This window comes from Spirillospora sp. CA-142024 (assembly GCF_050942325.1).
GTDB lineage: Bacteria > Actinomycetota > Actinomycetes > Streptosporangiales > Streptosporangiaceae > Spirillospora.
Genome location: NZ_CP192077.1, coordinates 6,981,513 through 7,038,399, shown reverse-complemented (window position 1 = coordinate 7,038,399; position 56,887 = coordinate 6,981,513). Strand labels below are relative to the sequence as shown.

General features: G+C 71.4%; 50 protein-coding genes, 1 tRNA gene and 1 pseudogene (2 of these 52 only partly in view). 34 read left to right on the top strand and 18 right to left on the bottom strand.

The annotated features are described in order from the left end of the window. Positions 1-625: the 3' portion of an LLM class flavin-dependent oxidoreductase gene (locus ACQPZP_RS33220; RefSeq protein ID WP_433473641.1), read on the top strand. The gene continues 254 nt to the left of window position 1, outside the view; only the last 625 of its 879 coding nucleotides appear in the window; its start codon lies beyond the left edge, outside the window; the stop codon is at positions 623-625. A gap of 219 nt (positions 626-844) precedes the next feature. Here the strand turns inward: ACQPZP_RS33220 and ACQPZP_RS33215 are convergent, their stop codons facing one another. After that, on the bottom strand, positions 845-1,681 hold the full coding sequence (locus ACQPZP_RS33215) for an SAM-dependent methyltransferase (protein WP_433473640.1): 837 nt from the start codon (positions 1,679-1,681) through the stop codon (positions 845-847). Positions 1,682-2,255: 574 nt separating this feature from the next. Between ACQPZP_RS33215 and ACQPZP_RS33210 the strand changes: the two genes are divergently transcribed. From ACQPZP_RS33210 to ACQPZP_RS33170, 9 genes and pseudogenes are all read left to right on the top strand, one after another. Then, positions 2,256-3,473, top strand: coding sequence for a pentapeptide repeat-containing protein (locus ACQPZP_RS33210; RefSeq protein WP_433473639.1), 1,218 nt, complete (start codon positions 2,256-2,258; stop codon positions 3,471-3,473). A 381-nt stretch (positions 3,474-3,854) separates the two neighbouring features. Continuing rightward, the gene (locus tag ACQPZP_RS33205) at positions 3,855-5,054 is read left to right on the top strand and encodes a sensor histidine kinase (protein WP_433473638.1); all 1,200 of its coding nucleotides are present in this window, start codon (positions 3,855-3,857) and stop codon (positions 5,052-5,054) included. After that, on the top strand, positions 5,051-5,704 hold the full coding sequence (locus ACQPZP_RS33200) for a response regulator (protein WP_433473637.1): 654 nt from the start codon (positions 5,051-5,053) through the stop codon (positions 5,702-5,704). Before ACQPZP_RS33205 ends, ACQPZP_RS33200 begins: the two co-directional genes overlap by 4 nt. A 153-nt stretch (positions 5,705-5,857) precedes the next feature. Beyond that, entirely contained in the window at positions 5,858-6,490 is a 633-nt protein-coding gene (locus ACQPZP_RS33195) for a hypothetical protein (RefSeq protein WP_433473636.1), read from the top strand. A 50-nt stretch (positions 6,491-6,540) separates the two neighbouring features. After that, positions 6,541-7,624: pseudogene (locus ACQPZP_RS33190) on the top strand (serine hydrolase domain-containing protein). Positions 7,625-8,078: 454 nt separating this feature from the next. Next, entirely contained in the window at positions 8,079-8,378 is a 300-nt protein-coding gene (locus ACQPZP_RS33185) for a DUF6247 family protein (protein WP_433473635.1), read from the top strand. Beyond that, positions 8,375-8,632: a hypothetical protein gene (locus ACQPZP_RS33180; RefSeq protein ID WP_433473634.1), complete on the top strand. Its 258-nt coding sequence runs from the start codon at positions 8,375-8,377 to the stop codon at positions 8,630-8,632. The genes ACQPZP_RS33185 and ACQPZP_RS33180 overlap by 4 nt, the downstream gene beginning before the upstream one ends. A 1,440-nt stretch (positions 8,633-10,072) precedes the next feature. Continuing rightward, positions 10,073-10,474, top strand: a complete 402-nt coding sequence (locus ACQPZP_RS33175; protein WP_433473633.1) for a hypothetical protein — start codon at positions 10,073-10,075, stop codon at positions 10,472-10,474. 433 nt (positions 10,475-10,907) lie between these two features. Further along, positions 10,908-11,573: a tyrosine-type recombinase/integrase gene (locus ACQPZP_RS33170; RefSeq protein WP_433473632.1), complete on the top strand. Its 666-nt coding sequence runs from the start codon at positions 10,908-10,910 to the stop codon at positions 11,571-11,573. Between the two features lie 609 nt (positions 11,574-12,182). Here ACQPZP_RS33170 and zwf read toward each other — a convergent pair. Next, positions 12,183-13,577, bottom strand: a complete 1,395-nt coding sequence (gene zwf, locus ACQPZP_RS33165; protein ID WP_433473631.1) for a glucose-6-phosphate dehydrogenase — start codon at positions 13,575-13,577, stop codon at positions 12,183-12,185. Between the two features lie 387 nt (positions 13,578-13,964). Here zwf and ACQPZP_RS33160 point away from each other — a divergent pair, with 387 nt between their 5' ends. Continuing rightward, complete coding sequence (locus ACQPZP_RS33160) at positions 13,965-15,317, top strand: tyrosine-type recombinase/integrase (RefSeq protein WP_433473630.1); 1,353 nt, start codon at positions 13,965-13,967, stop codon at positions 15,315-15,317. Positions 15,318-15,612: 295 nt separating this feature from the next. On the opposite strand, the gene ACQPZP_RS33155 is transcribed toward ACQPZP_RS33160, so the two are convergent. Next, positions 15,613-15,689 (bottom strand) — tRNA-Arg (locus ACQPZP_RS33155). A 106-nt stretch (positions 15,690-15,795) separates the two neighbouring features. On the opposite strand from ACQPZP_RS33155, the gene ACQPZP_RS33150 reads away from it, so the two are divergent. The 4 genes from ACQPZP_RS33150 (at position 15,796) to ACQPZP_RS33135 (ending at position 19,691) form a co-directional block, all read left to right on the top strand. After that, positions 15,796-16,587 (top strand): phosphotransferase enzyme family protein, encoded by a 792-nt coding sequence (locus ACQPZP_RS33150; protein WP_433473629.1) that lies wholly within the window; start codon positions 15,796-15,798, stop codon positions 16,585-16,587. Then, the gene (locus tag ACQPZP_RS33145; RefSeq protein ID WP_433473628.1) at positions 16,562-17,467 is read left to right on the top strand and encodes a cobalamin biosynthesis protein; all 906 of its coding nucleotides are present in this window, start codon (positions 16,562-16,564) and stop codon (positions 17,465-17,467) included. Before ACQPZP_RS33150 ends, ACQPZP_RS33145 begins: the two co-directional genes overlap by 26 nt. After that, on the top strand, positions 17,464-18,975 hold the full coding sequence (locus tag ACQPZP_RS33140; RefSeq protein ID WP_433473627.1) for a cobyric acid synthase: 1,512 nt from the start codon (positions 17,464-17,466) through the stop codon (positions 18,973-18,975). Before ACQPZP_RS33145 ends, ACQPZP_RS33140 begins: the two co-directional genes overlap by 4 nt. 80 nt (positions 18,976-19,055) lie before the next feature. Continuing rightward, positions 19,056-19,691: a DUF1444 family protein gene (locus tag ACQPZP_RS33135; protein ID WP_433463314.1), complete on the top strand. Its 636-nt coding sequence runs from the start codon at positions 19,056-19,058 to the stop codon at positions 19,689-19,691. 6 nt (positions 19,692-19,697) lie between these two features. Here the strand turns inward: ACQPZP_RS33135 and ACQPZP_RS33130 are convergent, their stop codons facing one another. Further along, positions 19,698-21,236, bottom strand: a complete 1,539-nt coding sequence (locus ACQPZP_RS33130; RefSeq protein ID WP_433473626.1) for an ArnT family glycosyltransferase — start codon at positions 21,234-21,236, stop codon at positions 19,698-19,700. A gap of 133 nt (positions 21,237-21,369) precedes the next feature. Here ACQPZP_RS33130 and ACQPZP_RS33125 point away from each other — a divergent pair, with 133 nt between their 5' ends. Further along, positions 21,370-22,011 carry a LysE family translocator gene (locus ACQPZP_RS33125; RefSeq protein ID WP_433473625.1) on the top strand — a complete coding sequence of 214 codons (642 nt, stop codon included), beginning with the start codon at positions 21,370-21,372 and terminating at the stop codon, positions 22,009-22,011. A gap of 4 nt (positions 22,012-22,015) precedes the next feature. Here ACQPZP_RS33125 and ACQPZP_RS33120 read toward each other — a convergent pair whose 3' ends face one another. Then, positions 22,016-23,710 (bottom strand): serine/threonine-protein kinase, encoded by a 1,695-nt coding sequence (locus ACQPZP_RS33120; RefSeq protein ID WP_433473624.1) that lies wholly within the window; start codon positions 23,708-23,710, stop codon positions 22,016-22,018. Between the two features lie 115 nt (positions 23,711-23,825). Here ACQPZP_RS33120 and ACQPZP_RS33115 point away from each other — a divergent pair, with 115 nt between their 5' ends. After that, complete coding sequence (locus ACQPZP_RS33115; protein ID WP_433473623.1) at positions 23,826-24,782, top strand: alpha/beta hydrolase; 957 nt, start codon at positions 23,826-23,828, stop codon at positions 24,780-24,782. Here the strand turns inward: ACQPZP_RS33115 and ACQPZP_RS33110 are convergent. From ACQPZP_RS33110 to ACQPZP_RS33095, 4 genes are all read right to left on the bottom strand, one after another. Further along, positions 24,775-26,463 (bottom strand): serine/threonine-protein kinase, encoded by a 1,689-nt coding sequence (locus ACQPZP_RS33110; protein WP_433473622.1) that lies wholly within the window; start codon positions 26,461-26,463, stop codon positions 24,775-24,777. The genes ACQPZP_RS33115 and ACQPZP_RS33110 overlap by 8 nt on opposite strands. Positions 26,464-26,557: 94 nt before the next feature. Continuing rightward, positions 26,558-27,862, bottom strand: a complete 1,305-nt coding sequence (locus tag ACQPZP_RS33105; RefSeq protein WP_433473621.1) for a DUF4389 domain-containing protein — start codon at positions 27,860-27,862, stop codon at positions 26,558-26,560. A 121-nt stretch (positions 27,863-27,983) separates the two neighbouring features. Continuing rightward, the gene (locus ACQPZP_RS33100; RefSeq protein WP_433473620.1) at positions 27,984-28,946 is read right to left on the bottom strand and encodes a quinone oxidoreductase family protein; all 963 of its coding nucleotides are present in this window, start codon (positions 28,944-28,946) and stop codon (positions 27,984-27,986) included. A gap of 80 nt (positions 28,947-29,026) precedes the next feature. After that, complete coding sequence (locus tag ACQPZP_RS33095; protein ID WP_433473619.1) at positions 29,027-29,719, bottom strand: TetR family transcriptional regulator; 693 nt, start codon at positions 29,717-29,719, stop codon at positions 29,027-29,029. Between the two features lie 314 nt (positions 29,720-30,033). Between ACQPZP_RS33095 and ACQPZP_RS33090 the strand changes: the two genes are divergently transcribed. The 3 genes from ACQPZP_RS33090 (at position 30,034) to ACQPZP_RS33080 (ending at position 34,057) form a co-directional block, all read left to right on the top strand. Continuing rightward, complete coding sequence (locus ACQPZP_RS33090; RefSeq protein ID WP_433473618.1) at positions 30,034-30,306, top strand: hypothetical protein; 273 nt, start codon at positions 30,034-30,036, stop codon at positions 30,304-30,306. 105 nt (positions 30,307-30,411) lie between these two features. After that, on the top strand, positions 30,412-30,687 hold the full coding sequence (locus tag ACQPZP_RS33085; RefSeq protein WP_433463304.1) for a DUF6504 family protein: 276 nt from the start codon (positions 30,412-30,414) through the stop codon (positions 30,685-30,687). Between the two features lies 1 nt (position 30,688). Then, positions 30,689-34,057: a DNA polymerase III subunit alpha gene (locus tag ACQPZP_RS33080; protein ID WP_433473617.1), complete on the top strand. Its 3,369-nt coding sequence runs from the start codon at positions 30,689-30,691 to the stop codon at positions 34,055-34,057. A gap of 1 nt (position 34,058) precedes the next feature. Here ACQPZP_RS33080 and ACQPZP_RS33075 read toward each other — a convergent pair whose 3' ends face one another. From ACQPZP_RS33075 to ACQPZP_RS33060, 4 genes are all read right to left on the bottom strand, one after another. Further along, the gene (locus ACQPZP_RS33075) at positions 34,059-34,736 is read right to left on the bottom strand and encodes a DUF4328 domain-containing protein (protein ID WP_433473616.1); all 678 of its coding nucleotides are present in this window, start codon (positions 34,734-34,736) and stop codon (positions 34,059-34,061) included. Between the two features lie 95 nt (positions 34,737-34,831). Then, complete coding sequence (locus tag ACQPZP_RS33070) at positions 34,832-35,164, bottom strand: hypothetical protein (protein ID WP_433473615.1); 333 nt, start codon at positions 35,162-35,164, stop codon at positions 34,832-34,834. A 77-nt stretch (positions 35,165-35,241) separates the two neighbouring features. After that, a complete protein-coding gene (locus ACQPZP_RS33065; RefSeq protein ID WP_433473614.1) occupies positions 35,242-35,889 on the bottom strand; it encodes a response regulator in 648 nt (215 codons plus the stop codon). 26 nt (positions 35,890-35,915) lie between these two features. Then, positions 35,916-37,106, bottom strand: a complete 1,191-nt coding sequence (locus tag ACQPZP_RS33060) for a sensor histidine kinase (RefSeq protein WP_433473613.1) — start codon at positions 37,104-37,106, stop codon at positions 35,916-35,918. Positions 37,107-37,784: 678 nt separating this feature from the next. On the opposite strand from ACQPZP_RS33060, the gene ACQPZP_RS33055 reads away from it, so the two are divergent. Further along, positions 37,785-38,003 (top strand): hypothetical protein, encoded by a 219-nt coding sequence (locus tag ACQPZP_RS33055; RefSeq protein WP_433473612.1) that lies wholly within the window; start codon positions 37,785-37,787, stop codon positions 38,001-38,003. A gap of 137 nt (positions 38,004-38,140) precedes the next feature. Further along, positions 38,141-38,935, top strand: coding sequence for a methyltransferase domain-containing protein (locus ACQPZP_RS33050; protein ID WP_433473611.1), 795 nt, complete (start codon positions 38,141-38,143; stop codon positions 38,933-38,935). A gap of 12 nt (positions 38,936-38,947) precedes the next feature. Here the strand turns inward: ACQPZP_RS33050 and ACQPZP_RS33045 are convergent, their stop codons facing one another. From ACQPZP_RS33045 to ACQPZP_RS33025, 5 genes are all read right to left on the bottom strand, one after another. Beyond that, positions 38,948-39,370 carry a hypothetical protein gene (locus ACQPZP_RS33045; RefSeq protein ID WP_433473610.1) on the bottom strand — a complete coding sequence of 141 codons (423 nt, stop codon included), beginning with the start codon at positions 39,368-39,370 and terminating at the stop codon, positions 38,948-38,950. Positions 39,371-39,418: 48 nt separating this feature from the next. After that, positions 39,419-41,074, bottom strand: a complete 1,656-nt coding sequence (locus ACQPZP_RS33040; RefSeq protein ID WP_433473609.1) for an acetolactate synthase large subunit — start codon at positions 41,072-41,074, stop codon at positions 39,419-39,421. Positions 41,075-41,169: 95 nt separating this feature from the next. Continuing rightward, a complete protein-coding gene (locus ACQPZP_RS33035) occupies positions 41,170-42,189 on the bottom strand; it encodes an LLM class F420-dependent oxidoreductase (RefSeq protein WP_433473608.1) in 1,020 nt (339 codons plus the stop codon). Between the two features lie 154 nt (positions 42,190-42,343). Further along, on the bottom strand, positions 42,344-42,544 hold the full coding sequence (locus ACQPZP_RS33030; protein WP_433473607.1) for a DUF397 domain-containing protein: 201 nt from the start codon (positions 42,542-42,544) through the stop codon (positions 42,344-42,346). After that, positions 42,541-43,386, bottom strand: coding sequence for a helix-turn-helix domain-containing protein (locus tag ACQPZP_RS33025; RefSeq protein WP_433473606.1), 846 nt, complete (start codon positions 43,384-43,386; stop codon positions 42,541-42,543). Before ACQPZP_RS33025 ends, ACQPZP_RS33030 begins: the two co-directional genes overlap by 4 nt. A gap of 200 nt (positions 43,387-43,586) precedes the next feature. Between ACQPZP_RS33025 and ACQPZP_RS33020 the strand changes: the two genes are divergently transcribed. The 12 genes from ACQPZP_RS33020 to ettA form a co-directional block, all read left to right on the top strand. Continuing rightward, complete coding sequence (locus ACQPZP_RS33020; protein ID WP_433473605.1) at positions 43,587-44,099, top strand: ATP-binding protein; 513 nt, start codon at positions 43,587-43,589, stop codon at positions 44,097-44,099. A gap of 42 nt (positions 44,100-44,141) precedes the next feature. Beyond that, positions 44,142-44,621 (top strand): hypothetical protein, encoded by a 480-nt coding sequence (locus tag ACQPZP_RS33015; RefSeq protein ID WP_433473604.1) that lies wholly within the window; start codon positions 44,142-44,144, stop codon positions 44,619-44,621. Between the two features lie 3 nt (positions 44,622-44,624). Continuing rightward, complete coding sequence (gene cbiE, locus ACQPZP_RS33010) at positions 44,625-45,887, top strand: precorrin-6y C5,15-methyltransferase (decarboxylating) subunit CbiE (protein ID WP_433473603.1); 1,263 nt, start codon at positions 44,625-44,627, stop codon at positions 45,885-45,887. Next, positions 45,884-46,480 carry a precorrin-8X methylmutase gene (locus ACQPZP_RS33005; protein ID WP_433473602.1) on the top strand — a complete coding sequence of 199 codons (597 nt, stop codon included), beginning with the start codon at positions 45,884-45,886 and terminating at the stop codon, positions 46,478-46,480. The genes cbiE and ACQPZP_RS33005 overlap by 4 nt, the downstream gene beginning before the upstream one ends. After that, positions 46,477-47,514, top strand: a complete 1,038-nt coding sequence (gene cobC, locus ACQPZP_RS33000; protein ID WP_433473601.1) for an Rv2231c family pyridoxal phosphate-dependent protein CobC — start codon at positions 46,477-46,479, stop codon at positions 47,512-47,514. Before ACQPZP_RS33005 ends, cobC begins: the two co-directional genes overlap by 4 nt. Positions 47,515-47,530: 16 nt before the next feature. Further along, a complete protein-coding gene (cobT, locus tag ACQPZP_RS32995; RefSeq protein ID WP_433473600.1) occupies positions 47,531-48,607 on the top strand; it encodes a nicotinate-nucleotide--dimethylbenzimidazole phosphoribosyltransferase in 1,077 nt (358 codons plus the stop codon). Between the two features lie 130 nt (positions 48,608-48,737). Next, on the top strand, positions 48,738-49,976 hold the full coding sequence (cobA, locus tag ACQPZP_RS32990) for a uroporphyrinogen-III C-methyltransferase (RefSeq protein WP_433479716.1): 1,239 nt from the start codon (positions 48,738-48,740) through the stop codon (positions 49,974-49,976). After that, positions 49,973-52,012 (top strand): AAA family ATPase, encoded by a 2,040-nt coding sequence (locus tag ACQPZP_RS32985; protein WP_433473599.1) that lies wholly within the window; start codon positions 49,973-49,975, stop codon positions 52,010-52,012. Before cobA ends, ACQPZP_RS32985 begins: the two co-directional genes overlap by 4 nt. Continuing rightward, the gene (locus tag ACQPZP_RS32980; RefSeq protein WP_433473598.1) at positions 52,009-53,724 is read left to right on the top strand and encodes a GTPase family protein; all 1,716 of its coding nucleotides are present in this window, start codon (positions 52,009-52,011) and stop codon (positions 53,722-53,724) included. Before ACQPZP_RS32985 ends, ACQPZP_RS32980 begins: the two co-directional genes overlap by 4 nt. Before the next feature lie 91 nt (positions 53,725-53,815). After that, positions 53,816-54,289 carry a single-stranded DNA-binding protein gene (locus ACQPZP_RS32975; RefSeq protein WP_433473597.1) on the top strand — a complete coding sequence of 158 codons (474 nt, stop codon included), beginning with the start codon at positions 53,816-53,818 and terminating at the stop codon, positions 54,287-54,289. A gap of 555 nt (positions 54,290-54,844) precedes the next feature. Next, the gene (locus tag ACQPZP_RS32970) at positions 54,845-56,134 is read left to right on the top strand and encodes a GGDEF domain-containing protein (RefSeq protein WP_433463279.1); all 1,290 of its coding nucleotides are present in this window, start codon (positions 54,845-54,847) and stop codon (positions 56,132-56,134) included. Between the two features lie 61 nt (positions 56,135-56,195). Then, positions 56,196-56,887, top strand: partial view of an energy-dependent translational throttle protein EttA gene (ettA, locus tag ACQPZP_RS32965; protein ID WP_433473596.1) — the 5' end (the start) only. The gene runs 973 nt beyond the window's last position; the window shows 692 of its 1,665 coding nt (coding positions 1-692); its start codon is at positions 56,196-56,198; its stop codon lies beyond the right edge, outside the window.

Below are 56,887 nucleotides of genomic sequence, written 5' to 3'. Positions count from 1 at the left end.
CGACCGGTTGTCCGGCGGGCGGCTCGTGCTCGGGCTCGGCGGCGGGTACTCCGATGACGAGTTCCGGGCCTTCGGCATGCGTGTCCTCACCCCCTGGGACAAGATCGACGGTCTTGAGGAGGCCGTCCGCATCACCCGCGGCCTGTGGTCCGAACCGGCCTTCACCTTCCGGGGCCGGCTGCACCACACCGACGCGGCCCGCCTGGAGCCCAAACCCGGGCACCGGATCCCGATCTGGCTCGGCACCTTCGGGCCGAGGGCGCTCGACCTCACCGGACGGCTGGCCGACGGGTGGATCCCGTCGCTCGGCTTCGCCCCGCCCGAGAAGGCCAGAGAGATGCGAGAGCGCGTCCTGACCGCCGCCGAAGCCGCCGGACGGAATCCGGCGGACATCACCTGCGCCTACAACCTCGGCATCCGGATCGGCGAGCACACCCAAGCCGACCCGGGCACCGTGAGCGGCCCCGCCGACGCCGTCGTCGAGAAACTCCTCAGCTTCACCAGCATGGGCTTCACCTCGTTCAACTTCATGCTCGCCGGCCCCGGCACCGACGAGCAGGCCGAGCGGCTCGCCCATGAGGTCCTCCCCGAACTACGCAAGGAGACGACCGGCCTGACGGTGTGACCCCCGGCCCCGGTGTGCTCGCCGCGGCGAGGGAGCGGAGAAGCGGGGGAGTCGCCGCGACGGCGACGACGGCCGGCAGCGCGATCGCTGGGAGCAGGTCCAACGAATGACCCCAGAGTTCCCTGAGAGCCCTTCTGCCGCTGTAGTCCCTGGGCCTGGGCTTCTTCGCCGTTCCGTACCAGGTGTGTAATCCGATCCGCCTTCAGGATTCCTGAAGTCTCATCCCGGTTTCCGGGCCACAGCGCAATACCCCCACCGCGAGCCCTCACTGTCGGCGGCCTCGGGGTCTTCAGCACCCCATTCCCCGAAGTAGCACAGTTCGGACGGCGCCCCCTGATACGGCGGGACGATCTCCAGACCGATGAAGAAGCGCTCGATCTCGGCGCGTGACCGCGGGTGGACACCGCCGGCCGACGAGCTGGTGAACAGCCCCTTGATGTCGTTGATCGTGTCGTCCACCCGCCGGTCGGTGGTCACCGACGACAGCACGAGGTAACTGCCGGGCACCAGCCGGCTCATGTACTGCTGGACGAGACCCCAAGGGTCGTCCTCGTCCGGCACGAAGTGCGGCACCGTCACCAGCAGGAGCGCCACCGGCTGAGCGAAATCGATCATGGTGCGGGTCTTGGCGTGCTCGAGCAGTGTCTCCGGGTCGCGGAAGTCCGCCGTGAGGACCGCGGTGCCGGGCACGCCCTCCAGCAGCGCCGTCGCGTGGATCTCGACCAGCGGGTCGTTGTCGGCATACAGGATCCGCGCGTCGGGAGCGACCGCGTGGGCGGCGTCGTGGGTGTTGTTGCCGGTCGGCAGGCCGGCGCCGATGTCGACGAACTGCCGGATGCCGTGCTCGGCCAGCCACTTCACCGAGCGCTGCAGGAAGCCCCGGTTGGCCCACGCGGTGTCCACCATGTCGGGCATCGCCTGGCGGAGGCCCTCGGCGACCGCGCGGTCGGCCGCGTAGTTCGCCGTGCCGCCCAGGATGTAGTCGTAGATTCGGGCAGGGCTGGGGACGGTGGGGTCCACTCCCGGTGGAGCCTGCTCAATACCGCTATCGCTCATTGCGCCTCCGTCGCCGCACCGTGTGATGCACGAATTATGAGGCATTGCCACCGGCCGCAGCGACGCATCCGGCAACAGAGATGACGCGGAAACGGGGGAGGTGGGAACATCCTTCATCATCTGTACCCCGAATCGCGATCGCTCCTTCTGGCCGTTGAGCGGGTCAAGCGAGGTGAGCGGCTTCCAGTCAGTGAATCCACGCTGCGCCAAAGCCGATATCGTGCCTGGTTCCCGCTTTTCGGTGGGTTCCATCCCCTTGCGAGGATCCGTCGATGAGAACGTGACGTTTTGGGCATTTTGCCGTCGATGGCACGGCGGGCGGTGAGCCGCACTGGGTTCCGTGCAGGATCTCAAGGCAGCGTTCCGCTTTGCTGGGGCGCCGCCGGGTCCAGCTTCGGCTACGCCCGGTTCGAAGGCGGCGCGGTCGGCTTCGACGGAGCAACGGGGCAGCGGCCATTAGGGCTCCCGCATGGCGCGGCCGGTCACCTGTCGTAGAACGATGGCGGTTGCCCGTTGTGGCCATCTGATGGCGGAGATGGGGGACGGGCTCGTTGACTGATCTGCTGTGGATCGGATGACGCGGCTTCGCCGCCGGGGACAGTACGAACTCGCGCGGCCGGTCGTGCGCGGCATGGGGGCGGCGCTGGCCGGGTTAGGGCTGGCCGTCCTGGCGGTGGTGTACGCGATCGCGTTGTGGCGGATGCCGGACTGGATGCACCAGCACGATCCCAAAGACCGGCACAACGCGCGGCTGTTGGTGGTGTCGGCCGGCGGCGCGATCGTGGTGGCGGTGTCGCTGCTGTACACCGCCCGTTCCTATCGACTCAGCCACCGCGGGCAGGTCACCGACCGGTTCACCAAGGCCCTGGAACGCCTCAGCTCCACCGACATCGACGCCCGACTCGGCGGCATCCACGCCCTGGCCCACGTCGCCGCCGACTCCCGCCCGCACCACGACGACGTCGTGGAGGTCCTGGAAGCGTTCGTCCGCCGCCGCGCCCCCAGAGCCCACCGCGACGATGGGCCGACCCTGGCCCCGCGTCCTCGCCTGCCCGAGTGGCCCGACTCCGACGTCCAGGCCGCGTTGACCGCGCTCGGCCGGCGGCCCCAACGGCCAGAACGCCGCACCCTGGACCTCAGTGTCCTCCACCTGGCCGGAGCCCGCCTTGCAGGCATGGACCTGAGCGCGGTGGAACTGAGGCTCACGAATCTGGCGGGCGCGAATCTGGCGGGCGCGAACCTAAAGCGCGCGAACTTGGTGGCGGCGAACTTGTCGGGCGCAAAGCTGGAGGGCGCGACTCTGGTAAATGCGTTCCTGATGAGCGTGGACCTGACAAGCGCAAACCTGGAGGGCGCGGACCTGAGGGGCACAGGCGTGGACGGGACCTTGGGGGGCGCGAACCTTAGAGGCGCGGACCTGAGGGGTGCGGGCCTGGGGGGCGTGCATCTGTCGTTCGCGACCCTGGTGAGAGCGAACTTGAAGGAAGCAGACCTGCGGGGCGCACGACTATGGAATGCGGACTTGTCAAGCGCGAACCTGAAGGGCGCGAACCTCCAAGGCGCGGACCTGATGGAGGCATATCTGTGGGGCGCGGACCTGGCGCACGCGGACCTGGCGCACGCGGACCTGAGGGACGCGATCCTGAAGGAGGCTGACCTGCGGGGTGCTGACCTGACGCACGCTGACCTTAGGGCCGCAGACCTCAGGGGAGCAGATCTACGCGAGGTGACCGGCCCGTCCGAGCAGGAGATCCGGGCGGTGGTGTCAGTGGACGAGTACAGCCGTTTCTAGCTGTCCACTAAACGTATGGCAGGCCTGCGGTCCAGCGGCCGCTCGGTCAGCGAGGGTCACTCTGGTGTGGCCGAGGGGATCGAGGTGACGGCGATGTCCATCGGATGAGGACAAGCCGACGGTCGGGCGCATGCTGGCTCGGCTCGTGGATTCGCGGACCGAACTTGTATTGACCTCTTGTGCTGGATGGTCGAGCAGAGACCTGTTCGCTTCTGCGGCCGCGGCAGCGCCGTGTCGCGCGGTACTGCGGCCTCCACCGGGCTTCGTGCCACCGAGCGAGAAGCAGTTCTGCGTGGCCGTGGCTACTTCGGGACATCAGAGGCTGCGAGATCCCTCGCATGACGGAGGTGATCACGCCCGCACTGATCCGATACTGGGTGGATGTCGAATCAGTTCCGCGATCTCGGTCGTCTGCGGTCGCGTGCGGGCGTCGGCCGTCTCGTGGACGTGTTGGTCGCCGCGGCGGTCGCCGTCCCGGTGTTCGTGCCGTTCGCCACGGCGCCGGAGGTGACGCCGCTCGGCGTGGTGTTCAACCTCGGCACGGTCGTGCCGCTTGTGTGGCGGCGGCGGGCGCCGTTCGCGATCGCGCTGGTCGTGACGGCCTTCGCGATGGGGGTGAGCCTGCATCACCGGCCGGGCCAGATGTTGCAGTACGGCGGACTGGTGGCCATCTACACGCTCGCTGACCTGGGGCGGCATCGCTGGCAGCGCTGGGGGTTCATCAGCGCGCTAGTGGCGACGATCCCGCCCGGTGCGCTACTCGTCAAGGACAACGACGCGGGCGAGTTCATGTTCACGCTGCTCCTGCCCATGACGGCGTTCCTGCTCGGCACGCTGACGCGGACCGCGCGGGAGCGGTCGGACGCGTTGGTGGAACGCTCCGCGCAGCTCGAACGCGAACGCGAGGCGCTCGAACGCGAGCGCGAGGCCGAGGCGGCGCGGGCGGCGGCGGAGGAAAGGGCCCGCATCGCCCGCGACATGCACGACGTGCTCGCGCACGCCGTCAGCATCATGGTCGTGCAGGCCGAGGCCGGTCCGGTGGTGGTCCGCACCGATCCGGACCAGGCCGAACGGGTCTTCGACGCGATCGCCGACGCGGGCCGGGACGCGATGGCCCAGCTGCGCCGCATGCTGGGCGTCCTCAAGGAGGAGCAGGACCACGGCGTGCGCACGCCTCAACCGACCATCGGCGCGCTGCCCGGCCTTGTCGAACACGTCAACCGCACCCAGGTGAACGTGCGGCTCGCGGTCGAGGGCGAGAGCCGTGACCTGCCGCCCGACGCCGACCTGGCGGCGTACCGCATCGTGCAGGAGGCGCTCACCAACACGGTGAAGCACGCCGACGCGCGGACGGCCGAGGTCCGGCTCCGCTGGACCGACCACGAACTGGAGATCACGGTGACCGACGACGGGCAGGGCCGCGACGAAACGGAACCGGGCTGGCGGCGCGGCGGCGACGGGCTCATCGGCATCCGCGAACGCGTCCACGCCTGCGGCGGCATGGCCGAGGCCGGTTCCCTGCCGGGCGGCGGGTTCCGGGTCTTCGCACGTCTCCCCTACGCCGCGACGGTGGCCGCATGATCCGGGTGGTGCTCGCCGACGACCAGGAACTCGTCCGCAGCGGCTTCGCGATGATTCTGGACGCGCAGCCCGACATCACGGTGGTGGGCGAGGCGGGCGACGGCGCCGCCGCGATCGCCGCGGTGAGCGAACACGACCCCGACGTCGCGCTGCTCGACATCCGCATGCCGGGCCTGGACGGCATCGAAGCGGCGAAGGTCGTGTGCGCCGAGACCCGGACCCGCACGATCATGCTCACCACGTTCGACCAGGACGACTACGTCTACGACGCTCTCTACGCCGGTGCCAGCGGGTTCCTTCTCAAGGACGTGCGCCGCGACGACCTGGTGCACGCGGTCCGGGTGGTGGCGGCGGGAGAGTCGCTGCTCGCGCCCGCCGTCACCCGCCGCCTCATCTCCGACATCACGCGCAACCGCCCGCGCGCCGGCACGACCACCTCCGAGCGCCTGTCGGTCCTGACCGAACGCGAACGCGAGACACTGCGTCTCCTCGGCCGCGGCCTGTCGAACGCGGAGATCGCCACGGCCATGGTGGTCAGCGAGCACACCGTGAAGACCCACGTGAGCAACGTCCTGGCCAAGCTCGGCATCCGCGACCGCGTCCAAGCCGTGATCGCCGCGTACGAGACCCGGCTGATCGAGCCCTCCTGAGGGACGGATCCGTCGCGCGGGGGAGACGCACCTCGGTTCTCCCCCACGCGACCGATGCCCGAAGACCGCTCGCGGCGGCGATCCGTCCGGCCGCCGGTTTCCCGAAGATCGAGAACGTAGGAACGCAGGCCTCGAACTCCGGGAGAACCGCTCATGACAAGGATCGCCTTTCATCTCGCCCCCGCCCTCATGCTCGCCTACGGTGTCGTCCGGCTCATCGACGGCCGCGACGGGCAACACGGCCCAGGACCCGCCTGGACGGCGGGCCACCTGATCTTCCTCGGTTCCCTCCTGCTGTACGGCGGGGTGATCGCGGGCCTGTACGGCCGCATCCGGGCCACCGCCGGCGGCACCGCGCGCCGGGTCACGGCAGGCGCCGCGACCGCGGTCGCCGCCTTGGGACTGGTGACGTTCGTCCGCGTCGCGATCGTCGACATCGTCGTCGGCCTCCGGGCCGCGGACCCCGCCGAGAAGAGCATGCTCGCCGACCGGTACGCCGACGTCCCCGCCGTACTCCCCCAAGCGGTCTACGAGATCGGCCCGGTGTTGTTCATGATCGGGCTGCTCGCGCTCCTCATCCAGCTCGCGGTCGTCACCCCGGGACGCAAGGTGGTGGCCGTCCTGAGTCCCGTCCTGGTCGCCCTCGGCTTCGTCGCCATCACGGCGAATCTGGACCTGCTCCCGGCGGGTGCGGCGGTGATCTGGCTCGCTCTCGTCCTGGTCACCCGCAAGCAGGGCCCGTCCTCTTCCCCGCACGCCGGTGCCAGGGCCCGCGTCGCGGCCTAACCCGACGGAGGCCGCATGACCGAGCACTACTGAACACACAGGGGACACACATGATCGAGCAAAGGCGTGCACTGCGCGGCGCACTCCCCTCGGCCGTGGCGGCCGGTGTCGCGGCGAGCGCACTGACCGGCACCGGAATGGCACAGGCCCGCGGTGCTGCGTCCGGAGCCGGCCGTACCGACCGGGCTCAGCCGTATCAACTCCTGCACCGGCTGACCACGGTCGACGGCGGCCCCGGAGCACTCCTCCACCTGCGGGATCGGCGCGGCAACATTGTGCTGACCAGCGGCGTCGCGGACGTGAACAGCCAGGCGCCGGTAGCCCGCGACAGCAGGTTCCGGATCGGCAGCATGACCAAGCCGTTCGTGGCTACGGTCGTACTCCAGCTCGTGGGAGAGCATCGCGTCTCGCTCGATGCGCCGGTGGAACGCGATCTACCCGGCGTCGTCCGCGGCGAAGGCAACGACCGGCGGGCGACCTGGTGAACCTCGCGCTCGCCCACCCACCGACGTTCGCGCCCGGCACCGGCTGGCGCTACTCCAACACCAACTACCTGTCGGCAGGCATGCTCATCGAGAAGGTGACCGGCAACACCTGGGCCGAGGAGATCCGCAGGCGCATCATCGCCCCGCTGGGCCTTCGCGACCGCACCCGCGCGGATATGTGCGGCCGGGCCAGGACGCACCGCTCATGCACCTCACCGCGTTCAACCCCTCGGCCGCAGACTCGGCCGGCGCGATGATCTCCAGCGGTGCCGATGTCGACCGGTTCCTGGGCGCTCTCGTCGACGGCCGGCTGCTGCGCCCGGCCCAGCTGCGGGAGATGATGCGAACCCGGCCCACCAGCGACCCCGACGGCCTGACGTGCGGCTTCGGCCTGGAGAGCAGGCCACTGCCCTGCGGCGGCCTGTACTGGGGGCACAGCGGCGACATCTTCGGATACGAGACCGTGGGCGGCGCCACGGTCAATGGCAGCCAGGCAACGGTCATGGTGAACCTCGACCCGAGTGGTACGGACGCGCAGAGCGACGACATGAAGACCGCGGTCCAGACGGCGCTCTGCCAGGACCGGTCCGCCACCTTTCGGTGGCGTCCCCCAAACCGTCCTCGCCGACTGGACAGCCGCACCACATAGGCCACTCTCGCGAGTCTCCGGCCCGGAACTCTGGAGTCACAGAAGACTGATCGTCTCGCATGTGCCAAACGTGTGCGGGTGTTGCCTTGCCGGAGGGACGTCAGGCGGTGGGTGAGTTCGCGGCGGGAGAAGGGGTCGCCGGGGGCGTTGCGGATGTGGATGCCGATGGCGTAGGTGTCGCGGATCTGCATGAGGGTTTCATAGCCGTCCCTTGGCAGTGGTAAGACAGGTCAGGCTGGGCGCGCCCGGCAGGATTCGAACCCGCGACCGTCGGATTGGAAGTCCGGAGCTCAACGGCGGCTCCCTGCCCTGGTTCACCTGCGCGTACTCTCCAGCGGCACGACGATGTGGGCAAGATCATTCCGCGCATACACCGGATCTTGCTCGTGAGGCCACTTCCTGCCCCTGCGGGGAGTCTCCACGCCCAGCTGTGCGCACAGGTAGATTGAGCAACATGACCGCTCAGCCCGAGGAACCGACTGCGCCGCGTGATCCGGGCGAGGATCCGGCTGCGATCTTCAATGCGCTCCCGCCGGCGCATCGTGACCAGTTCCGGGCCGAGTATGACGAGGCGCTCGACGCCGCTCACGACCTGGCGCGCTTCAAGCAGGTCCAAACCCTGCTACGTCAGTGGCGCCTTCGGGCCATCGCCTATGACCGTCCCGGATACGACGCGGCGGTACAAGACGCCCTGCATGGCAGGGAAGAGAGCTTCGTTCGCTACACGCCGCCGGGCTGGGAAGGCCAGGTGTGACGTACCGCTGGGACGGCTTCCACGGACGCGCGCTGTACGAGCTGAACGGGCTCCCTAACGAAGTCCGCGACGGCCCACTACTTGAGCGCCCCCTCGACCTCCTGGAAACGCCGTGGGACGCGGTGCCTGAGCGGCCAGGCCAGACAGCCATCCGACACGCCTTCTTCGGCGCCAACAGCGAGGGCATGCTCACGCTACTGGTCGACGACAAGGCCGAGACGCTGCGCATCATCGACATCCTGTGGATGGGGTAGCGGCGTAGCCGCTGTTCTTCCCCCACCTTCCTTCCCCCGACCCGTCGAGACCTGTACCTAACGGCTGACAGGTTTCGGCCGCCGCCGTCCAAGAAACCGGCAACCGTTCGATTACTGCCATCACCGCAGGTCAACCTGTGTGCGCCTGGTCGTGAGTGCCAGCAGTTGTAAGCCTCTGTTGCGGTACTACGTGCTGTACTGCATTGCTCTCGTCACAGCTACCGGCTTGCAAAGCCGATCACGAACCTCCGTCCGACCTGGCGAACCACTGACCTGGGCCTCCTCGGCGATCTCCCCGCAAGTGACCGTGAGTCCCCCTTGATCACCGCCCCATCGGGCACGCAACGGGCACGCTGGCGGATTTACAGTGCGTCACGGATTCGCGAGGTGCGCACCCTCTGACCTGCGAAGAATCAGCAACCTGCCCTCTTGGTGGCGTGCGTGATTCCGCGTATTTTCCGGATCTTGAAACTCGATGCATCCTCCCCCGTCTTGTCCGAGTCGAGGCAGCCCACCATCCAGGACCGCTGCCGTGACAACCATCACCCACGCCTCCCGATCCCTTGCAGTTACCGACGGCAGCCAAGCGACTACAATCCCGAGTGCTGGCCGATTGCGCGATCAAAGATCATCGATCGCCAATAAACGCCGACCAGTGTGCATACACATGCACAGAAAACCGAGGAGGGTACTCATGGCAGATGAAGGTGTGGCCTGCGGCGGATGCGGCGGGCCTGTTACCGACGGGCAGTGCCCCAAGCAGGGCTGCAACGTCAACAAGTAGCCCGAGTCGGTTGGGCCGCGTTCTTTAGCGGCTTAGCCAGGGTTCAATAGGGCCTACTGAGCTGCGGCTCTGTGGGCTGATACATATAGGACGTCCCGGCGGACAGGTGGCTTCGAGCCTCTGACGCCGGGACGTTTCTTCATGTGATCCTCCGCAAGCTCGCCAACTTGAGGCTCACGCGGGGCCGGGCATGTCTCGCCACCCCTGGCCCAGAACCTGCTGCACGGACGCACGACGCTCCGGGGTGCTCGTTCGCGCGAACGGCGAGCAACCCCGTGACAGTCCGTTTCGCGCGAACGAGTGCCCCGGCTCCAGGAGGGGTCTGGGGAACCACGGGGTTCCCCAGTCGCGCACGCTCAACCGAACTTCCGGCAATCTCCCCCGAGGGCTCCAACAGCACTCGACCACAGTCACGCCCTGGTGCTCGTCGCCAAACGGGTTCCACCAGCTCACGCCCGAGGTTCTGTCTCGAAGTGCGGTCTGTTGATCAGCCCAGGCCGATTGATGCTGAGAACCGCGGACTCGGTGAGCAAGGAGCCGCGACGCTTAAGGGCTGGATGAGGTGGGCGCCATGTTGCGCGGCTGGACCTGCTTTGCACGGTAGACCCCTGAGAAGCGCGGATCCGTACTGCGCCAAAACCGGGAGATTTCCAATGATGAACTTCGTTCGCAGGCCGATCGACATCTCCGGGCCCGTCATCTGGGCCTTGGGCGTTGCGAGCATCGCCCTTGCCGGAGGCGTTACCGCGAAGGCCTGCTCCGTCATCGTGGGCGACGACAGCGGCAACGTCCTCAAGCTCCTCGTCGTCTTCGCCATCTGCGCCGTCATCGGCGCTGTCACCTCTGCCGTACGCGGCGTCATCGTTCGCGCCGTCCTCGGCTACCCCTTTCCCTTCCTCGACTTCCTGGTCGCGGGTGGCAACATCGTGGCCGGCGTTGTCATCGGTGCGCTCATCGGCTCCGCTCATGACAGCGACGCCTTCTTCGGCGGACTGATGGGGACCACCGCCGGTTTCTGCATCGCCCTTGGCGGCGTCCTCGTCTCCAGGAGCAAGTGACGCATTTGTGGGGACCTGGCTCTGTGCCGGGTCCATTTGCGGGGACCCGGTGCAGTGCCGGGTCCCTGTCTCTTTGCGTCGACTAGTGCTCGTCGCCGAATGGGCTCAGGGGCTCCGGCGGTGGCTCGTCAGGGCGGCGGCGCGCCCCTGCGGTGGGCGGTTGGGGCGGGGCCGGCGGGCGTGGCGCGGCGCGCGGTCCGGCGCGGCCGTCCGGTGACCGGCGCCCACGCCGCACGCTCCGGGCGGCCTGGCGCGGGGCCGCGCAGCGGCCTGAGCGCCGCCGCCCCTTGACGGGCAGCCGGCGGCCTCCTCGACCTTCCGGCGCAAGCGGGCGGTCTTCAAGCATGCGCTCGGCTACGCGGTCGAACTGGGCGACCTGGCAGCGAATCCTCTCGATCGTGTGAAGTGGCGTCCGCCGAAGCAGAACGGGGCCGTGGACCGGCGCGTCGTGGTGAATCCGGCTCAAGCTCGGGAGCTGCTGACGGCGGTGTCGTATGTCGGCCGGTCACGTGGGCCCCGGCTGCGGGCGATGTTCGCCTGGATGTACTTCGCCGGTCTTCGTCCGGCTGAGGCTGCGGGGCTCCGGCGGCAGGACTGCGAACTTCCGGCAACTGGCTGGGGCCTGATCACGCTCAAGAAGACCCGTCCTCAGACCAACAAGCGATACATCGACTCGGGGGAGACCTTCGATGATCGGGGCCTCAAGCATCGGGAGGACGACATCGTTCGGCCGGTCCCGATCCCTCCTGAGCTGGTGGCGATCCTCCGCGAACACCTCGACGCCTTCGGGACGGCAGAGGATGGGCGGCTGTTCGTCACCAGCGGTGGCCAGTCGTTCTCTGGCTCGGCCTACGCGCAGGTCTGGAAGCGGGCTCGCGCCCTGGCGCTGGCACCTGATCAGGTCGAGTCCCCATTGGCGGCGCGGCCGTACGACCTGCGGCACGCAGCGGTATCGCTGTGGCTGAACGCGGGTGTCCATGCTCCTGAAGCGGCTGAACGTGCCGGGCATGGGGTTGACGTGATGCTGCGTGTTTACGCTAAGTGCATCGACGGGCAACGGGATGTCGCCAACCAGCGCATCGAGGACGCGTTGGCGTGATCGGCAACTACCTTGGAGAGGCTCCGGAGCATTCCGGAGCCTCTCTCCGCGTCTGCGCTGACCTGCGGAAACGCGGCCCAGGTCATTCCGCGTATATTCCGGGAACAGTGCCGCGCGGCTGCGTTCGGTGGCATCTGGCTGCATCCAGCCGAACCGGTGCGAAAGACGTTCTCGCAGGTCAGAGGCTAGATGGCCTGGTTGTAGAGGCGCGCCCGGCAGGATTCGAACCCGCGACCGTCGGATTAGAAGATCCCTCGATCGCCTGCCGTCCCGTCACGCACGTCGCCGCGCTGTGCCGCTATGCACCGTTCCGTCTGCCCGGCGGCACCGTTGAGTGATGTCTTGTGCCGCTCAGGCCCGACCTGTTCCGCGACATACGAGCAAACAACGAGCGAACACGGCCCCCGTGCGCGCAACTTATACAGCTGGCGTTCGAGCTGGTCGATGCCGCACTTTACGGTATGGCGGTCGCGGTAGTCGCCGGGATCGGCGGCCACGTTGTCCCTGCGAAAATTTGTCTTGACTGGGCGCGAGTGAGGGAGGCGGTCTTGCGGCTTTTCTGCATCGTCGCTGTCGCTACCCCCGGGCCCATGTCCGGGCCCGTGCGCATCAGTCGAAGGTGGTGGAGATTTCGTGCCAGCCGCCGGGGACGAAGGTGGTGGCTTCGTCCGGCCCCCAGGTTCCTTTGGCGTAGGGGAGGGGCTGGGTGGGGAGGTCGAGGACGGGCTGGATGATGCGCCAGGATTCTTCGGCCAGGTCGAAGCGGACGAAGCGGCGGGGGTCGCCGGTCATCGCGTCGGTAAGGATGCGCTGGTAGGCCGCTTCCATCGGGCCCAGGACCTTGGTGAAGTCCACGCTGAGCGGGACTTGTCGGGTGCTGTCGCGTCCGGGGACCTTGGCGAGCAGGTCGAATGTGACGCCCGCATCGGGCTGGATGCGGAAGCGGATCAGATTGGGCTCTGGGGTGCCGTCGAAGAAGCTGATGGGCGGGGTGCGGAGTTGGGCGACCACTTCCAGGTCGGTGGTGCCCAGTGCTTTACCGGAGCGGATGTAGAACGGGACGTCGGCCCAGCGCCAGTTGTTGATGCGCAGGCACAGCGCAGCGTAGGTCTCGGTGGTCGAACCGTCACGGACGCCTTCGGTGGCGAGGTAGCCGTCGTACTGGCCGCGGACGACATCGCCGGGTGCAACGGCCTCGACGGCGCGCAGCACCCGCCATTTCTCGTCGATGAAGGCGCGTGAGTCGGTCGACGGCGGCGTGTCCATGGCCAGGAGCGCGAGGATCTGCAGAAGGTGGTTCTGGACGACATCGCGGATCGTGCCGTTGGCGTCGTAGAACGAGCCACGGTCGGCGACGTCGAAGTCCTCGGCCATCGTGATCTGCACGTTGTCGACGTAGTGACGGTTCCAGATCGGTTCCAGGAGCATGTTCTCGAACCGGAACATCAGCAGGTCCTCGATCGGCTCCTTGCCGAGGAAGTGGTCGACGCGCCTGAGATGGTCCTCGTCGAAGAACTTCAGCAACTCGGCGTTCAACGCCCGCGCCGACTCCAGGTCGTTGCCGAACGGTTTTTCGACGACCATCCGGGCGTTCCTGTTCAGGTCGACCTTGGCCAGGCCCTCGGCGACCGTCGCGAACAGCGAAGGAGGAACCGCAAGATAGTGGGTGAGAAATCCCGCGTCGCCGACCTCGCTGCGGATCGCATCGAAGGTGGCGCCGTCGGTGTAGTCGCCGGCGACGAGCCGGAGGTTCCCGGCGAACTTCTCGAACGCCGCGTCGTCCACCTTGTCGTGCTTGGCCTCGCAGGCCTCACGGGCCCGACTTCGCAGGCCGGCCAGGTCGAGGTCGGTCTTGGCGACCCCCACGATCGGCTGGTCCAGCACCCCGTCCGCCGTCAGCTGGTACAACGCCGGCAGCAGCATCTTGTACGCCAGATTCCCGGTGATCCCGAACAGCACCATCGCGTCGGCCCGCTCCATCGCCGCCCCCTCTCCTCGGCTCACAGCTTGGCGCCTCGGCCATCCGGAGAACAAGCGTCCCACGGGTCGCATAGCGCTCGGTCAGAACGCGTCGCCTCGTCTCCATCGATCCCGGGTTCGCTTGTCGTTCCGGCCGTGCGACCTCACCCTGACCGTGCTCACCGAGGCGGACGGTCTGGTAGATGGTCTCGTGGCAGACATGCCACTCGGGCCGGGCAGGGTAGGCGATGCGCAGTCAGGCCGCTATCCGCTGCGGGTGAGGTGCCGCGGGTTCGGTGAAGTCCGTGATGTGTCCGTGGCCTCCTGGGTTGAGTCTTCTAAGTTCGGTGGTCGCTCTCTTCGTCGGTTGTGTAGATGGTGGGCATGGTCTTTACCAGGGGTTCTGGTCGGGTGTATCGACGATGTGGCTGTGTGGATCCGCAGTCGGGGAAGGCGTTGGGCGCGCGGTGTCCGAAGCTGCGGGCTGGTGGTCGGCATGGGAGCTGGTATGTCCGGCTGGAGTTGCCGGTCGGTGTGGATGGGCGGCGGCGGGTCCGCCGTGGTGGCTTCGCCACGCGGAAGGCGGCCGAGGAGGCGCTGGCACAACTCGGCAGCCCGCGTGGGGCGGGTGGCGGTCTGCTCACGGTGGGGGAGTGGCTGACGCAGTGGCTGGCCACTCGTGCCAGGGCTGCGTCCACGATCAAGAACTACTCGTGCCATGTCAGCCGTTACCTGGTCCCGTACTTGGGGCAGATCGTATTGGCCGAGTTGTCGGTGGCCCATCTGCAGGCGATGTTCGCGGGCATCGCCCGCCGGCACGATGCGCGGGGTGCGCCGTTGTCGGCGGCGACGTTGAACCGGATCCGGGCGACGTTGCGCACGGCGTTGAACGCCGCGATCCGGCAGGGGCTGATCAGCGACAATCCGGCGTCTCGGGTGGAGTTGCCGGTGGCGCGGCGTCCACGGGCGGTGGTGTGGACTGCGGCGCGGGTGGAGCATTGGCAGCGGACGGGGGAGCGGCCGCCGGTCGCGGTGTGGACCGCGGCGCAGACCGCCGAGTTCTTGCACGCGATCCGGGAGCACCGGTTGTATGCGGCGTTCCACCTGATCGCGTTGCGGGGTCTGCGGCGCGGAGAGGCCGCTGGGCTGCGGTGGTGCGATTTGGACCTGGACCAGCGGGTCGCGGTGATCTCCCAGCAGATCCAGCAGCACCAGGGCTACTTGACCGCGTGCCCGCCCAAGACCGCCACTAGCGCCCGCGTCATCGCGCTGGACCGCACCACCGTCGCGGCTCTACGCGCTCACCGTGAACAGCAACAAGGCGAGCAGCGGCAGGCCGGAGTGGACTATCGCGACAGCGGCTACGTGTTCACCGCACCCAACGGCGACCCGCTGGCCCCGGTGCGGCTGACCCGGCTGTTCCATCGGTTGGTCGCCGAGCACGGGTTGCCGCCGATCCGGTTGCACGACCTTCGCCACGGTGCGGCGACGTTGGCGTTGGCGGCGGGGGTGGAGTTGAAGGTGGTGCAGGACATGCTGGGTCATTCCAGCATTGTGCTGACTGCCGACACCTACACCTCGGTGCTGCCCGAGGTCGCTCATCGTGCGGCGGAGAGGACCGCCAAGCACGTGTTGAGGGCGGGGCGGCTGGTGCCCGGTACCAGCCGGGTGCGCCGACGCGACACCGGCCGCCGGAAACGCCGGCGAGGCAAAGCCCGCGCGGCCCCGACAAGGGCGTCGTTGGCGCATCCCGCACGTCAACTCGGCCGGCCGCAACAATGCTGAACGCCGACACCGGAGCGGGTTCGGCGGATTAGCCGATCGTTCAGCGAGTGTGAGCCTCGGGCTCCCCGTCCTTGTTCTTCGATTTGAAGGGCTAACTGGAAACCATACGCATCGGTCACGGTGATGGGCCGCTGCGCGATGAGTTCTGCCCGGCGAGGCGCAAAACCGCTGTTGGTGCCAACGGGCGGGGCGCGGTCCGGTGTGGGGGAAGTGTCCGGGACCCAGGACGGCCTCAGTTCGGCCCCAGGCGTCTGGGCTGGCTCGTTCGGTGCATGGTGTTTGGGCTGGTGAGGGGTGGCGCGCCCGGCAGGATTCGAACCCGCGACCGTCGGATTAGAAGTCCGATGCTCTGTCCAGCTGAGCTACGGGCGCCCGGCGCCCGGCGGGACGCCGGGACACAGTGTAAGGCTGCGCGTCGTCTGGCTCCACATCTATAACGCCGTCACCACGTGGGGTGGGGGTTCTATCTTTGGGTGCTGTGGCGGTGGACTTTGAGGTGCCGCTCTCCGGCGGGGACGTTTCGGAGGGTGTGGTGCGGGTGGGGGAGACGGTGCGGCGGCCGTTGCGGGCGCACAGTCCGGCGGTTCATGGGCTGTTGCGGCATCTGGAGGCGGTGGGGTTCGACGGGGCGCCGCGGGTGCTGGGCATTGATGAGCGGGGGCGGGAGGTGCTCAGCTGGGTGCCGGGGGAGGTGCCGCATCGGCCGCTGGCGGCGCATGTGGTTTCGGAGGACGCGCTTCGAGGTGTCGGGCGGTTGCTGCGCCGGTATCACGAGGCGGTGGCGTCGTACGAGGCGCCGGTGGGGGCGCCCTGGGACGGTGAGACGTCCAATCTGGACGGGGAGCCGGAGGTCATCGGGCATTGTGATGTGACGCCGGAGAACGTCGTCTTCCGGGGTGGAACACCGGTCGCTTTGATCGATTTCGATCTGGCGCGGCCCACCACGCGGTTGTTCGATGTCGTCACCGCGTTGCGGCATTGGGGGCCGATCGAGGATCCGGCCGATCGGGATGCAGTGCTGTACGGGGCGGACGTGGGGCGGAGGCTGCGGGTTTTCTGTGATGCGTACGGGCTGGACCGGGAGCAGCGGAGGGAAGTGCTGCCGGCGGCTCTGGTGAGGTTCGAGCGGTCTTATCGGGCGATGCGTGATCGGGCCGCGGGTGGCGGGGGATGGGCGCGCATCTGGCAGGGCGGTGCCGGGCCTCGGATACGGCGGGCACAGGATTGGTTGGAGCGGCATTGGGATGAGCTTGATTCGCGTCTCTGGTGAAGGACTCGTTCTCGGTGTGGCGTTGGACGCGCTTTTCGGGGATCCGAAGAGGTGGCATCCCGTGGCCGGGTTCGGAAATGTGGCGTCGGCTGCGGAGCGTCGGCTTTACAAGGACTCTCGGTGGCGTGGGGTTGTTTACACCGGGGTTCTTGTGGGTGGAGCCGGTGCGGTCGGTGTCGTGCTTGAACGGGTGAGCCGGCGGCCTGTGGTGCATGGTCTTGTTACCGCGGGGGTCACCTGGGCTGTGCTTGGGGGGACTTCTTTGGGGCGTGAGGGGCTCCTTATGGCGCGGGTGCTGGAGCGCGGGGATGTGGAGGCGGCGAGAGGGCGGCTTTCTCATTTGTGCGCTCGGGATCCCAAGGGTTTGGACGCTTCCGCGCTGAGCCGGGCGGTGGTGGAGTCGGTGGCCGAGAACACGTCGGACGCCTCGATCGCTCCGCTGGTGTGGGGGGCCGTGGCGGGAGTTCCGGGGCTGCTCATGTATCGGGCAGTGAACACGCTGGATGCGATGGTCGGGTATCGGAATCCGAGGTATGAGCGCTTCGGGTGGGCGAGCGCGAGGCTTGACGATGCCGCCAACTGGGTTCCCGCGAGGGTGACCGGAGGGTTGGTCGCGCTCTGTTCGGGGCGTGCCGCCTGGCGGGTGCTGATCAGGGACGGGAAGAATCATCCGAGTCCCAACGCCGGACGGTGCGAGGCCGCGTTCGCCGGGGCGCTCGGGGTGCGGCTCGGCGGTGTCAACGCCTATGGCGGACGGGTCGAGCGGCGGCCCGAGATGGGGGACGGCAGGTCGCCCGAGGTCAGAGACATCAGGCGGGCGGTGAAGCTTTCGGCCGTGGTGACGTTCGCGGCGGCAGCGGTGATCTGGAGTGTCAGGTGAGCGGGCTCCTGGTGGCGGGGACCACCTCTGACGCGGGAAAGAGCGTCGTCACGGCGGGGTTGTGCCGGTGGCTGGCGCGGCAGGGGGTGAAGGTCGCGCCGTTCAAGGCCCAGAACATGTCGCTGAATTCGATGGTGACGAGCGATGGGGCGGAGATCGGGCGGGCCCAGTACATGCAGGCGCAGGCCGCGGGCGTCGAGCCGACGGCGCACATGAATCCGGTGCTGCTCAAGCCGGGTAGCGACCGCCGGAGTCAGGTCGTCGTTCTGGGACGGCCCGTGGCGGAGGTCGACGCGCTGCAATATGGGGACCACAAGGAATGGCTCAAGGCCGTTGTTCTGGACAGCCTCGACGAACTGCGGGGCGAGTACGACGTCGTGGTCTGCGAAGGGGCCGGGAGCCCCGCCGAGATCAACCTGCGCGCCGGCGACATCGTGAACATGGGGCTGGCGCGGGCCGCGAATCTGCCGGTCGTCGTGGTCGGCGACATCGACCGGGGCGGTGTGTTCGCGTCGCTGTTCGGCACGGTCGCGTTGATGGAGCCGGAAGACCAGGCTCTCGTCGCGGGATTCGTCATCAACAAGTTCCGGGGCGCTCCGGAACTGCTGGCGCCCGGGTTGGAGCAGCTCAAGATGCTCACGGGGCGGCCCACGCTCGGGGTGCTGCCCTGGAGACTCGGGCTGTATCTCGACTCCGAGGACACTCTGGCACTGGACGCGCCGAGGCCCGACGCGAAGGGACCGTTCGGGAAGGAGACGCTGCGCATCGCCGTCGTCAGGTTCCCGCGCATCTCCAATTTCACGGACTTGGACGCTTTGGCCTGCGAGCCCGGCGTCATCGTCCGGTATGCGGCGAGCGCCGGTGATCTGGCAGAGGCCGATCTCGTCGTCCTTCCGGGGACGCGGGCCACGGTCAGTGATCTGGAGTGGCTTCGCGACCGGGGAATGGCCGAGGAGATCCGGAAAAGGGCCAAGGAGGGGCGGCCCGTGCTCGGCATCTGCGGCGGTTACCAGATGCTCGCCGAAGAGATCGTGGACGACGTCGAGTCCAAGAAGGGGCGGACGGAAGGCCTCGCCCTTCTCCCCGCGCACGTCGAATTCGGGAAAGAGAAGACCCTCGGACGGCCTGTGGGGAGCGCGTACGGCGAGGACGTCCACGCATATGAGATTCATCACGGCATCGTGGCCACGCAGGGCGAGCCCTTTCTCGACGGCTGCCGGAAAGGCGCCGTCTGGGGGACGACCTGGCACGGCGCCATGGAGAACGACGGGTTCCGGAGGGCGTTCCTCAGCGACGTCGCCCAGCACGCGGGACGAGACTTCACCCCCGCCCCGGACGTGTCGTTCGCGGCGCTGAGGGAGGCGACCCTGGACGTCCTCGGCGACCTCGTCGAGGAGCACATGGACACCGCCGCCGTGTGGCGGATCATCGAGCGCGGGGCGCCCGGCGGCCTTCCCGTCGTCCCGCCCGGCGGCGCCCCGGAACCGCCCGCCGCGGCGGTAGGGTGATCCACTCGAAGGCACAGGCCGCACCGGGCACAGCACCGCACCAGGCGAAGCACGGCACCAGGCACTAGGAGGAACGTCCCGTGACCGACCCGCGGTCAAGTCTGATCGTCCCGCTGATGAAGGCGCGGGTGCCGGCCGAGGTCCAGCTGGAGTTCCCGCTGCCCGCGGACGAGGACCCGATCCGCGACCCGTTCGCCGCCGACCTCTACGTCACCTACGCGCTGGAGATCGCCGACGAGGGCGCCCCGTCCGGCCGCCGCTACGAGCACGTGGCCCGCAGGCACTGCGCCGAGTTCGGCGTGGCGCCGGGCGAGCTGCGCCGCCGCGCCGTGATCAACCTGCGCGACCTGCGCCCGGAGCTGAGCCTCAGCTGGTACCCGGACGTGCGCGCCGTGACGGTGACGCTGGGCGGCGCCGCGGGCCGCGGCAGCCTGGAGTCCGGCCTGCTGCTGGACGAGGGGTTCCTGGAGAAGCTGGCCCAGGACGTGGACGGCGACCTCGTCGTGGCGGTGCCCGCGCGGGACGTCTTCGTCGCCTCGGGGACCGGCCACCCGGACGGTGTCGACAAGCTCCGCTGGGCCGTCGCGCAGGTCTGGGCCGAGGACCGCGGGGAGGACGGCGCCGCCGACCCGGCCTGGGACGTTCCCGCCGGCAGCCTCCTCACGCATGACCTGCTGGTGCGCCGCGCCGGCGGCTGGGACGTCCTCCCGGCGTGAGACCCGTCATGACAGCCGCCTGAACTCGGGCCACAGCTTCGCCCACGGTCCGCGCTGCCCCCGGCAGACCCAGATGGGCTTGCCCTGTTCCTGGTTGTCGAGCCCGACGCCGTTGTCGATCCGGCCGACCGGACGGACGTCCGTCCAGAACCGCCGCAATTGCGCGCCCTCGGCGACATCATCCGGCCCCACCACGATCGTCGGCCCGCCGGTGTCGGCCGGACGCCCGAAATACCAGTACCCGTTGTGCCCGCTGTACGCGTGCGGTAGCCCGAAGCGGGGCCCGTACTTGTCGAGCGCCCCCGCCTCGCCGTAGTTGGAGACGACGATCGTCGCGGCGGCCCGCTCGTCAGGGGGCAGCGCGGCATGGACGCGCGCGACCTGCGCGGCGAACCGGGGCCAGCCGACGGTCTCGGCCGAGTCCGCGTTGATCGCGGGCTGCGGCGTGTCGGCCAGCCGTTCCACCGGGTAGACGGGCAGCGTCAGCAGCACGGTCGTGATCCCGGTGAGCGCGTACACCGGGAGGGACGCCGCCCAGCCCCAGCCCCGCGGCGCGCCGTTCCGCTCGATCTCGACGGCGCCCGCCGCCCAGAGCGCCGCCCACAGCCCGCTCAGGTAGTACGGCTTCCCGGCGGTGATGAGGAACACGACGTTCAGCAGCAGGTACGCGTGCCCGAGGAAGCGGAAGGGCCGCAGCTCGTCCGACCGGTACGTCCGCCACAGCCCGTAGATCCACAGCCAGGACATGAGCCCGCCGGTCAGCAGGATCTGGAACGGGACGAACCCGGGCCGCCCGCCGAAGTCGCCCTTGCCGGCGATCGCGTCCGCCATGTCGATCTGCGGCCAATCGTGGCCGGCCTGCCAGGCCAGCCCCGGGACGACCGCCGCGATCACGATCAGCACCGCGGCGGCGAGCATCGGGCGCCGCAGGAACTCGCGCGGTCCCGACAGCAGCATTCCTGCGAGCAGTGCCAGCAGCAGGAACGCGGCCAGGTACTTCACGTTCAGCACCAGCGCCGTCACGACGCCGACGGCGAGCAGCAGCCGGGAGTCGCGCGTGCGCACCCACCTGACCACGAGCCACACGATCGTGGTCGACAGGAGCAGGTCGAGCGTCGCGGTGTAGAAGCCGTGGCCGACCGCGACCGCGAACGGGCAGACGGCGTAGGCCCCTGCCGTGAGCAGCTGAGCGCGGCGTCCGCCGCCCATGTCGCGCGCCGTGAGGGCGGCGGCCACCACGCCGGCGGCGGCGAACAGCGCGGCGGGCACGCGCAGCGCGACGAGCGAGTCGCCGAACACCGCCGTCACCGCCCGGCCCATCAGCGGCATCAGCGGCGGCTGATCGGGATATCCCCAGGCGGGGTGGCGCCCGGCCACCCGGAAGTACAGCTCGTCGCGGTGGTAGCCGTACCGGGCGCTGACCGCCAGCAGCACGACGCCGAGGGCAGCGGCCAGCAGCAGCACCGGCCTCCAGGCGGGCGCCGGCGCGTCGCCGGAATCGATGATCTCGGCGGGACCGGACGCCGCGGGGGCAGGTGCCGACATGATCCGAACCTAAGCCGACCCTGTGCGGCAAGTCACGATCTCCGGCCCGACCGGCCTCGGACACCTGCCCAGGGCTGCGGACCGGGCGGAAAATCGGTGGGCGGACCGGCGCGGCACGCGTACCGTGCGGTCCATGGTGTCGACGCATCAACTGCTGGCCTTCTCCGCGATGGCGCTCGCCATCATCGTGATCCCCGGTCCCACGGTGCTCTTCGTGGTCGGCCGCGCCCTCGCCCACGGCCGCCGGACGGCGCTGACGAGCGTGGTCGGCAACGAGATCGGCGCCCTGCTGCTGACCCTGGCCGTCGCGTTCGGCGTCGGGTCGATCGTGGAACGGTCCGTGGTCGTGTTCACGGCGCTGAAGCTGGCGGGCGCGGTCTACCTGCTCTACCTCGGCGTCCAGGCGTTCCGGCACCGGCGTTCGCTGCAGGAGGCGATCGGCGAGACCGGCTCGGAGGCGGGGAGCCGCGGCCGTGATCTCTGGCAGGGCTTCGTGGTGGGCGTCACCAACCCGAAGACGACCGTGTTCTTCGCCGCCGTGCTGCCGCAGTTCGTCGTCCGCGAGAACGGGCACGTCGCCCTGCAGATGATGGTCTTCGGGCTGATCTTCACGTTCATCGCGCTGCTGTGCGACAGCGTGTGGGGCCTCGCCGCCGGGACGGCCCGCGCCTGGTTCGCGCGGTCGCCGCGCCGCCTCGCCGCGATCGGCGGCACCGGCGGCCTGATGATGATCGGCCTCGGCGTCGCCGTCGCCGCGACGGGCCGCAAGGACTGAACCCTCAGATCGAGCAGATCGAGAAGTCGTCGAAGGCCGCCTCCGGCGATCCCTTGGCGTTCCCGGGGCGGACGACGACCAGACCGCTCCAGCTCCGGGCGTCGTCCTGCGCGGCGGCGGCGGAGGACGCGACCGGCTTGCCGTTCACCCACATGGCGAGGTCGATGTTGTCGCCGCCGCGCTCGACGCACGCGGCCTGCAACCGGTTCTCGCCGTCGCGGAGCCCGGGGACGGTGCCGGTCGTCACCGTCTTCGGCTCGGCGGCGCCCAGCTTGGCGATGCGCGCCCGCCCGTCCGGGGCGAGGAGGAAGGCGTAGCCGCCGCGGCCCCGGCAGAAGACCCCCGCTTCGCCGCCGGCGCCCGGTGAGACCTTGACCTCGATGAGCTGGGAGCCTGGGATCTCTTCGGCCGGCGCGTCGGCCATCGTCTGCGTCGTCGTGGGGAGGACGCGCAGCACGTACTTCTTGTCGCGGTAGGCCGCGTCCCCGGTGGGCGTGGCGGCCTTCGTCCAACCGGAGTCCTCGTCGCTGAACTTGTCGTCGAAGACCTCGTCCTTGACGTCGGGCGGCCCGCCGCTGAGATCCGCGGCCGCCGTGGTCTCGGGGTCGTCGGGAGTGCGGTCGCCGCCGGGCAGGTTGACGGCTCCGATCACGGTGGAGACGCCGACGACCGCGCCCACGGCGACGATGAGCAGTCCATGGTTCCGGTACGAGCGCCGCGCCTTCGCAGGAACCGCCGCAGACGCCGGACTCACCATGTCGACCGGACGCGTCGTCTCGCCCGCGGGCCGCGTCGGCGGCACGGAATCAACGCCCGCCGCGGGCGCAGGCTCCGGCTCCGGTTCGGGCGCGGGCGTGGGGAGGACGACCGTGGGCGGTGTCGCGGGCGGCTCGTCCTCGCCGGTCAGCTCCCGGATCAGCTGCTTCACCGCCGGACGCTCCAGCGGATCCTTTGCCAGCGACCGCGTCACGAGGTCGCGGACGGCGGGGTCGAGACCGTCCAGGTCGGGCTCGCCGCCCGTGACCCGGTTGATCGTCTCCGGGAGGGTCCCGCCGCCGAACGGGGCGCGTCCCGTGCCCGCGTAGGCGACGACGCAGCCCCACGAGAACACGTCCGCGGCCGGGGTGATCTCCTCGCCGCGCATCAGCTCCGGCGCGATGTAGGCGGGGGTGCCGACGAACTGGCCGCTCTTGGTCGGGCCGTCCGCGGTGTCCAGCGCGCGGGCGATGCCGAAGTCGATCACGCGCGGCCCGGTCGGGGACAGCAGCACGTTGGACGGCTTGAGGTCGCGGTGCACGATCCCGGCGCCGTGGATCGCGCCCAGCGCCGTCGCGATGTTGACCGCGAGGGCCTCCAGGTCGCCGCCGCGCAGCGGCCCGTTCTCCTTGACGGCCTCGTCCAGCGCCGGACCGGTGACGTACTCGGTGACCACGTACAGGGGGTCGCCGTCCAGCCGGGCGTCCAGCACCGCGGCGGTGCAGAACCGCCGGACCTGCCGCGCCGCCGTCACCTCGCGCCGGAACCGCTCGTGGAACGCCTCGTCGTCGGCGAGTTCCGGATTGATGACCTTGACCGCGACCTGCTCTCCCGCCTCGTCCTCGCCGAGGTAGACGGTGCCCATGCCGCCGCGGCCGAGCCGGGCGGTGAGGCGGTACGGGCCGAGCAGGCGCGGGTCACGGTCACGAAGGGGCGCCTGCATGACTCGACTCACTCCCGGGGGGCGGAGGGCTCTTTTTGTGGTTCAGTCTGTCCTACGGTCAGTCTCTTTGACGTTCGTGCAAAGGGCATCAGTTCGGCGCATTGCGGGAGGAAATATGGACGTGACGGCGGACGTGCTCGGCCCCGGATACGAGGCGATCGAGCTGCCGATGGGCCGGGACGCCGAGGGCGAGGTCGTGGCGACGCTCGTGCGGAGGCGCGGCACCGATCCGTCCCGCCGCGCCGTCCTGTACGTCCACGGGTTCGTCGACTACTTCTTCCAGAAGCATCTCGCGGACTTCTACGTCGACCAGGGCTTCGACTTCTACGCCCTGGACCTGCGCAAGTACGGGCGCTCACTGCGTCCGCACCAGACCCCGAACTACGTCGAGAGCCTGTCCGACTACTTCCCCGAGATCGACGAGGCCGTCCGGATCGTCCGGGACGTGGACGGCCACGACACCCTGCTGCTGAACGGCCACTCCACCGGTGGCCTGGTCGCCGCGCTGTGGGCCGACAAGGTCAAGGGCCAAGGCCTCGTGGACGGCCTGTTCCTCAACAGCCCGTTCGTGGACCTCGCCGAGCCGCTGGTGCTGCGCAAGGTCGGCGCCGGTCTGGCGCGGGCGCTGCGCCCCCGCTTCCCGAAGGCGAAGCTGCCGGCGGGCGTGTCCGACCGGTATCCGCGCAGCATCCACCGCGACCACGAGGGCGAATGGGACTTCGACCTCGGGTGGAAGCCGATTCTCGGGTTCCCGGTGCGGGCGGCGTGGCTGGCGGCCGTGCGCCGCGGCCAGCTGCGCCTGCAGCGCGGCCTGGACGTCGACGTTCCGGTGCTGGTCATGGCGTCGACCCGCAGCGTGCGCCCGACCCGCAGGGTGCTGGACGTGACGGGCGCCGACGCCGTCCTGGACGTCGAGCACATGGCGCGGTGGGCGCCCCGGATCGGGCGGCACGTCACGCTCGTCCGGATCGACGGCGGCCTGCACGACCTGGTGCTGTCGGCCGAGCCCGTCCGCGCGCAGGTCTTCGCGGAGCTGACCCGCTGGACGAACGGCTACCTGCCCGCTAGCTGAGGATCTTCGACAGGTCGAAGTCGTCGAAGTCGACGACGGTCTGCTGCGCGGGGTTGCCGCCCCGTTCGACCTCCAGGCCGGCCTTGCCGTTGCCGAGCGGCTGGTCGTCGTCGGTGGCGTCGATCACCCGCGAGCCGTTCACCCAGAGCCGGAGCCGGACCTGCTTGCCGTCCTCGCCGCTCTCGCAGGCGATCTGCAGCTTGTTCGGCCCGTCTCCGGAGAATCCGGGGACGGAATCCGGGTTGGCCAGCTCCTTGGTGCCCCGGTCCTTGGTGATCTTGCGGACGGTCGCCCCCTTGCCGTCGTGGCGGACCAGGAACATATACTCGTTGTCGCCGTTCTCGGTCGAGCGGCAGGTCAGACCGTACTTGCCGTCGGCGGGGCTCTGCCCGACGCTGGCCGTGACCGTGGCCAGCATCGGGTCGGGGGCGAACTCGTCCTTCGGCACGTCCCGCCCCACCGAGCTGGTGGAGTCGTCGGTCTGGATCCGGTATCTGCCGTTCTGGTAGTCGTACTGGTTCGGGAAGGATCCCCAGCCGGATTCGGTGTTGGAGAAGTCGTCGCTGAACGTCGTCGCCAGCTTGCCGGGCGGGCCGCCGGGGCGCAGGACGAGGAACGCGACGACGGCGAGCACGGCCAGCGCCGCGACCGCCGCGCCCGCGATGATCAGCGGGCGGCGCGGGATCCCCGGCCCGGCCGCGGGGCGCGGGTCCTGGCGGGTCGTCTCGCCGGCGAACCGGGCGGTCTGCTGGAACGCGGCCTGACCGGCCCGTGCCTGCGCGGCCGGGTCGTTCGGGGTGCCGTGCCAGCTCGCCTGGACGGTCTGGGCGAGCGTCGCCGGGTCGGTCGTCCCGTTGCCGACGAGCCGCCCGAGCAGGTCCTGGACGGTCGGCCGGTTCCGCGGGTCCTTGTCGAGGGCGGCGGCGACCACGTCCCGCAGGCCGGGGTCGAGCCCCTCCAGCCTCGGCTGGTCGTGCGCGACGCGGTAGAAGATCTCCGGGACGGTGTTGCCCGCGAACGGGGCGCTGCCCGTCCCGGCGTAGGCGACGACGCAGCCCCACGAGAACACGTCGGACGCGGGGGTGACCTGCTCGCCGCGCAGCAGTTCGGGCGGCAGGTAGTTCGGGGTCCCGACGAACTGGCCGGTGCGGGTGGGGCCGTCGGCGGCGTCGAGGGCGCGGGCGATGCCGAAGTCGATGACGCGGGGCCCGGTGGACGACAGCAGGACGTTGGCGGGCTTGAGGTCGCGGTGCACGATCCCGGCGCCGTGGATGGCGGCGAGCGCGGTGGCGACCCCGACCGCGAGCCCCTCCAGGTCGGAGCCGGGCAGCGGGCCGCGCTCGGCGACGGCGCTCTCCAGGCTCGGGCCCTCGATGTACTCGGTGACGACGTACAGCGGGTCCCGGTCGAGCTCGGCGTCCATCACGGGCGCGGTGCAGAACCGGCGGACCTGCCGCGCGGCCGTCACCTCGCGGCGGAACCGGTCCCGGAACGCGGCCTCCCCGGCCAGCTCCCGGTTGATCACCTTCACGGCGACCCGGCGCCCGGCGCCGTCCTCGCCGAGATAGACCGTCCCCATGCCGCCCCGGCCGAGGCGTCCGGTCAGCCGGTAGGGCCCGAGTTCCACGGGGTCCTCGGGGCGCAGGGCGTCGCCGTTCTCTCCTGCGTGCGTGGTCATCATGATCCTGAAGGTGGGAATCGGGGAGTCTTCGCGGTAGAACCCTAGCGGGCCTCGTCCTTTGAATGGCGGTGGGTGGGGGGCTGGAGGACGGTCGTCACTGCGTTCGGCGGGCGCGCGGGAGAGTGCGGAACGGCGGGAGTTTCTCGCCGGTGAGCCCGAAGGCGTACGCCACGACCCGGCTGGACCATCGCTGGCACCCGACGACCAGCCCGTACAGGGCGCGCGGGTACCGCCCGGTGAACGGGATCACGAGCCAGCTGAGCAGCATCACGATCACCAGTGCCGCGTACATGGCCAGCATGACGGCCAGGTGCGGGATCACCAGCAGGCCCCTGAGCAGGGTGAACCAGCGTCGCGGGCCGTGCCAGGCGTCCGGGAACGGCAGGTCGACCATGACCGTCGGCTCGGCCGGGGCGGGCGGGGCCGGCGCCGGCGCGGCCGCCTCGGGGGCGGGCCGCGGCTCCGGAACCTCGGCATGCGGCGCCCGCCCGGCGGCCGGGGCGGGCCCGGGCGCCGGTTCCGGGGCCGGCCCCTGCCAGGACGCCGAGATCGTCTCCGCGGCGTGTTCCAGGTCGGCCTTCTCCTGCCCGACGAGCCGGGTGAGGAGCTGCCGCGCGGTCGGCCGGTCGCGCGGGTCCTTGCCGAGCGCGGCGGCGACGATGTCGCGCAGCCGCGGGTCGAGGCCGGCGAGGTCGGGCTCGTCGCGCTCGATGCGGCGGAACGTCTCCGCGACCGTCGTGCCGTGGAAGGGGGGACGTCCGGTCCCGGCGTAGGCGACGACGCAGCCCCATGCGAACACGTCCGACGCCTGCTCGACGGGCTCGCCCCGCAGCACCTCGGGCGCGATGTAGGCGGGCGTCCCGACGAACTGGCCGGTGCGGGTGGGGCCGTCCGGGGCGTCGAGGGCGCGGGCGATGCCGAAGTCGATGACGCGAGGTCCGGTGGACGACAGCAGGACGTTGGCGGGCTTGAGGTCGCGGTGCACGATCCCGGCGCCGTGGATGGCGGCGAGCGCGGTGGCGACCCCGACCGCGACGCCCTCCAGGTCGGAGCCGGGCAGCGCCCCCTTGGCGCGGACGGCCTTCTCCAGGCTCGGCCCGTCGATGTACTCGGTGACGATGTACGGCGGGTCCTGGTCGAGCTCGGCGTCGATCACGGGCGCGGTGCAGAACCGGTGGACGCGCCGCGCGGCGGTCACCTCGCGGCGGAACCGGGTGAGGAACGCCGGCTCCCCGGCCAGCTCCCGGTTGACGACCTTCACCGCGACGCGCCGCCCGTCCGGCTCGGCGCCAAGGTAGACGGTGCCCATGCCGCCGCGGCCGAGCCGCCCGAGCAGGCGGTAGGGGCCGAGGACGCGCGGTTCGTCCTGCTCCAGGGGTACGGCGGCGGTGGTCGTCATGGGGGGCGGGCTCCTCGGAAGATCGTCTCTCCGCCCCCAGCCTAGGGGAGCAGGCGGGTCCGCCGCGGGTAGACGATCTCCACACCCCGACAACGTCTGTGAAGAGGGACCGGCGGGACGGTCAGGGGATCAGCAGGAGCTTGCCGGTGCTCCGGCGCGCCTCCAGATCGGCGTGCGCGGTCCCGGCGTCGGCGAGGTCGTAGCGGTGCCCGACATGGACCTTCACTTCTCCCGTCTTCACCCAGCCGTAGACGTCGGCGGCGCGCTCCAGCAGCTCCTCGCGCTTCTCGATGAAATGGACGAGGGACGGCCGCGTCAGGTACACCGAGCCGGCCGCGTTGAGGCGCTGCGGGTCGAACGGCGGCACCGCGCCGCCGGCCGCCCCGTACAGGGCCAGGGTGCCGCGCCGGCGGAGGCTCGCGAGGCTCCCGTCGAAGGTGGGCGCTCCGACACCGTCGTAGACGACGGCGACGCCCTCGCCGCCGGTCAGCTCCCGGACCCGGTCGGTGAAGCCCTCATAGCCCATCGTGACGTCCGCGCCGGCGTCCTTCGCGAGCTTCTCCTTCTCCGGGGTGGACGCCGTCGCGAGGACCCTGCCGCCGAGCGCCTTGACCGCCTGCGTGAGCAGCAGGCCCATCCCGCCCGCCGCAGCGTGCACGAGGACGGTGTCGCCCTCCTGGACCGGGTAGGTCGACCGGGTCAGATAGTGCGCGGTCATGCCCTGCAGCAAGGAGGCCGCCGCGTCGTCGAGCCCGACCCCGTCCGGGACCGGGACGACCTTGTCCGCCGGGACGACGGCCTTCTCCGCGTAGCCGCCCTGCACGTTGGCCCAGGCCACGCGGTCGCCCGCGGAGAACTCCCGGACGCCGTCGCCCACCGCCGCGACCGTCCCCGCCGCCTCGACGCCCGGCGTGTACGGAAGCTCCTGCGGATAGCGGCCCGTCCGGTAGTACACGTCGATGAAGTTGACCCCGGCCGCCGCGACGTCGATCAGCACCTCGCCCGGCCCCGGCTCCGGTTCCGGACGCTCGGCCGGCTCCAGCACCTCGGGTCCGCCGCTGCGGGTGATGACGATCGCGCGCATGTGAGTTCTCCTGACGGTCGGTCGACGCGGACGATCCGGAAAACCGGGCGTAGCCGCGGGCTATTCCACCGGGGGGACGATCAGACCCAGTCGCGCATCGTCCGGGCGACGAGCGCCACGGCCTCCTCCACCCGGGCGGCGACCGTGCCGGCGTCCCAGATGTCGCGGCGGGCGCAGTCCTCGAACGCGACCTTGACCGCCGCCAGGTAGAACGAGACGACGATCCGCGGGCGCAGGTCCTGCTCCATGTCGACGCCCTCGCGGCGCGCGATCTCGACGGCGAGCGCCTCCGCCGACGCCGAGTACCGGGCCATCTGCGCCGCCATCAGCGCCGGCGTCGCCTCGATCACCTGCCGGACGCGGCGGAACCGGACGCCGTGGGCCGGGTCGCTCTCGGCGATCGTCCGCAGCAGCACGCGCAGCGACTCGAACAGCGCGGTGAAGGGAGGCTCGTCCGGAGGGCGGGCCGCCAGGGCCTCCACCAGCACCTGGTCGTGCTCGGTGAGGAAGTTCGTGACGACGTCCTCCTTGGTGCCGAAGTAGCGGAAGAACGTCCGCTGCGACACCTCCACCGCAGCCACGATCTCGTCGATCGTCGTGGCCTCGTATCCCTTGGCGAGGAACAGGTCGAGGGCCGCGTCGATGAGCGCGAGCCGGGTCCGCTGCTTCTTGCGCTCGCGGAGCCCGGTCAGGGCGGGGCCCTGCTCGTGGGCACGCTCGTGGGCACGGTCGTGTGTGTGGCCTGACGGGTCGCCGGCGGGGACGGCGCTCATCGGCTCGCTCCTTCTGTCTGCCTGACGGGGGCTGTGCCCGTCTCACAGAGGCTTTTATCACGGACGGGGCTCCTACATGCACGGTACGTTCCGGCGGCCGGAAGACCGTCCGCCGCGATTGGCGCATCCGCGCTCGCCGCGCCGCGCCTCCGTCGCGGACCATTCCCCCGGCGGGGCGTGAAACAGCCGTCCCACTCTCCGGATTCCCCCTGCGCAGCCGCGGGTTTCGGGCCATGCTGAGGAGCGGTCACCAATCGTCGCCGGATACTCGCCCAAGGTCATCGCGGCGGCTCGGACCTGCTGAGGCGGCTGATGTGTCTGTAGTGGGTGGGCGGGACATCGCCGAGGTGCGGCGGCGTCACCTCGCGGCGCTCGCGTACGAGGTCGAGTCCCGCGGCCTCGCCTGGAGGTTCGCCGGTCCCGAGGAGTCCCTGCTCGCCGTCTACGGCGTGCGGACCGGGCGCCATGTCATGGTCGTCGCCACCCCGTCCGGCGACGGCTGGTTCTACCTGTGGCCCGGCGGCGGCATGGCCGACGTCACCCGGCTCTCCGAGGTGGCCGACCGGCTCGCGGCGCTCCTCGGCTGACCCCGCCTTGCTCCCCGGCCGGAGGGTTCCCTAGACTCGGACGCGAACGTTTGTTCGAACGTCCGCATGTTCTTCCCCCGTGCGGTGAGCGCGAGGGGGAGGCAGATGACACGCGTGTTCGGCGATCCGGTGGACGTCTGGGTGAGCGATGGGCGTCCGGTCCGGTTCGTCTGGCGTGGCCGGCTCCACACCGTCCGGCGGGTGCTGGAGCACTGGGTCACGACCCGTGACTGGTGGCGGGAGCAGGAGCCCGACGGCGAGGCCACCGGTGAGCGGGAGTTCTGGCGGGTCGAGGCGACCCCGGACCGGGAGATCGGCGTCTATGAGCTGCGTTATGACGTGGCGGCCGACAGCTGGCTGCTTTCCCGGGTATGGGACTGACGTGCATATTCATGTCGCTTCGTCCTATTCGCTTCGGTTCGGCGTCGCGCCGCCCGCGGCGCTGGCGGAGCGCGCGGCGAGCCTCGGCATGGAGACGCTGGCGCTGACCGACCGGGACGGCCTGTACGGCGCCGTCCGTCACGTTCGGTCATGTGCGGACGTGGGCATCGGGGCGCTCGTGGGCGCCGACCTCAAGGTCGCCTCCACCGGCGAGGAGCGAATCGTGGTGCTCGCCGAGGGGCGCGCCGGATGGCGGTCGCTCTGCCGGCTGGTGACGGCCGCGCACGCGGCGGGCCGGCGCGGCGACCCGCTGGTCACGCGGGAGATGGTCGGCGCGCACGCCGAGGGCCTCACCGTCCTGCTCGGCCCCGCCTCGGACGTGGGCCGGGCCGTCACCGGGCGGCGGCCGGACGTGGCGGCGGCGCGGCTGGACGCCTGGCGCCGGACGGCCGAGACCGTGATCGAGATCGTCGACCTGCGGGCCAGGGGCGACGGGCCCCGGGCGGCGCGGATGCTCGCGCTCGCCCGCGAGGCCAGGGTGCCCGCGGTGCTGGGCAACGCCGTCCGCTACCTGGATCCGGCCGACCACCCGGTCGCGCAGGTGCTGGACGTGACGCGCCGACTCGTCCCGCTGGACCGGCGGCACCTGGACGACCAGAGCGGGCAGGCGTACCTGAAGCCGATCCCCGAGATGCGCCGGGTCGCGGAGCTGAGCTGCGGCCCGGAGGAGGCCGAGGCGCTGCTGGCGGCCACCCGGCGGCTGTCGGAGCGCTGCGTCCTCGACCCCGGCCGCGACCTCGGGATGGACGACGTCCACCTGCCGGACTTCGACGGCGACCCGCACGCCCGGCTCGTCGCCCGGTGCGCGGACGGGATGGCCCGGCGCGGGCTCGCCGGGTCCCGCGAGGCGGCCGCGCGGCTCGACGGCGAGCTGGCGGTGATCGCGCGCAAGGGGCTGGCGTCGTACTTCCTCACGGTCGCCGACGCCGCCGCGCTGATCCGGGAGCGCGGCATCCGGTGCGCGATCCGCGGCTCGGGCGCGGGCAGCCTGGTCAACCACCTGCTCGGCATCGGCGACCTCGATCCGCTGCGGCACGACCTCGTGATGGAGCGGTTCCTCGCCGACAGCCGCGAAGGGCTGCCCGACATCGACCTCGACGTGGAATCGGCCCGCCGGCTGGAGGCGTACGAGGCGCTGTTCGACCGGTTCGGCACCGACGGCACGGCGTGCGTGTCGATGATGGAGACCTACCGGGCGCGCAGCGCGCTCCGCGACGTCGGCAACGCCGTCGGGCTCCCGCCCCACGAGATCGACGCCATCGCCAAGGCGTTCCCGCGGATCAGGGCGAGCCAGATCCGGGCGGCGCTGGAGGACCTCCCGGAGCTGCGGCAGAGCAACCTGGCGGCGGGACGGCTGGAGGTGCTGTTCAGGATCGCCGAACGCCTGGACGGCCTGCCCCGCCACATCGCCATGCACCCGTGCGGCGTCCTGCTGTCGAACCCGACGCTGCTCGACCGGACGCCGGTCGAGCAGGCCGCCGCCGGGTTCCCGATGAGCCAGTTCGACAAGGAGGACGTCGAGGACATGGGGCTGCTGAAGCTCGACGTCATCGGCGTCCGGATGCAGTCGGCGATGGCGCACGCGGTGGCGGAGGTCGCCCGGGTGACGGGGGAGGAGATCGCGCTGGAGGACGTCCCGCGCGACGATCCCGCGACGTACGCGCTGGTCCGCACGTCCCGGACGCTCGGCTGCTTCCAGATCGAGTCGCCCGGCCAGCGGGAGCTGATCGGCCGGCTCCAGCCGCGCGACCTGGACGACCTCGTCATCGACATCTCGCTGTTCCGCCCCGGCCCGGTCAACTCCGACATGGTGTCGCCGTTCCTGGAGGCGCGCGCCGGGCTCCGGGAGCCCGCCTACCCCCATCCCGATCTCGAACCGGTGCTGCGGGAGAGCCTCGGCGTGGTGGTCTTCCACGAGCAGGTGCTCCGCGTCTTCGACGTGATGACGGGCTGCGGCCTGTCCAAGGCGGAGGCGGCGCGGCGGAGCCTGAACCACGAGCGCGGCCAGGCCGTGGTCGGCGCCTGGTTCCGCGAGCGGGCGCTGGCGCGCGGCTACGACGAGCCGTCCGTCGAACGCGTCTGGCGGACGCTGACCGCGTTCGGCGCGTTCGGCTTCTGCAAGGCCCACGCCGCGTCGTTCGCGCTGCCCACCTACCAGTCGGCCTGGCTGAAACGGCACCACACGGCCGCGTTCTACGCCGGGGTCCTCACCCATGATCCCGGCATGTACCCCAAGCGGGTCATCCTCGACGACGCGCGGCATTTCGGCGTCCCGATCCTTCCGCTGGACGTCAACCGGTCGGCGGCGGACTGGCACGCCGAGCCCGTCCCCGCGGGCGGCGCGACCGGGATCCGGGTCGCGCTGAGCGAGGTCAGGGGCATCTCCGACGCCGAGGTCGAAAGGATCGCCGCGGCTCGTCCGTACACGTCGCTGACCGACTTCTGGCGCCGCGCCCGGGTGTCCCGCCCGACCGTCGAGCGGCTCGTGCTGGCCGGCGCGTTCGACGCCGTCCACGACGGTGTCCCGCGCCGCGACCTGCTCTGCCGGGTGGGCGCCCTCGACCGCCTCACCGTCCGTCCCGGGCGGGTCGCCGAGGGGCAGTTGCCGCTCGGCCACGAGGACGGCGACGGGGCGCCGTCGGCGCCGTCGGTCATGGAGGCCGCCCTGGCCGCGGAGATCCCGGCCGGTGGGCTGCCGCCGATGACGCCCGCCGAGGTCGTCGAGGCGGAGCTTGACATCCTCGGCATGGACGTGAGCCGGCACATCATGACCTTCTACGACGGGCTGCTCGCCGGGCTCGGCGTCGTCCGCGCCGCCGACCTGCCGGGACGTCCCGACAAGAGCGACGTCCTGGTCGCCGGCGTCAAGGTCGCGACGCAGACCCCGGCGGTCAGGTCGGGCCAGCGCGTCATCTTCGCCACGCTGGACGACGCGACCGGCCCGGTCGACCTCACGTTCTTCGAGTCGGTGCAGGACAGGTGCGCCGCCACGGTCTTCGGCTCATGGCTGCTCGTCGCCCGCGGCCGGCTCCGCCGCGCCGGGGCCCGCGCCGTGTCGATCACCGCGTACGGCTGCTGGGACCTGAACACCCTGTACGAGGAGTGGCGCCGCGGCGGCCCGGACGCCGCCCGCGCCGCCATGGCGGCGACGCCCGGCCGCGGCCGCCCGGTGGGCCGCCGCATCGTCCAGCCCACCGGCTTCGCGATGTCCCCGTACTCCGACGTCGACCACGCGGGCCCGGCCGTCAAACGCCCCCCGAGAACACCTCTCTGGCACACCAGCCAGGGCAGCTCCGGCCCCGTCCCCTAGGTCAGTCGCGCGCTATCTGGATGCGGGTGATCTGGAAGACGGTGGCCATGCAGAGGGCGGCGGCGAGGGCCTGGAAGGCGGCCGCGGCGACGCCTATGTGGACGTCGAAGCGGGCGTCGGCGAGGGTGTCGACGCTGCCGTGCGTGAACACGCGGCCGAGGACGAGGCCGAGGAGGGCGCACGCCCACCAGCCGGCGACGACGACCCCGGCGGCCTGGCGTTCGGCCGTCCGGTACCGGCCACTGTTGACCCACACCTCGTAGACCATCCGGGGCGGCAGCCACAGGTTGACGACCGGGAGGAACCAGCCGAGCAGCACCCAGGCGCGGTGGTGCCGGTGCGGGCCGGGCGACTGCCGGAACGCGCGCCACAGCCACGTGAGGTACAGCAGGCCGGTGACGGCGGCCATGATCGCGCCGATGGTGAACACGTCCGTGTAGGGGGCGAGGGCCCTGCCGGTCGCGGCGGCGTCATAGCTGTCGTGCGTCGCCTCCCGCAGCGGATGGGCGAGCCTGAGCAGGCTGATCCCCGAACCGAGGGCGACGAACGCGTTGAAGCCGAGCAGCATGAAGACGGCCACGCCGACGGCGCGGAAGTCGCGGCGCCGCGCCCACGCGCCGCAGGCCGGGCACCGGTCGACCTCGGTCGGGATGATGTCGCCGCACAGCGCACACGGCATGATCCACCTCCCTGGGCCTTTACGGTTCGCTGCTTCGGATACTACGTACGTTTGACTTACGCGGCCCAACGCGGGTTCGGGCTCTTACCGGATCGTCACACCTGGAACACGAGCCGTGTGGCGGCGTAGGTCGCGGCCGCGGTGACGGCGGCCCAGGCGGCGAGGCGCCCGAGGCCGCCCGTCGACAGCAGCCGTTCCGGGCGGAGACCGGTGACGGCCAGCAGCGCCCACCACTCGGCGGCCAGCGCGATCGTCGCGTACAGCGACCCGAAGCCGATGAGGGCGAAGAGCAGGATCACGCCCGCCGGGGTCACCGTGTGCGCGAACAGGGCGGGGCCGCGGGACGGTCCGTGCAGGCCGTTGCGCAGGCCCGCGAGGACGACCCCCCAGCCGGCGGCGCACAGCAGCCACGCGACCAGCACGGTCACGGGCAGCCCGTTCAGCGACTCCGGTGCCAGTGCCGTGCCTCCCCGCGTTCCCCCGTCGTGCCGTGCCGTTCCGCGGATCAGGTCATGAGACCCGACTCCCACGCCCACGCGGCCGTCGCGACCCGGTTCCGCGTGTCCAGCTTGCGGGAGACGCTCCCGAGATGCGTCTTCACCGTGGACAGCGACACGAACAGCTCCCCGGCGATCTCCTCGTTCGTCCGGCCGCGCGCGAGGAGCCTGACCACGTCCAGTTCCCGGCCGGTGAGCGGCTCGCGCGGCGGGACGGGCCGCGCGGGCGGCCTCGCCAGGTGCTCCAGCAGCCGGACGGTGATGGACGGCGACACCAGCGACCCGCCGTTCGCCGCCGCGCGGACGGCCTCCACCAGCAGCGCGGGACCGCTGTCCTTCAGCAGGAACCCGACCGCGCCGCCGCGCAGCGCCCCGTACACGTACTCGTCCATGTCGAAGGTCGTGACGATCACGATGCGGGGCGGGTCCTCCGCGTGCGGGCCGGCCAGCGCGCGGGTCGCCTCCAGGCCGTCCATCCGCGGCATCCGGATGTCGAACAGGCACACGTCGGGCCGCAGCCGGCGGGCCAGCGCGACGGCCTCGGCGCCGTCGGCGGCCTCCCCGACCACGTCCATGTCGGGCTGCGAGTCGACGATCATCCGGAACCCGGTCCGGACCATCTCCTGGTCGTCGGCGATCAGTACGCGGATGGCCACGGAGCCGATTGTGTCAGCAATCCGGATCAGCCGTCCCCGGCCGGCAGCACGGCGACGACCTCCCAGCCGCCCTCCGGCCGCGGCCCGGCGCGCAGCCGCCCGCCGAGCGCGCCGACCCGCTCGGACAGCCCGGTGAGCCCGAACCCGCCGGACGGCAGCCGCCGGCCGCGCCCCCGGCCGTCGTCCCGCACCGCCACCTCGACGTCCCGGCCGACGCGCGCGACCGTGACCCGCACGCTCGCGGCGTCCGCGGCGTGCTTGCGGATGTTGGTCAGCGCCTCCTGGACGACCCGGTGCGCCGACGCCGCCACCTCGGGCGGCAGCGTGCCGAGACCGGGCGCCAGCGCCAGCGCGGCGGGCGGGTGGGTGAACCCCTCGACGAGCTCCTGGAGCTGCGCGAGGTCGCCGACGGGACGGGTGGTGGAGCCGCCGTCGGCGACTGCGTCCCCGTCCGGCGCGTTGACGTTCTGGGCGTCCCGCAGCAGGCCGACCATGCGCCGCATCGAGGTGAGCGCCTCGGTGCCGGCCTTCTCGATCCCGCCGAACATCTGGTCGAGCTGCTCCTGCGTCTGCCCCGCCCCCGACTGCGCCGCGAACCGCGCCGCCTGCGCCTGGACGACGATGCCCGTCACATGGTGGGCGACGAAGTCGTGCAGGTCACGGGCCAGCTCCAGCCGCTCGTCCCGCCGCGCCGCCGCCAGTGACCGGGCCCGCCGCGCGTCCAGCGCCCGCAGGTAGAGGCCGACGCCGAGCGCGATCGCCACCGTGATGCCGAGCGGCGCGGTGAACAGCGCCGCCGCGATCACCGACCAGCGCAGCGGTGTCGCCAGGATCGCCACCCCGAGCAGCACCGCGATCGGGACGAGCTGCTCGCGGCGCGCCTTCCAGACGATCCGGGCGAGGACGATCAGCAGGCCGCCGATCTCCGCGAACAGGCTCGGGGCGCCGAAGTCGGGCCGGACCGCCGTCCCGAGGTAGAGGGTGCTGAACGCCGACAGCGTCCCGGCGCCGGCCGCCCACACGACGAACCGCCGCCCGGAGATCGCCGCGACGTTGGCCACGGCCGCGACGACGACCATCCACAGGGCGGCCGCGTCACTGAGCGAGGCGACCACGCAGGCCAGCAGGTACAGGCCCGCGAACCCGGCGTACGCGGCGCGCAGCACGCAGCCGCCCACCGAGTGGATGCGGTCCAGCCGTGCCCCGACGTCGCTCACGTTCAAGGAGGGTACGACCCGTTGCCGACCAGCGGATCGACCATTCGGCCGATGGCGGGCCGCCGGGGCCCGACCTGTGCCCGATGCAGCCCGGCCGGTGCCGCGCGCACCCTCAGCCCACAAAAAGGTGGAGCGGCCCCGGGGGGCCGCTCCTGATTGAGTCTCGCTGAGGCTGATGGACTACAGGACGTTCTGCGGGTGGGGCTTGCCGTCGCCGGTGCCGCTGCCGCCGTCGCCCTCGCCGTCCTTGCCCTTCCCGTGCTCGTCGCCACCGAACGCGACAATGCCGAGCTTCATATCGGTCTCCGTTTCGTTTTTCACGAGTGGACCGGGCACACCCTTGTTGGCACACCCACTGGCCACCGTCCGGACAACGGCCAACCGGGCAACTCAGACCGAAGTGCATCGGCTCAAGCCATCGCAGTGCACGGGCCCGGCACGCGGTCGGCCGTCCGAGCGCCCGGACGGCGCGCCGCCCGGCCCGGCTCCGTGTCCCAAGCAGCCGAATAAACGTTCGAAAATGTCAGAGGTGCTGCATACCGTTGACCTTGTGACTTGGGAGACACCCGGGAACAGGTGTCGAACCAAGTGGCTTGTAACGACGTACCTAGGGGTATGTGACAACCGGTGGCATCCGCACAGGCGCGGGCCCGCCAGGTTCATGGAAGGGGTGTTGGCATGAAGGCGACCGGCACGTTCCATCTCTCTCACCCGCGGCTGAACGGGCCCGCCGAACGGACCGTCGTGGAGCCGTGGCTCACCGGGCTCTCCCATGCGACGCTGAACGCCTACGCCGAGACCTCCGGTCCGCTGGCCGAGATCGAGGCCCTGCCCGTGCGGCCGGTTCCGGCCGTCCGGCCCCTGCCCGCCCGCCGCGTCGCCGTCGCGGCCGCCTGACGACTCGCTGAGAAGGGGATCGAGGCGACGCCTCGATCCCCTTTCTCATGCCCGTGCGTCTCGTATATTGATACCCAGTTCTCAAATTATGAGAAGCCGTCGTACCGTGGGGACACCGGACACAGAAAGGTGACCCGATGAACGCGACCTACACCCACGGCCACCACAAGAGCGTGCTGAGCGCCCACCAGTGGCGCACGGTCGAGAACTCCGCCGCATACCTGATCGGGCACCTGCGTCCGGGCCTGTCGGTGCTGGACGTCGGCTGCGGCCCCGGCACGATCACCGCCGGGCTGGCCGAACGCGTGGCGCCGGGCAGGGTCGTCGCCGCAGACTCCGCCGCGACCGTCCTGGACGAGGCCCGCAAGAACACGGCCGCCCTGGACAACGTCGAGTTCGCGGTCGCCGACGTCCACGCCTTGGACTACCCCGACGACACCTTCGACGTCGTCCACGCCCACCAGGTCCTGCAGCACATCACCGACCCGATCCAGGCTTTGCGCGAGATGCGCCGCGTCACCCGGCCCGGCGGCATCGTCGCCGCGCGCGAGGCCGACTTCGGCACCATGATCTGGTACCCGGACCCGCCGGGCATGGACTCCTGGCTGCCGATCTACTACAAGGTGGCGCGCGGCAACGGCGGCGAGCCCGACGCCGGCCGCCGGCTGGTCTCCTGGGCCCGCGCCGCCGGGTTCACCGACGTCACCGCCTCCGCCGGTGCGTGGTGCTACGCCACTCCCGAGGAACGCGAATGGTGGAGCGAATCCTGGGGCGGCCGCCTGGTCAGATCGTTGGTCGCGGACCACGCCGTGGCCGGCGGCCACGCCACCCGGGCCGAGCTCCAGCGCGTCTACGAAGGCTGGAAGGCATGGGCCGCCGCCGAGGACGGCTGGTATTCGGTGACCCACGGCGAGGTCATCTGCCGCGCCTGAGCGGCCCCGGGCCTACGCGCGGGCACGTGTGCGGTGGGCGGCGAGGCCCGACAGGACCGCCGCGACCGCGAAGAACGCCACCACGGGCAAGGACCCGCCCACGTCCTGGAACGGCGCCACGTCGCCCGCCGGGTCCTCGGTGGCGTAGACGACCTCGACCGTGGCTCCCCGCACGGCCTTCCGAGGCCAGCCGCGGCGGTTGTCCTCCGCCTTCACTGTGTGACCGTCGCGTACGGTGAACTCGACCACGAGGTGCCCGGACGAACGGGTGCCGACGCTTTCCAGTACCCGCGCCGTCGCCCTGGCCTTGCCCTTCTGGCCCGCCCAGGCGGCCACCGCCCCGCCGCCCCAGACGACGGTGAGCAGGCCCATGACGCAGGCGACGACGAGGCACGCGATGTGGACGGGGCGACGAAGCCGCGATGTGGCCGACACCCCATTCATGATCGCCCATCGGGCCACCGGCGGCGTGCCGGGTCGTGGTCAGAAGGGGTCGGTCAGGTCGCCCAGCTTGTCGGTCAGCCGGAGGTTGTGGGAGTAGTCGACCGGGACGGTGATCACGGAGACCGTGTCGTCGGCGAGCGCCTTGCGGAGGGTGGGCAGCAGCTCGCCGGCGGACTCGATCCGGTAGCCGCGGGCGCCGAAGCTCTCCGCGTACCGGACGAAGTCGGGGTTGCCGAACCTGATGTTGGAGCTGCGGCCGAGTTCGAGGTCCATCTTCCACTCGATCAGGCCGTAGGCCGAGTCGTCCCAGATCAGCACGGTGATCGGGATGTTCTCGCGGACGGCCGTCTCCAGTTCCTGGGAGTTCATCAGGAACGCGCCGTCGCCCGTCGCGGCCAGGACCTTGCGGTCGGGGTGGGCGAGCTTGGCGGCGATCGCGCCCGGGACGGAGAAGCCCATGGACGACAGGCCGTTGGAGACCAGCAGCGTGTTCGGCTCGTAGGTCGGGTACAGGCGCGCCATCCACATCTTCACCGCGCCGGTGTCGGCGAGGACGATGTCGCCGCGGCCCATGGCGGCGCGGACGTCGGCGACGATGCGGCGCGGGGAGAGCGGGTGGCCGTCCTCGGTGGCGCCCTCGGCGAGCTCCTCGCGGAGCATCTGCCGGATCTTCCGGCCAGTGCCGTTTACGTCGAAGCGGCGGTGTACGGAGTCGGCGAGGGCGCGGAGCGTCCGGGAGATGTCGCCCTGGATCCCGACCTCGACCGGGTAGTGGTCGTCGACCTCGGCGGGCGACTGGTGGATGTGGATGATCTTCTTGTCCGCGGCCGGGTTGATCTTGACCGGGTCGAACTCCTGCAGCTCGTAGCCGACGGCGATCAGCACGTCCGCCTCGTCGAAGCCGAAGTTGACGAAGTCGTGGCGCATGAAGCCCACGGCGCCGAGGGCGTTGCGGTGGTCGTCGGGGAAGACGCCCTTGCCGTTGAACGTGGTCGCGACCGGCAGGCCGAGGTGCTCGGAGAAGTACACGAGGGCGTCGCCCGCGCGGGCGCGGGTCGCGCCGTGGCCGGCGAGGACGATCGGCCTGCGGGCGAGGGCGATCACGTCGGCGGCGCGGGCGATCTGCGACGGTGACGGCTCCTGCGCCCGGACGACGTTCACCGGCAGCGGGCCGAGGCCGGCCGAGACCTTCGCCGATTCCACGTCCTCCGGGATCGCCAGGTAGACGGCGCCGGGACGTTCGGTCTGCGCGGTCTTGAACGCCTTGCGGACCATCTCCGGCAGCGCCTCGGCGGTGGGCGCGAGCTCCGACCACTTGGTGATCGGGCGGAAGAGGGAGACCAGGTCGATGATCTGGTGCGACTCCTTGTAGATGCGGTCCAGGCCGACCTGCGCCGAGATGGCGACGACGGGCGTGCTGTTGGTGGTGGCGTCGGCGACGCCGAGCTGCAGGTTGATCGCGCCGGGGCCGAGCGTCGCGGACGCCACGCCCGCCTTGCCGGTCAGCCGGCCGTAGATCTCGGCCATGAACGCGGCGCCCTGCTCGTGCCGGACGAGGATGTAGCGGATCGCCGAGTCGTTCAGCGCGTTGACGAAGTGGATGTTCTCCTCGCCCGGGATGCCGAAGACGTATTCGACGCCCTCCGCCTCAAGGGTCCTGACGAGCAGCCGGGCGGCGTCCTCCTGCGCGGACATCGTGTCCCATCTCCAGTCTGCGTATCTCCTGGGTGTACCTGGTGCAGCACCCGGGCTCCCGCCTCCATTCCTCGCGCCGATGTGTCGTCGATCTCTCAGGCGTCGGCCATCTCCTTGATGGCGCGCAGGGTGGGCTCGTCCCTCACTCCGGCGATCAGGAGGGTGGTGACGGGACTGTCGCGCCACAGCTGGAGCCTCTCCTTGATCCGCCCGAGCGGGCCTAGGAGAGATATCGCGTCGGCCAGCTCGTCCGGGACGGCCTTGATCGCCTCGTCGCGGCGGCCGTCCAGGAACAGCTCCTGGACGCGCTCGGCCTGCTCCGCGTAGCCGAGCCGGCCGATCAGGTCGAGGTGGAAGTTGCGGTCCTTGGCGCCCATGCCGCCGATGTAGAAGGCGAGCGGGATCTTGGCGAACTCCAGCGCCGAGGCGAGGTCCCCGGTGACGATCGTGGTGACGGTGGCGGCGATCTCGAAGCCGTCCGGCCGGTTCGCCAGCGACGGGCCGAAGACCGGGTCGATCTGGGACGGATCGACGAACAGCGGCAGCCAGCCCTGCGCGACCTCGGTGGAGAGCGCGACGTTCTTCGGGCCCTCCGCGCCCAGATAGACGGGGATCTCCGGGCGGACGGGGTGGGCGATCGACTTCAGCGGCTTGCCGAGGCCGGCCCCGCCCGGGTAGGGCAGCGGGTAGTGCGGGCCCTCGCTGGTCACCGGTGCCTCGCGGCGCCACACCTGCCGGACGATGTCGAGGTACTCCCGGGTGCGGGCGAGCGGCTTCGGGAACGGCTGCCCGTACCAGCCCTCCACCACCTGCGGGCCGGACGCGCCGACCCCGAGGATCACCCGGCCGCCCGACAGGGCGTCCAGCGTGAGCGCGTGCATCGCGGTGGCCGCCGGGGTCCGCGCCGACAGCTGGACGACGGCGGTGCCGAGCTTGATCCGGGACGTGCGCGCGCCGTACCAGGCCAGCGTGGTGAACGCGTCCGAGCCGTACGCCTCGGCGGTGAACACCGAGTCGTAGCCGCAGCGCTCGGCGGCCAGGACCGTCTCGGTCTGGTCGTCGGGGTCGCGCTGCCAGTAGCCGACGTTGATGCCGAGCTTGAGTTCCGCGGTCACGTTCCACCCTCCGGTTGCCGACGCACCGGCGATACTAGAACACGTTCTAGTTTTCTGGAAGGGGGCGCGGCGCGCCCGGCAGGGGCCCGCCGGAGCGCCGCGCACGGCGAGGGGCCGCGGCGTGGCTCGCCGCGGCCCCTCATGCCGTCCCTTGCTAGCTCTCCTTGATCGCGTTCAGCAGGCCCCGCCAGGCGGACGGCGTCAGCACCAGGGCCGGGCCGGCGGGGTCCTTGGAGTCGCGCACCGCGCGAAGGTCGCGGGACAGTGGCGCCACCTCGACGCACTGGTCGCCGCTTCCGCTGCGGGACGACTTGCGCCAGACGGCACCGGTGAGTTCGCGCTGCAGGTTGGTCACGGGCTGCTCCTAGCTGCCTCGGCGATGAGGTGCGCGGAATCCTCGGGGGACAGGGCGGCCGCCTCGATCCGATCGAAGCGATCCCTATGTTTTGCTATTGCCTCGGCGCTCTCAAGGTAAACGTCGCCCATGGTGCCCTCTACGTAGGCGATATCGGGGTCCGCGGGGTCTGGATACGACAATATGGTGAAACGTCCGTCGAGGCCCGCATGTGCCTCTGCTGTATACGGAAGTACCTGAATCGTCACGGATGGGCGGGTCTCCACGGCGGTGGCGAGGGCGTCCAGTTGGGCCCGCATCACCTTCTCGCCCCCGATCGGGCGGTACAGCACGCCCTCGTCGAAGATGACGTGCAGGCGCGGCGCGTCGGTACGGTCCAGGAGCGCCTGGCGGATCTTGCGGGCGGCGATGCGGCGCTCGATGTCCTCCGGCCCGGGCAGCAGCCGGCCCGCCGTGATCACCGCCCGGGAGTACGGCTCGGTCTGCAGCAGCCCGTGCACGAGCTGCGGGTCCCAGGTGCGGATGTGGGACGCCTCGTCCTCCAGCGCGACATAGCTGCCGGCGAAGACGTCCTGGTAGGCCGTCCACCAGCCGCGCTGGCCCGCCTGCCGGGCCAGGGTGATGAGCGCGTCGCGATCCGGGCTCGGGACGCCGTACAGGTCGAGGATGTCGGCGATGTCGCCGGGCTTCGGGCGGGTCTGGCTGGTTTCGAGGCGGGAGACGGTGGCTCGCGACCAGTCGAGCCGATCCGCCACCTCCTGCAGGGTCAGTCCCTGCTCCTCGCGCAGTTTGCGGAGCTCCCGGGCGAGCCGGCGGCCACGGACGGTGGGGCGGTAGGTCATGAGTGTGGAGTCTTACCACTTCGCGGGCTCGTCACAACGCGATTGACGAACACGGCAGGAAGGGCAGAACAATTCCGTGAAGGGTGTTGCGATCGTGAGAATCTCACGACACGCTTGAATCCGTGACCGGCCGGGAACTCATAGTGACGAACCGGCCGGCCGCTCCCCGGGCACGCAGCACGCAGACGCGGGAGGAACCCGTGAAGAGCACCCCAGCCGACCCGACGGCGGAGACCGAGGCCTACACGACGGCCGGTGGCGACGACGCCCCGGGCGACGGAACGCCTGGCTGGGTGTGGGCCCTGCCGGGCGGGCCGGGATGCGCCGGGCACGCCCGCGGCGTCCTGCACGACGCGCTCGCCTCGCTCGGCGTGCCGCCGGACGGGATCGCCGACGCCCAGCTCATGGTGAGCGAGCTCGCCACGAACGCGCACCAGCACGCCGGTGAGCACGGCCCGCACGAGCTGTGGCTCTACATGGGCGACGGCACGGCGGGCGAGGTCCGCTGCGCCGTCTTCGACGCGCTCGCCGACGCGGGGCTGCCCGGTTACTCGTGGACGTCCGGAGACTGCGGGCGCGGGCTCAGCATCGTCCGGGAGCTGTCCTCCGGGCGCTGGGGCCTGCGGCGCACGCTCTCCCGGCTCGGGCCGCCGGTCCGCGGGAAGGCCGTCTGGTTCGCCGTACCCGGAACCGGCGTGCCGTCCCCCGGCTAGCCCCCCCGCTGCGGCTCACCGCGACGGCCTATTCTGTGCGGCGTGACCATCGCGGACAGGACGCTCGTGTTGTACGGCGAGGGCGTGCGGGAGACGGCCCGCCGGATGCTGCCGAAGGTACCGGACGAGTGTTTCGTCCCGATCGGGCCGGAGCGGTTGCGCGCGGCGGTCAAGGACGGTCTCGCGCAGGTCGTCATGGTCGCCGGGATGGCGGAGCAGGCCGCGTTCCTCGGCGGTGCGGCGGGCCTCCTGGAATCGATCACGCTGGACATGGACTGCGGGCCCGCCCTGGCGGGGCGGGTGGCGGAGGCGCCCCGGGTTCTGGACGTCTACGAACTCTGGCAGGGCGCCGGCAAGCTCGGGCCGTGCGGACGCGAACTGTGCCGCCGGGCGGCCGTGGAACTGGAGCGCCTCGCCGCGGACATGGCCGGCATGTCGTCCAGCCCCGTGGCCGCCCAGGTCGTGCTGGTGGACGCGGCAGGAGAACGCATGGTCGGCATGTACGGGCGAATGGCCCGGTAGGCGATGCTGACGGTCGTCGGCCGCGACGGATCGCCGCTCTCCGAAGCGGCCAGAGCGGCTCTGGAGAGTGCCGCGCTGGTCGTCGGGGAGGCCCGCCTGCTGGAGGGCCTGCCTTTGGCGCCGGGTGCCGGCAAGGCGGCCACCAAGGACCTCGCAGAGGCACTGAAGGGCGTCGACGTCGCCGAACAGGACGTCGTGCTGGTCGTGGACGGCGATCCCGGCTACTTCGGAATCATCAGAGAACTGCTCGAACAGGGCCACGCCCCAGAAGCCTTTCCTGCGACGCCGCCGGTGGCACGGGCCTTCGCCCAGGCCGGGCTGCCCTGGGAGGACGCGCTGGTCGTCTCCGCCAAGGACGGACACCTGAGGCAGGCCGTCAACGCGTGCCGCGCCCATCCGAAGGTGGCGGTCCTGACCGGACCGGGTGCGGGGCCCGCCGAGCTGGCGCGCGCGCTGTTCCCCGTCACACCGCGTTCCTTCGTGGTCTGCGAGAACTTGGGCGGCCCTGGGGAGCGGGTCGTCTACGTCCGTCCGGCCGAGGCGACCACTCGTCCCTGGAACGACCCTGAAGTGGTGCTGGTCCTCGACAACCGGCACGCGCTCGGCGAAACGGGCTGGATCTCGGGGGCCGCGCCCGGCCCCGCCGGATGGGCGCTGCCCGCGGACGCCTTCGGTGAAGGACCGGGCCTGCGCCCGGATGTCCGGGCCTTCGTCCTGGCCAAGCTCGGGCCCCGGATCGGCGACATGGTGTGGGACGTGGAGTCCGGCGACGGCTCGGTGGGCATCGAGTGCGCCCGGTTCGGCGCGGCCGTGGTCGCCGTCGACCGCGACTACGCCGCGTGCGAGCGGGTGCGGGAGAACGTCCGGCTGCACGGGGTCAAGGTCGCGATGGCGTCCGGTGACGTCCGGTCCACGGCCGGCCATCTTCCGGAACCCGACGCCGTCTTCCTCGGCCCCGGGTTCGCGGGACGCGGCGGACCGGACGCCGTCCGGGTCTGCGCGGCGCTCGGCCCGGCCAGGATCGTCGCCGTGGCCGCGGCGGACGATGCCCGCGCCATACTGGACATCCTGGACGAGCAAGGCTTCATCGGCGGCGCCGTCCGGCTCCAGGCCACCCCGCTGACCCCGCCGGGAGAGCCGGGAGAGCCCGTGATCGTCGTCTGGGGCGAACAGGACGCCCGGACCCCGGAATGGCGGCCGTCCCGGAAGAACCGCCCGATCGAGACCATCCCCGGCCCGCCCGGAGCAGTGGAGGAGCGCAGTTGACCGTCCGCCAGCCCCACCCGATCGAGGTGCGGTCGTATGAGATCCTGCGGTCCCGTGTCGACCTGTCCCCGATGCCGCCGCTGTGGCGGGCCGTGGCCGAGCGGGTGATCCACGCCACCGCCGACCTGGAGTACGCGGTGGACCTCGTGACCACGGAGGACTCCCTCACCCGGGGCTGGGCGGCGTTGCGCGACGGGGCGCCGATCGTCACCGACGAGGGGATGGTCGCCGCCGGGATCAGCGCCCGGGAGACGATCTGCCACGCCGCCGACCCGGCCGCCGCCCGGATGGCGCGCGCCGCCGGCATCACCCGGCCGGCCGCGGCGGTCCGGCTGGCGTACTCCGAGGTCGGCCCCGGCGCGGTCTGGGTGGTCGGTTCCGCGCCCGAGGCCATCTCCGAGATCATCGCCCGCCGGGTCGCGCCCGCCCTGGTCATCGGCATGCCGGTGGGGTTCGTCGGCGCGTGCGAGGCGAAGGAGGCGCTGCGCGGCAGCGGGCTGCCGCAGCTCAGCAACGTCTCGGAGAAGGGCGGGTCGGCGGTCGCCGCGGCGGCCGTCAACGCGCTGCTCTACCACGAGGCGGGGCCGGCGTGACCGAACCCGGCGAGGTGGATCTCCGCCATCACGGTGACTCGGAGGTCGGCGACGGTCTCGCCGACTTCGCCGTCAACGTCCGGGCGGGCACGCCCCCGGACTGGCTGGCCGAGCGGATCCGCGCCTCCGTCACCGGTCTCGCCGCCTACCCCGACCCGCGCCCGGCGCGCAAGGCGGTCGCCAGGCGGCACGGCAGGTCCGCCGAGGAGGTGCTGCTCACCGCGGGCGCCGCGGAGGCGTTCGTCCTGCTCGCGCGGGTCCTCACGCCGCACCGGGCGGTGGTGGTGCACCCGCAGTTCACCGAGCCCGAGGCCGCGCTGCGGGCGGCAGGGCACGACGTGGAGCGGGCGATCCTCGGCAAGGACTTCACGCTCGACATCGTCCGGCAGGAGGTCCTGGTCCCGGACGACGCCGACCTCGTCGTGATCGGCAACCCCACCAACCCGACCTCGGTGCTGCACCCGGCCGCCGCCGTCGCCGCGCTCGCCAGGCCCGGCCGGACGGTCGTGGTGGACGAGGCGTTCATGGACTGCGTCCCCGGGGAGCCGGAGACCCTCGCCACCCGGCTGCCGCCCGGAATCGTGGTCATCCGCTCCCTGACCAAGACATGGGGGCTCGCCGGGCTGCGCGCAGGGTACGTCTTGGCCGATCCCCATCTGATCGGACGGCTCGCTGAGGCGCAGCCGCTCTGGGCGGTGTCCACGCCCGCGCTCGCCGCCGTCGAAGCGTGCTCCACGCCGGAGGCCGTCGCCGAAGCCGAGGCGTGGGCCGTCGAACTCACCGCCGAGCGCGACCGCCTGGCGGCCGAGCTGTCGGCAAGGGGCCTGTACGTCGTGCCTGAAGCACGAGCGTCGTTCTTGTGCCTGTGCGTGCCGGACGGTCTGGGCATCAGGGCCCTGCTCAGGCAGCGTGGTTACGCCGTCAGGCGCGGAGACACCTTCCCAGGACTCGGTTCGGACTGGCTGCGCATCGCCGTGCGCGACCGTGCGTCCAATGACCGGCTGCTGGACGTGCTCGGTGAGCTGGGCATCTGACTCCAGAAAGGACACCATGACCCTGATCGAGGAGACCGTCGCCTCCATCGCCCCGCTGGACGAGGCGGCGATGCGGGACGCCCGCGACCACCAGGCCCGTCTCACCAAGCCGCCCGGGTCCCTCGGCGTCCTCGAGGAGCTGTCGGTCAGGCTCGCCGGGCTCGCCGGGCGGTGCCCGCCGCCGCTGCCGGAGCCCGCCGCGGTCGCCGTGTTCGCCGCCGACCACGGCGTCCACGCCCAGGGGGTCACCCCGTGGCCGCAGGAGGTCACGGCGCAGATGGTGGCCAACTTCCTGGCCGGCGGCGCCGTCGTCAACGCGTTCGCCGCCCAGGCCGGCGCCGCGGTCACGGTGATCGACATCGGCGTCGCCGCCGAACTGGACGACGCCCCCGGCCTGCTCCGGCGCAAGATCGCGCCCAGCACCGCCGACATGACGGCCGGACCCGCGATGACCACGGACGAGGCCCGCCGCGCCGTCGAGACCGGGATCCAGGTGGCACAGGAGCTGGGGAGCGGCGCCCGGTGCCTGATCACCGGGGACATGGGGATCGCCAACACCACCGCGTCCGCCGCGCTGATCGCCGCGTTCACCGGGCTGCCGCCCGAGCGGGTCACCGGCCGCGGAACCGGCATCGACGACGCCACCCACGCGCACAAGATCGAGGTCGTCCGCACGGCCCTGGCACGGCACGGCCTCCTGGGGGGGCACGGCAAGAAGCCCCTGGAGGTCCTCGCGGCGGTCGGCGGGCTGGAGCACGCCGCGATCGCCGGGCTCGTCCTCGGCGCCGCCGCCCTGCGTGTCCCCGTCATCCTGGACGGGGTGATCGCCGGCGCCGCCGCCCTGGTCGCCGCCGCGCTGTGCCCGGACGCCCTCGGCGGGTGCGTCGCCGGGCACCGCTCGGCCGAGCCCGGCCACGCCGCCGCGATCGAGGCCCTCGGCCTGCGGCCGCTCGTCGACCTGGAGCTCCGGCTGGGCGAGGGGACCGGCGCCCTGCTGGCGTTGCCGCTGGTCCAGAGCGCGGTGCGGGTGCTGCACGAGGTCGCCACGTTCGACTCCGCCGGGGTCAGCGAGAAGGACGCCGGGCGGCCGTAACGACGTGATCACGGAATGAGTCACGCTCGGCTATCGAACGGGCGGAGCCCCTCTCCATGAACTCCTCAACCCGAGTACCTTTGTTCCACAAAGACACTTGTCAGTCACCCGAGTCCGAGAGATCCACCACGTGCCCCCGTACCTGCTCGGCCTGCGACTCGGCGGGCGACGCGTCCTCGTCGTCGGCGGGGGCCGGGTCGCCCAGCGCCGCGTACCCGCACTGCTGGACGCGGGCGCCGAGGTCGTCCTCGTCTCGCCGTCCGTCACCGCCACCCTGCAGGGCCTCGCCGAACGCGGCCGGATCACCTGGCATCAGCGGCGCTTCAGGCGGGGCGACTGCGCGGGCGCCTGGCTGGTGCAGGCCGTCACCGACGACGCCAAGGTCAACGGGGACGTGGTGGCGGAGGCCGACGCCGCCCGGATCTGGTCCGTCCGGGCCGACGACGCGGAGTCGTCCCCGGCCTGGACGCCCGCCAGCGGGCACGCGGGCGACGCGACCGTCGGGGTGCTGCTCGGCGGCGATCCGCGGCGCGCCGCGGGCATCCGCGACGCCGTGGTGGAGGGGCTCCGCGACGGCGCCCTCGAATCCCGGCACTCCCGGCAGAAGCCGGGCGGCGTCGCGCTCGTCGGCGGCGGCCCCGGCGATCCCGGCCTGATCACCGTGCGCGGACGGCAGCTGCTCGCCATGGCCGACGTCGTCGTCACCGACCGGCTCGCCCCCGGCGGGCTGCTGGACGAGCTGGCCGCCGACGTCGAGGTGATCGACGCCGCCAAGATCCCCTACGGGCGGACGGTCACCCAGGACCGCATCAACGAGTACCTGGTCGAGCACGCCCGGCAGGGCCGCTTCGTCGTCCGGCTCAAGGGCGGGGACCCGTTCGTGTTCGGGCGCGGCGGCGAGGAGGCCCTGTACTGCGCCCGCCACGGCGTCCCCGTGACGGTCGTCCCCGGCATCACCAGTGCGGTCGCCGTGCCGTCCGCCGCGGGCATCCCGGTCACCCACCGGGGCGTCGCGCAGGAGTTCCACGTGGTCTCCGCGCACGTCCCGCCCGGGCACCCCGACTCGACCGTCGACTGGGAGTCGCTGGGCCGCGCGAAGGGCACGATCGTCCTGCTCATGGCAGTGGAACGAATGGAGCTCATCGCATCGGCCCTCATGCGCTATGGTCGGTCGTCCGGCACGCCGGTGGCCGTGATTCAGGACGGCACCCTTCCCGGCCAGCGGGCGCTGACGGCGACGCTGGGCACGGTGGCGGCGGAGATGGCCGCCGGTGAGGTCCGGCCCCCGGCGATCGTGGTCGTGGGCGACGTGGTCAACGTGGCACGAGAGATCGACATGATTCGAGCGGACATGGGACGGGATCCGTGACACCCCCCGCAGAGCAGAGCACGGTCCACGACGAGGAGGCCGGTGCCGGTCCGGAAAGCGGGATCGAAGGCCCCGCCCCGGACGCGGAAGCCGTCGCCGAAGCCGCATCCGAAAAGGACGCGCCGGATGAGAAGACCCGAGACGAGAAGACCGGAGACGGGAAGACGGCGCGAGCGAAGAGGACGTCCAGGAAGGGCACGGCAGAGAAGGACGCCGTGCCTGAAAGCGACGCCCTGCCTGACGGCGGGGCCGAGCAGGACGCCGAGGAGGCCGAAGAGGGCAATGAGGCCGGCGACGCCAAGGACGCCAAGCCCAAGCGCGGCAGGCGGCGGGCCCCAAGGCCCGGTGGAACGGCTCGCCAGGGTGAGCTGATCCGGGCCGTGACCACCCTGCGCGACCAGCTCGGCGCGTTCGAGTTCCTGCTGGACGTTCCGGGTGTCCAGCAGGCCAGGGAGGCCCGCGACGAACTGCGCGCCCAGCTCGTCGACTACGTCCTGCCGCGCATCCAGGCGGCCGGCGCGCCCATGCTCGTGGTGCTCGGCGGGTCCACGGGCGCCGGCAAGTCCACGCTGGTCAACACGCTCGTCGGCGCCCGCGTGAGCGCGACCGGCGTGCTGCGTCCCACCACCAGCAGCCCGATCCTCGTCTGCCATCCCGACCACGTGCAGTGGTTCATGGAGGGACCGCTCCTGCCCGGCATGGGGCGGGTCCGCGGCCCCGCACCCGACGCCATCGCGGGCGACCAGCTGGTCATCATCGCCAGCGACGTCCTGCCGCCCGGTCTCGCCCTGCTCGACAGCCCGGACTTCGACTCCGTCTTCGAAGACCACTACGAGTTCGCGACCAAGCTGATGGCCGCCGCCGACCTGTGGCTGTGCGTCACCACCGCCGCCCGGTACGCCGACGCCCAGGTCTGGCAGATGCTCCAGCGCGCCAAGGAGAACGGCGCCACGATCGGCGTCGTCCTGTCCCGGGTGCCCGACGGTGCCGGCGCCGAGGTCGTCGAGCACTTCGGCGAGATGCTGGACGAGCACGAGGTCGGCGACGCGCAGCGCTTCACGATCCCGGAGACCCGGATCGAGGACAGCCGGCTCCCCGAGGAGACCGTCGAGGACATCCGCGACTGGCTGACCGGCGTCGCCGAGGACGCCGAGGACCGCGAGATCGTCATCAGCGACACCCTCGCCGCCGTCCTGGACAGCTTCCGCACCCGCGTCCCCGAGGTCGCCCGGCAAGTCGAGGCGCAGGTCGGGCAGCGCACCGAGCTGGCCCGCGAGGTCGAGGCCGGATACGGCACCGCCCTCGCCGAGCTGGACGAGGCCACCCGCAACGGCTCGCTGCTGCGCGGCGAGGTGCTGGCGCGCTGGCAGGACTTCGCCGGCACCGGCGACCTGCTGAAAGCCCTGCACGTCCAGCGGCCCCGGCGCGGCCGCGCCGCGAACCGGCGGCGCCGCGGCCCGGCCCGGGTCCGGGCGCTCAAGGCCGCGCTGCGCAGCGGCCTGGAATCGCTGATCATGTCGTCCGCGGAGCACGGCGCCGAGCAGGTCATCGCCCGCTGGCGGGACCATCCGGCCGGCGGCCAGGTCCTCGCCCGGACCGACGCCGACCTCGGGCACGTCTCCCCGGAGCTGTCGCGCCGCGTCACCCGCGCCGTCAGCTCCTGGCAGGACCACGTCCAGGAGCTGATCCGCACCGAGGGCGTCACCAAGCGCTCGGTCGCGAAGCTGGTCTCGTTCGACCATGAGGCGGTCTCGCTCGTCCTGATGATCGGCCTGCTCGGGTACGGGACGGCCGACGTGGCCGTGGAGGGCGGCAACAGCGCCGTCCCGCAGCGGTTGCTGAAGGCGCTGTTCGGCGCCGAGTCCCTGCGCGGCATGGGCGCCAAGGCCCGCGCCGACCTGCGCAGCCGCATCGGGATGCTGTTCGACGAGGAATCCATCCGGTTCGGGCAGGTGCTCGACTCCGCCGGCATCCCCGACGAGACCGTCCCCGTCCAGCTGTACCAGGCCACCTACAACCTCGAGGTTGCCCGATGACCACCTCGGCCGTCTCCGCGAACTCACCGGCCGGAACCGGCGGGATCCCGATCCTCGGCGCGCCGGGGCCCGGCGCCGCCGCCGAGCCCGGCGACCCGCCCGGGCTGGTCGACCGGCTCAACGGCCTCGACCGGGTCGTCCAGGCGGGCGTCGGCCGGCTCGACCAGCCCGCCCTTGAGGACGCCGACGCGCTGCTCCGCCGTGCGGGGCAGCGGCTGCGCCTGTCCGGCGACCACACCGTCATCACCCTCGCGGGCGGCACCGGCAGCGGGAAGTCCTCGCTGTTCAACGCCATCTGCGGGCTGGAGCTCTCGCCGACCGGGATGCGCCGGCCGATGACGTCGCAGGCCCACGCGTGCGTCTGGGGCCTGGACGGCGCCGGGCCGCTGCTCGACTGGCTTGACGTGGACAAGCGCCACCGCTACGCCCGCGCCAGCGCCCTCGACCTGGAACGCGCCGACGCCACCCTGCAGGGCCTCGTGCTGATCGACCTGCCCGACCACGACTCCATCCAGGCGGTGCACCGCGCCGAGGTCGACCGGTTCGTCACCATCGCCGACCTGCTGGTCTGGGTCGTCGACCCGCAGAAGTACGCCGACGCCGCCCTGCACCGCAACTACATCGTCCCGTTCGCCCGGCACACGGGCGTCACGCTGATCGTCCTCAACCAGGTCGACCGGCTCGCCCCGCACGAGATCGACGACTGCGTCGCCGACCTGCGCCGCCTCCTGGAGGCCGAGGGGCTCGCCGACCCGCGGATCGTGACCACCTCCGCGGTCGCCGAGGACGGCGTGCACGGCTTCCGGGACGTCCTCGTCGACACCGTCGCCGCCCGCCGCGCCCGCACGGAGCGGCTGTCCGCCGACGTCGACCGGGTCGCCGAGCAGTTCACCGCCTACCGGTTCGACACCGAACCGCCCGTCACGGTCGACGACGGCCGCCGGTCCGAACTGATCCAGGCGCTCACCGACGCGGCCGGCGCGCCCGCCGTCGCCGAGGCCATGGAGAGCGCCTACGAGCTGCGCGCCTCCGACTTCATCGGCTGGCCCGTCACCGCCATGATCACCCGGCTGCGCTCCGACCCGCTCCGCCGGATGCGCCTCACCGAGCTGCGCGAGGAGCTCCGCAACGCCTTCACCGGCCCGATCGGCGCCCAGCAGGGGGATGTGGACAACGCGCTCCAGGGCGTCAGCGAGGGCGTCGCCGCCGAGCTGCCGCCGCACTGGGGACGCTCCGTCCGCGCGGCGGCCCGCTCCCACGCCACCGAGATCCCGGAGGCGCTCGGCGAGTCGCTCAAGGAGGCGCTGCCCACGTTCAACGTGGTGCCCCGCTGGTGGTGGCTGGTCAAGACGTGGCAGTACTTCCTGGTCCTGGTCGCCATCCTCAGCGTCGTGTGGATCGGCTTCCTCGTCGCCTACGGCCTGCTCGACGTCGGCGGTGAGGACCCGGGCGGCCTCATCGGGCAGGCTGGCCTCATCCCCTACGTGGCCATCCTGGTCGTGTGCACGCTCGGGATGGGGTGGCTCACCGCCTCCGCCTGCCGCAACATGGTCGCGCTGTCGTCCGCCAAACACGGCGAGAAGATGGAGCACCATATGCGCCAGGGCATCGAGCGGGTCGCGCGCGGGAAGGTGATCGAGCCCATCGAGGCCGATCTGCAGGTCTACGCCCGTTTCCGCAGGGACGTGGACGTCGCCCTCGGCCGCGGCTGAGTTATCCACAGTTCCGCGACGCCCGTCCCGGCTCGTCGCCACCGCGTCACCGTTGTACCCGTACGTCCGTATGGGAGACATGGAGGACGCGATGAACGAGGCGCACGTCACCATCACCGGCTGGGTCGCGGCGGAGCCCCGCTACGCGGTCACGACCAACGGCACCCCGCTGCTCTCGCTCAGGGTCGGGTGCACCCCTCGCCGCTTCGACCGGCAGACCAACCAGTGGCAGGACGACGAGTCGCTGTTCGTGACCGTGAACTGCTGGCGGAATCTCGCCGAGAACGTCAACGCGTCGGACCTGCGGCGCGGCACCCCCGTCCTGGTGACGGGCCGGCTGCGGGTCCGCCAGTACGAGCGGGACGACCAGTGGCGCTTCTCCGCCGAGGTCGAGGCCCTCACCCTCGGTCCCGACCTGAACCGCGGCACCGTCGACTTCCGTCCCGCCCAGCGCAGCGGCCCCCTCACCGACGACGACCGCAGGCTGGCCCGCGACGCCGCCGACGAATGGGCCCTGGGCGCCCCCGCGGACGAGGAGGAGGCCGACGACCCGAAGGCCGCCTGACCCCGCCCGCCCGCCGATCACGGTCCCGGGCATGCGGCCCCATCCGGCGTCCTGGCCGAGGACGTCCGCGCCGGCCTCGGCGAGGGCGTCCCGCCGGCCGCGGGCCCGCTCGCCGAGGTCGCCGGTCCCGTCGCCGTTGAGGCGGCTGTGCCCGGGCCTCCGCCCGGGGCGTCCCGCCGGCCGCGGGTGCGCTCGCCGAGGTCGCCGGACTCGTCGCCGTTGAGGCGGCGGCCGGGGCCGGGGCGGCCCTGGGCGGAGGCCGGGGGCGGGCGATCCGGGCTTGTTCCGGCAAGCGGGGGCGTGGCCGGCAGGAGCGGGCTGCCGGTCTGCGCCCCCGCACCGTCGGGGTTCTGCGGCCTGCTGGTCAGATCCAGGAAACGCCGCGCATGGTGGTATCCCCCTCAGGATGTGCCGGGCACCGCGATTTCGCGGGCCCTGATGCCCGTGACCGGAGCGGCCACCGGCATGTGCGTTCCCGAACGTACCTGTTTCACGCCCGTTCCGCACACGTTGCAACTATCGTGTTACACAACGTGATGCGCGTAAGGGGGAAGGATGACGGCAGTGCAGTCGTCCGCCGAGGACCGTGGTGGGGAGCTGGCCCGCAGGCCCAGACGCCGGGCGATACCGGGGCGGTCGTCCCTGCTCGTGGTCTACGTGCCGGTGGTCGTCGCCGTCCATCTGGGGCTGATCGTCGCGGGGGTGCTGGAGACCCCGTTCCGGGGGCACGACCTGGCGACGTTCGCGGCCCTGCTGGCGTGCGGGGCGGTGTGCATCGAGGCGACGCGGCGGCTCGGGATTCCGGCCGGGGTCGCGCGCGACCTGCTGTCGGCCTGGTGGCTGCCGGTGGCGCTGCTGCTGCCGCCGGTGTACGCGCTGCTGATCCCGGTGCCGCTGCAGGCGCTGCTGCAGTTCCGGGTCCGCCGGACGCTGGTCTACCGGCGGGCGCTGGTCGCCGCGGCGCTCGGGATCGCGGGCGCGTGCGCGTCCATGGTGTTCCACCTCGTGGTCGCCGAACCGCTGGAGGGTGCGCCGGAGTGGGTCGTCGCGGCCTACCCGGGGATCCCGGCGGCCGTCGGGTGCGCGGCCCTGTTCACGGTGGTGAACACGGCGATCGTCGCCGTGGCGGCGCACGCGGCCGATCCCGAGAGCCGCTGGCGGGACGTGCTGTGGACGCGCGAGAGCCTGCTCCTCGACCTGGTCGAGGTCTGCGTCGGCATCCTGGTGGCGATCACCAGCGCGCTGTCCCTCGGCCTGCTGCTCCTGGCGCTCCCTCCGGTGATGCTGCTCCAGCGCAGCCTGATGCACCAGCAGCTCCAGGCCGCCGCCCGCACGGACGCCAAGACGGGCCTGCTGAACGCGGCCGCGTGGCAGCGCGAGGCCGACACCGAGCTGTCCCGGGCCCAGCGCACCCACGACGCCGTGGCGCTGCTGCTGATCGACATCGACCATTTCAAACGCGTCAACGACACCCACGGCCATCTGGTCGGCGACCAGGTCCTCGTCGGCGTCGCCAGCACGCTCTGCCACCAGCTGCGCGACTACGACGTGGTGGGCCGGTTCGGCGGCGAGGAGTTCGTGGTCCTCCTGCCGGGCGCCGACACCGTCGAGGCGTGCCGCGTCGCCGAGCGTCTCCGCGGCCGGGTGCGCCGCCTGGCCGTCCCGGCGGAGGAGGGGACGGTCACGGTCACGGTCTCCGTGGGCGTCTCCCTCTTCCGCACCCACGGCCAAGACCTCCTGGAACTGCTGGCGGCGGCCGACCTGGCCCTTTACCGAGCCAAGTCGTCCGGCCGGGACCGGGTCTGCCTGCCCGCCCTGGAGGGCCCCAAGGCGCCCGAGGCCTGAACCGCCGTGCCGCGGTGAAGGTCGCGATAAACACTAGCCAGGACCCTCTAGGCTTGTGGATATGGCCGAGTACATCTACACGATGCAGCGCGTGCGCAAGGCGCATGGCGACAAGGTCGTCCTGGACGACGTCACCCTGCACTTCCTTCCGGGCGCGAAGATCGGCGTCCTGGGGCCGAACGGCACCGGCAAGTCGACGCTGCTGCGAATGATGGCCGGTCTGGAGCAGCCGTCCAACGGCGACGCGCGCCTGATGCCGGGGTTCACCGTCGGCATGCTGCAGCAGGAGCCGCCGCTGAACGAGGAGAAGGACGTCCTCGGGAACGTCCAGGAGGGCGTCGCCGAGACCAAGGCGATGGTCGACCGGTTCAACGAGATCGCCGAGAAGATGGCGACGGACTACTCCGACGAGCTGATGGAGGAGATGGGCAAGCTCCAGGACGAGCTCGACCACCGCAACGCGTGGGATCTCGACAGCCAGCTCGAACAGGCGATGGACGCGCTGCGCTGCCCGCCCGGCGACGCGGACGTGACGAAGCTGTCGGGTGGTGAGCGCCGGCGCGTCGCGCTGTGCAAGCTCCTGCTCGAAGCGCCCGACCTGCTGCTGCTGGACGAGCCCACCAACCACCTCGACGCGGAGAGCGTCCAGTGGCTGGAGCAGTTCCTCGCCAAGTACGAGGGCACCGTCCTCGCCGTCACCCACGACCGGTACTTCCTCGACAACGTGGCCACCTGGATCCTGGAGCTGGACCG

Excerpts from the sequence above, each read along its gene's own strand:
- ACQPZP_RS33215 (WP_433473640.1), bottom strand. The coding sequence starts at position 1,681 with ATGAGCGATAGCGGTATTGAGCAGGCTCCACCGGGAGTGGACCCCACC.
- ACQPZP_RS33210 (WP_433473639.1), top strand. The coding sequence starts at position 2,256 with ATGACGCGGCTTCGCCGCCGGGGACAGTACGAACTCGCGCGGCCGGTC.
- ACQPZP_RS33205 (WP_433473638.1), top strand. The coding sequence starts at position 3,855 with ATGTCGAATCAGTTCCGCGATCTCGGTCGTCTGCGGTCGCGTGCGGGC.
- ACQPZP_RS33200 (WP_433473637.1), top strand. The coding sequence starts at position 5,051 with ATGATCCGGGTGGTGCTCGCCGACGACCAGGAACTCGTCCGCAGCGGC.
- ACQPZP_RS33195 (WP_433473636.1), top strand. The coding sequence starts at position 5,858 with ATGACAAGGATCGCCTTTCATCTCGCCCCCGCCCTCATGCTCGCCTAC.
- ACQPZP_RS33185 (WP_433473635.1), top strand. The coding sequence starts at position 8,079 with ATGACCGCTCAGCCCGAGGAACCGACTGCGCCGCGTGATCCGGGCGAG.
- ACQPZP_RS33175 (WP_433473633.1), top strand. The coding sequence starts at position 10,073 with ATGAACTTCGTTCGCAGGCCGATCGACATCTCCGGGCCCGTCATCTGG.
- ACQPZP_RS33145 (WP_433473628.1), top strand. The coding sequence starts at position 16,562 with ATGAGCTTGATTCGCGTCTCTGGTGAAGGACTCGTTCTCGGTGTGGCG.
- ACQPZP_RS33130 (WP_433473626.1), bottom strand. The coding sequence starts at position 21,236 with ATGTCGGCACCTGCCCCCGCGGCGTCCGGTCCCGCCGAGATCATCGAT.
- ACQPZP_RS33125 (WP_433473625.1), top strand. The coding sequence starts at position 21,370 with ATGGTGTCGACGCATCAACTGCTGGCCTTCTCCGCGATGGCGCTCGCC.
- ACQPZP_RS33120 (WP_433473624.1), bottom strand. The coding sequence starts at position 23,710 with ATGCAGGCGCCCCTTCGTGACCGTGACCCGCGCCTGCTCGGCCCGTAC.
- ACQPZP_RS33115 (WP_433473623.1), top strand. The coding sequence starts at position 23,826 with ATGGACGTGACGGCGGACGTGCTCGGCCCCGGATACGAGGCGATCGAG.
- ACQPZP_RS33110 (WP_433473622.1), bottom strand. The coding sequence starts at position 26,463 with ATGATGACCACGCACGCAGGAGAGAACGGCGACGCCCTGCGCCCCGAG.
- ACQPZP_RS33105 (WP_433473621.1), bottom strand. The coding sequence starts at position 27,862 with ATGACGACCACCGCCGCCGTACCCCTGGAGCAGGACGAACCGCGCGTC.
- ACQPZP_RS33100 (WP_433473620.1), bottom strand. The coding sequence starts at position 28,946 with ATGCGCGCGATCGTCATCACCCGCAGCGGCGGACCCGAGGTGCTGGAG.
- ACQPZP_RS33095 (WP_433473619.1), bottom strand. The coding sequence starts at position 29,719 with ATGAGCGCCGTCCCCGCCGGCGACCCGTCAGGCCACACACACGACCGT.
- ACQPZP_RS33085 (WP_433463304.1), top strand. The coding sequence starts at position 30,412 with ATGACACGCGTGTTCGGCGATCCGGTGGACGTCTGGGTGAGCGATGGG.
- ACQPZP_RS33075 (WP_433473616.1), bottom strand. The coding sequence starts at position 34,736 with ATGCCGTGTGCGCTGTGCGGCGACATCATCCCGACCGAGGTCGACCGG.
- ACQPZP_RS33055 (WP_433473612.1), top strand. The coding sequence starts at position 37,785 with ATGAAGGCGACCGGCACGTTCCATCTCTCTCACCCGCGGCTGAACGGG.
- ACQPZP_RS33050 (WP_433473611.1), top strand. The coding sequence starts at position 38,141 with ATGAACGCGACCTACACCCACGGCCACCACAAGAGCGTGCTGAGCGCC.
- ACQPZP_RS33040 (WP_433473609.1), bottom strand. The coding sequence starts at position 41,074 with ATGTCCGCGCAGGAGGACGCCGCCCGGCTGCTCGTCAGGACCCTTGAG.
- ACQPZP_RS33025 (WP_433473606.1), bottom strand. The coding sequence starts at position 43,386 with ATGACCTACCGCCCCACCGTCCGTGGCCGCCGGCTCGCCCGGGAGCTC.
- cbiE (WP_433473603.1), top strand. The coding sequence starts at position 44,625 with ATGCTGACGGTCGTCGGCCGCGACGGATCGCCGCTCTCCGAAGCGGCC.
- cobT (WP_433473600.1), top strand. The coding sequence starts at position 47,531 with ATGACCCTGATCGAGGAGACCGTCGCCTCCATCGCCCCGCTGGACGAG.
- ACQPZP_RS32980 (WP_433473598.1), top strand. The coding sequence starts at position 52,009 with ATGACCACCTCGGCCGTCTCCGCGAACTCACCGGCCGGAACCGGCGGG.
- ACQPZP_RS32975 (WP_433473597.1), top strand. The coding sequence starts at position 53,816 with ATGAACGAGGCGCACGTCACCATCACCGGCTGGGTCGCGGCGGAGCCC.
- ACQPZP_RS32970 (WP_433463279.1), top strand. The coding sequence starts at position 54,845 with ATGACGGCAGTGCAGTCGTCCGCCGAGGACCGTGGTGGGGAGCTGGCC.